This is a genomic window from Flavobacterium piscis (genome assembly GCF_031457575.1).
In the GTDB taxonomy this organism is placed as follows: Bacteria; Bacteroidota; Bacteroidia; order Flavobacteriales; family Flavobacteriaceae; genus Flavobacterium; species Flavobacterium piscis_A.
The window spans coordinates 403,699-451,401 of sequence record NZ_JAVDWQ010000003.1 but is presented as its reverse complement, the minus strand read 5'-3'; the positions used below and the strand labels follow the sequence as shown (position 1 = coordinate 451,401).

At 34.0% G+C, this 47,703-nt stretch carries 33 protein-coding genes and 2 tRNA genes (1 of these 35 only partly in view); 18 read left to right on the top strand and 17 right to left on the bottom strand.

Going from position 1 to position 47,703, the window contains the following annotated elements:
* Positions 1-93 precede the first annotated feature (93 nt).
* Both J2W48_RS07160 and J2W48_RS07155 read right to left on the bottom strand, forming a co-directional pair.
* Positions 94-1,236, bottom strand: a complete 1,143-nt coding sequence (locus tag J2W48_RS07160; RefSeq protein WP_310279819.1) for an acyl-CoA dehydrogenase family protein — start codon at positions 1,234-1,236, stop codon at positions 94-96.
* A 17-nt stretch (positions 1,237-1,253) separates the two neighbouring features.
* Entirely contained in the window at positions 1,254-2,141 is an 888-nt protein-coding gene (locus tag J2W48_RS07155) for a ComEA family DNA-binding protein (protein ID WP_310279817.1), read from the bottom strand.
* A gap of 218 nt (positions 2,142-2,359) precedes the next feature.
* Between J2W48_RS07155 and J2W48_RS07150 the strand changes: the two genes are divergently transcribed.
* Positions 2,360-3,811 carry an amino acid permease gene (locus J2W48_RS07150; protein WP_310279816.1) on the top strand — a complete coding sequence of 484 codons (1,452 nt, stop codon included), beginning with the start codon at positions 2,360-2,362 and terminating at the stop codon, positions 3,809-3,811.
* A gap of 72 nt (positions 3,812-3,883) precedes the next feature.
* Here J2W48_RS07150 and J2W48_RS07145 read toward each other — a convergent pair whose 3' ends face one another.
* The 7 genes from J2W48_RS07145 to J2W48_RS07115 form a co-directional block, all read right to left on the bottom strand.
* On the bottom strand, positions 3,884-4,111 hold the full coding sequence (locus tag J2W48_RS07145; RefSeq protein WP_210666886.1) for a PspC domain-containing protein: 228 nt from the start codon (positions 4,109-4,111) through the stop codon (positions 3,884-3,886).
* A 50-nt stretch (positions 4,112-4,161) separates the two neighbouring features.
* A complete protein-coding gene (locus J2W48_RS07140; protein ID WP_310279814.1) occupies positions 4,162-5,448 on the bottom strand; it encodes a DUF2851 family protein in 1,287 nt (428 codons plus the stop codon).
* Positions 5,449-5,547: 99 nt separating this feature from the next.
* Positions 5,548-6,030 (bottom strand): 3'-5' exonuclease, encoded by a 483-nt coding sequence (locus J2W48_RS07135; protein WP_310279812.1) that lies wholly within the window; start codon positions 6,028-6,030, stop codon positions 5,548-5,550.
* 86 nt (positions 6,031-6,116) lie between these two features.
* The gene (gene tamL, locus J2W48_RS07130) at positions 6,117-8,411 is read right to left on the bottom strand and encodes a translocation and assembly module lipoprotein TamL (protein ID WP_310279810.1); all 2,295 of its coding nucleotides are present in this window, start codon (positions 8,409-8,411) and stop codon (positions 6,117-6,119) included.
* Between the two features lie 4 nt (positions 8,412-8,415).
* Positions 8,416-13,515, bottom strand: a complete 5,100-nt coding sequence (locus J2W48_RS07125) for a translocation/assembly module TamB domain-containing protein (protein ID WP_310279809.1) — start codon at positions 13,513-13,515, stop codon at positions 8,416-8,418.
* 162 nt (positions 13,516-13,677) lie between these two features.
* The gene (locus J2W48_RS07120; RefSeq protein WP_310279806.1) at positions 13,678-14,628 is read right to left on the bottom strand and encodes a GSCFA domain-containing protein; all 951 of its coding nucleotides are present in this window, start codon (positions 14,626-14,628) and stop codon (positions 13,678-13,680) included.
* A gap of 176 nt (positions 14,629-14,804) precedes the next feature.
* On the bottom strand, positions 14,805-15,542 hold the full coding sequence (locus tag J2W48_RS07115) for a hypothetical protein (protein WP_310279804.1): 738 nt from the start codon (positions 15,540-15,542) through the stop codon (positions 14,805-14,807).
* 470 nt (positions 15,543-16,012) lie between these two features.
* Here J2W48_RS07115 and J2W48_RS07110 point away from each other — a divergent pair, with 470 nt between their 5' ends.
* Positions 16,013-17,758, top strand: a complete 1,746-nt coding sequence (locus tag J2W48_RS07110) for an ABC transporter ATP-binding protein (protein ID WP_310279802.1) — start codon at positions 16,013-16,015, stop codon at positions 17,756-17,758.
* 78 nt (positions 17,759-17,836) lie between these two features.
* Here the strand turns inward: J2W48_RS07110 and J2W48_RS07105 are convergent, their stop codons facing one another.
* Together J2W48_RS07105 and alaS are read right to left on the bottom strand one after the other, a co-directional pair.
* Positions 17,837-18,214: a GxxExxY protein gene (locus J2W48_RS07105; protein ID WP_310279800.1), complete on the bottom strand. Its 378-nt coding sequence runs from the start codon at positions 18,212-18,214 to the stop codon at positions 17,837-17,839.
* A 135-nt stretch (positions 18,215-18,349) separates the two neighbouring features.
* Positions 18,350-20,986, bottom strand: a complete 2,637-nt coding sequence (gene alaS, locus J2W48_RS07100; protein WP_310279798.1) for an alanine--tRNA ligase — start codon at positions 20,984-20,986, stop codon at positions 18,350-18,352.
* Between the two features lie 255 nt (positions 20,987-21,241).
* Between alaS and J2W48_RS07095 the strand changes: the two genes are divergently transcribed.
* The 8 genes from J2W48_RS07095 to J2W48_RS07060 all read left to right on the top strand — a co-directional run bounded on the left by J2W48_RS07095 (position 21,242) and on the right by J2W48_RS07060 (position 28,838).
* Complete coding sequence (locus J2W48_RS07095; protein ID WP_310279797.1) at positions 21,242-22,219, top strand: M23 family metallopeptidase; 978 nt, start codon at positions 21,242-21,244, stop codon at positions 22,217-22,219.
* 45 nt (positions 22,220-22,264) lie between these two features.
* Positions 22,265-22,597, top strand: a complete 333-nt coding sequence (locus J2W48_RS07090; RefSeq protein WP_310279795.1) for a MerR family transcriptional regulator — start codon at positions 22,265-22,267, stop codon at positions 22,595-22,597.
* Between the two features lie 38 nt (positions 22,598-22,635).
* A complete protein-coding gene (locus tag J2W48_RS07085) occupies positions 22,636-23,220 on the top strand; it encodes a LemA family protein (RefSeq protein ID WP_310279794.1) in 585 nt (194 codons plus the stop codon).
* A gap of 140 nt (positions 23,221-23,360) precedes the next feature.
* Complete coding sequence (locus tag J2W48_RS07080; protein ID WP_310279793.1) at positions 23,361-23,798, top strand: TPM domain-containing protein; 438 nt, start codon at positions 23,361-23,363, stop codon at positions 23,796-23,798.
* 3 nt (positions 23,799-23,801) lie between these two features.
* A complete protein-coding gene (locus J2W48_RS07075; RefSeq protein ID WP_310279792.1) occupies positions 23,802-24,632 on the top strand; it encodes a TPM domain-containing protein in 831 nt (276 codons plus the stop codon).
* A gap of 62 nt (positions 24,633-24,694) precedes the next feature.
* On the top strand, positions 24,695-25,108 hold the full coding sequence (locus tag J2W48_RS07070) for an RrF2 family transcriptional regulator (protein WP_310279790.1): 414 nt from the start codon (positions 24,695-24,697) through the stop codon (positions 25,106-25,108).
* A gap of 246 nt (positions 25,109-25,354) precedes the next feature.
* On the top strand, positions 25,355-27,901 hold the full coding sequence (locus tag J2W48_RS07065; RefSeq protein WP_310279789.1) for a TonB-dependent receptor: 2,547 nt from the start codon (positions 25,355-25,357) through the stop codon (positions 27,899-27,901).
* A gap of 193 nt (positions 27,902-28,094) precedes the next feature.
* Positions 28,095-28,838, top strand: a complete 744-nt coding sequence (locus J2W48_RS07060; RefSeq protein WP_310279787.1) for a DUF2490 domain-containing protein — start codon at positions 28,095-28,097, stop codon at positions 28,836-28,838.
* 81 nt (positions 28,839-28,919) lie between these two features.
* Here J2W48_RS07060 and J2W48_RS07055 read toward each other — a convergent pair whose 3' ends face one another.
* The 6 genes from J2W48_RS07055 to J2W48_RS07030 all read right to left on the bottom strand — a co-directional run bounded on the left by J2W48_RS07055 (position 28,920) and on the right by J2W48_RS07030 (position 38,762).
* Positions 28,920-31,667 (bottom strand): outer membrane beta-barrel protein, encoded by a 2,748-nt coding sequence (locus J2W48_RS07055; protein WP_310279785.1) that lies wholly within the window; start codon positions 31,665-31,667, stop codon positions 28,920-28,922.
* 156 nt (positions 31,668-31,823) lie between these two features.
* On the bottom strand, positions 31,824-33,134 hold the full coding sequence (der, locus tag J2W48_RS07050; protein WP_310279783.1) for a ribosome biogenesis GTPase Der: 1,311 nt from the start codon (positions 33,132-33,134) through the stop codon (positions 31,824-31,826).
* 219 nt (positions 33,135-33,353) lie between these two features.
* On the bottom strand, positions 33,354-33,947 hold the full coding sequence (locus J2W48_RS07045; RefSeq protein WP_310279781.1) for a CHAP domain-containing protein: 594 nt from the start codon (positions 33,945-33,947) through the stop codon (positions 33,354-33,356).
* A 131-nt stretch (positions 33,948-34,078) separates the two neighbouring features.
* Complete coding sequence (gene era, locus J2W48_RS07040; RefSeq protein WP_056194996.1) at positions 34,079-34,960, bottom strand: GTPase Era; 882 nt, start codon at positions 34,958-34,960, stop codon at positions 34,079-34,081.
* Positions 34,961-35,243: 283 nt separating this feature from the next.
* Positions 35,244-37,223 carry an OmpA family protein gene (locus tag J2W48_RS07035; protein WP_310279778.1) on the bottom strand — a complete coding sequence of 660 codons (1,980 nt, stop codon included), beginning with the start codon at positions 37,221-37,223 and terminating at the stop codon, positions 35,244-35,246.
* Positions 37,224-37,298: 75 nt separating this feature from the next.
* Positions 37,299-38,762, bottom strand: a complete 1,464-nt coding sequence (locus tag J2W48_RS07030; protein WP_310279776.1) for an ice-binding family protein — start codon at positions 38,760-38,762, stop codon at positions 37,299-37,301.
* A 357-nt stretch (positions 38,763-39,119) separates the two neighbouring features.
* On the opposite strand from J2W48_RS07030, the gene J2W48_RS07025 reads away from it, so the two are divergent.
* The 8 genes from J2W48_RS07025 to J2W48_RS06990 all read left to right on the top strand — a co-directional run.
* Positions 39,120-39,192 (top strand) — tRNA-Met (locus tag J2W48_RS07025).
* A 25-nt stretch (positions 39,193-39,217) separates the two neighbouring features.
* Positions 39,218-39,290, top strand: a tRNA-Met gene (locus tag J2W48_RS07020).
* Between the two features lie 1,107 nt (positions 39,291-40,397).
* The gene (locus tag J2W48_RS07015; RefSeq protein ID WP_310279775.1) at positions 40,398-41,456 is read left to right on the top strand and encodes a cellulase family glycosylhydrolase; all 1,059 of its coding nucleotides are present in this window, start codon (positions 40,398-40,400) and stop codon (positions 41,454-41,456) included.
* Between the two features lie 474 nt (positions 41,457-41,930).
* Positions 41,931-42,629, top strand: coding sequence for a DUF1826 domain-containing protein (locus tag J2W48_RS07010; RefSeq protein WP_310279773.1), 699 nt, complete (start codon positions 41,931-41,933; stop codon positions 42,627-42,629).
* Positions 42,630-43,071: 442 nt separating this feature from the next.
* A complete protein-coding gene (locus tag J2W48_RS07005) occupies positions 43,072-43,968 on the top strand; it encodes a dienelactone hydrolase family protein (RefSeq protein ID WP_310279771.1) in 897 nt (298 codons plus the stop codon).
* An 814-nt stretch (positions 43,969-44,782) separates the two neighbouring features.
* On the top strand, positions 44,783-45,385 hold the full coding sequence (locus J2W48_RS07000; protein ID WP_310279769.1) for a Pvc16 family protein: 603 nt from the start codon (positions 44,783-44,785) through the stop codon (positions 45,383-45,385).
* Positions 45,382-46,224 carry a hypothetical protein gene (locus J2W48_RS06995; protein WP_310279767.1) on the top strand — a complete coding sequence of 281 codons (843 nt, stop codon included), beginning with the start codon at positions 45,382-45,384 and terminating at the stop codon, positions 46,222-46,224. Before J2W48_RS07000 ends, J2W48_RS06995 begins: the two co-directional genes overlap by 4 nt.
* A gap of 21 nt (positions 46,225-46,245) precedes the next feature.
* Positions 46,246-47,703, top strand: partial view of a phage tail sheath C-terminal domain-containing protein gene (locus J2W48_RS06990; protein ID WP_310279765.1) — the 5' portion only. 642 nt of this gene lie beyond the right edge of the window; 1,458 of the gene's 2,100 nt are visible here — the first part of the coding sequence; the start codon lies at positions 46,246-46,248; the stop codon falls past the right edge of the window.

Below are 47,703 nucleotides of genomic sequence, written 5' to 3'. Positions count from 1 at the left end.
CTTTATTCTTTATTCTTTATTCTTTATTCTTTATTCTTTATTCTTTATTCTTTATTCTTTATTCTTTATTCTTTATTCTTTATTCTTTATTCTTTATTCTTTTAATATATTCCTGGCAATTACCAGTTTTTGAATTTCGGTAGTTCCCTCGCCAATAGTACATAATTTAGAATCCCTGTAAAATTTTTCTACAGGATAATCTTTGGTATATCCATAACCGCCGTGAATCTGAACTGCTTCATTCGCTACCTTAACACATACCTCTGAAGCATACATTTTTGCCATAGCCCCCAATGTAGTTACAGGTTTGTGCTGCTGTTTTAAGAAAGCTGCCTTATGCAATAACAATTCAGAAGCTTCAATTTCAGTAGCCATATCTGCTAATTTGAATGAAATTCCCTGAAAACTGCTAATAGGCTGACCAAACTGATGCCTTTCTTTTGAATATTTAAGTGCAGCTTCATAAGCTCCTTTTGCAATTCCGAGTGACAAGGCTCCAATAGAAATTCTTCCTCCATCCAATATTTTCATTGCCTGGATAAATCCCTGACCTACTTCACCCAATCTGTTTGCATCCGGAACACGACAATTATCAAAAACCAATTCCGCAGTTTCGCTTGCGCGCATTCCTAATTTATTTTCTTTTTTTCCTGACGTAAACCCAGGCATTCCTTTTTCAAAAACAAAAGCTGTCATTCCTTTAGAATCGCCTTTTTCGCCAGTACGAACAATTACCACTGCAATATCCCCGGAAATACCATGTGTAATAAAATTTTTAGCTCCGTTCACTATCCAAAAATCTCCATCTTTTACAGCCGTTGTATTCATTCCGCCGGCATCAGAGCCTGTATTATGCTCGGTTAAACCCCAGGCACCAATATGTTCAGCGGTAGCTAATTTGGGCAACCATTTTTTCTTTTGCTCTTCATTTCCAAAAGTTAAAATATGATTGGTACATAGTGAATTATGAGCTGCAACCGATAAACCTATTGAAGGATCTACCTTTGAAATTTCTTCAACTACTGTAATATATTCATGATAGCCCAAGCCAGATCCTCCATATTCTTCAGGCACTAAAACCCCCATAAAACCCATTTGTCCTAATTCTTTAAACAAAGCGATCGGAAAAATTTGAGTTTCATCCCACTCCATTATATAAGGTCTGATATTTTTTTCTGCAAAATCTTTTATAGATTGCGCAATCATAGACTGCGTTTCGTTATAATCAAAGTTCATTTTTATGCTGTTATTTTTTAGAACTCCAAATATAAGGCAATTATATTAGCTTTTTCAACAGGAAAGCCTTTAATTTTTGATAAATCCTCAATATTTTGAATATTTCCATTCATACTTCTATAAGTCACAATTTGTTTAGCTAATGCATACCTGAAATACGGAAACAGAGCCAATTCCTTCAATGAAGCATCATTTATTTGTATTTTTTTAATTTTGGGCGAGGATAAAACTTCAAAATTCTTTTTTAACTGAAGAATCACTTCCGGAGAAAGTCCCCAGACATCATTCATTTGCTCCATCGAAACAAAAGCTTCCATGGTTTCTTTTTGTTTAAGAATACGCAGAGACAATGCTTCACCTATACCATAAACCTTCATTAAATCTTCCTGACCTGCGTGATTAATATCTAAAACTGCCACTTTTTCTTTTTTAGAAAATGATTGCTGGATAGATTCTTTATTAAATGTTTTAAAACTTTTTTTATTCTTAACCCAATCCGAAAATTTAAAAAATGGAGAAATTGCATTTAACAATGAATCTGAAATTTTCGTTACATCCTGAAATTCTTTGGCTGAACTGACATATTTATTTTCTTTTCGAAACGCCTGCAATCTATCAATCTCCTGAATAGACATTCCGAGTTTATATCCTTTATAATCTGAGATAAAGTTAGGATTATAAAGGTAAACCTTAGGTTTTCGCTTGTTTTCAATTTCTTTTAAAGAATCAATTTGAGATTGCATTGACAACCATTGCTGTTTTTCCGGAAATATTTTTTCATCTGAAGTAAAATCTACAAAAAAGTATACCATTTGCAGTATGACAATAATAATGAACAGCAAAAATATTCCCGTACGTTGCTGGGAAGTAAATTTAAAATAGGGAATTATCCTTTTGGGAATCATTTTGATACTTTAATTATTTAAAACACAAAATTATAAGAAAAAAACTATAAATACTATTTTTAAAAATGTTTTAATTCCAAATTAGCTTATAATATGAGAATGAACATCCAATCTTTTAAAGTGCTAAACATTTTATAACTTAAAAACATATAAATGTTTTTATTTTTTATAAAAAACAATACATTTGAAGCTTAATAACAATAAAACCAAAATAATATATGTCAATTTGGAAAACTAAACCACTTTCGGTATTGCTAGAGGAAGCATCCGAATCTGAAAAAGGGTTAAAAAGAACCCTCTCTTCCAGGTCGCTTGTAGCGCTGGGTGTGGGAGCTATTATTGGAGCCGGACTCTTCTCTTTAACAGGAATTGCAGCAGCTGAACATGCTGGACCTGCAGTTACACTTTCTTTTATTTTAGCAGCGGTTGGTTGTGCTTTTGCAGGCCTTTGTTATGCGGAATTTGCATCCATGATTCCGGTTGCAGGTAGTGCCTATACGTATTCATATGCTACGATGGGAGAATTTATGGCATGGATTATTGGTTGGGATTTAGTACTAGAATATGCTCTCGGCGCTGCCACAGTAGGGGTTAGCTGGTCACGATATTTATTAGAATTGTTAAACAAATATGGTATACATCTTCCTCATGAATTTATATGTTCGCCCTGGGAAACATTAAAATTAAGTGACGGAACAATCATAGAAGGCGGGATAGTAAATTTACCTGCCATTATCATCGTATCTTTATTATCTCTATTACTGATAAGAGGAACAAAAGAATCAGCTTCAATAAATAATTTTTTAGTAGTAGTAAAAGTAGCGGTAGTAATTGTTTTTATTGCTTTAGGATGGAGCTTTATCGACACTTCAAACTACACACCATATATTCCTGAAAACACAGGTGTTTTTGGTGAATTTGGATGGTCAGGAATCGCTGCTGGTGCAGGAACTGTGTTTTTTGCCTTTATTGGTTTTGATGCCGTCTCTACAGCTGCTCAGGAAGCAAAAAATCCACAAAAAGGAATGCCAATTGGTATTTTAGGATCATTAGTGATTTGTACCTTATTATATGTGTTTTTTGCTCACGTAATGACAGGTCTTGTTAATTACAGAGAATTTGCCGGTGATGCAAAACCTGCTGCTACTGCGTTTGCAAAAACTGGATATGACTTTTTACAAACTGGTCTAATAGTAGCAATTTTAGCTGGTTATACTTCAGTGATGTTAGTAATGCTTATGGGACAGAGTCGTGTATTTTACACAATGAGTAAAGATGGTTTACTGCCTCCCTTTTTTAGCTCTATCCACGCTAAATTCCGTACTCCCTGGAAAACTAATCTTTTCTTTTTAGTATTTGTAAGCTTATTTGCGGGACTTGTTCCGGTAAGTGATTTAGGCCATATGGTAAGTATCGGAACATTGTTGGCATTCGTATTGGTTTGTATCGGTGTAATGGTGATGCGTAAAAAAATGCCGGATGCTCCAAGATCATTCAGAACTCCATTAGTTCCTTTTGTGCCAATAGCTGGTATTGTAATTTGTTTAGCATTAATGTATTCTTTACCCAACGAAAGTTGGTTGAGACTTGTTATCTGGATGGCTTTAGGTGTAGTTATTTACTTTGTTTACGGCAAGAAAAACAGTAAATTAAATAATCCGGAGAAATAATATTTTTAAATAAATCCAATAAAAAGGGATCATAAAATTACTTATGATCCCTTTTTATGTATTGAATTCATTTTACAAATCAAAAACCGAAGTTCTTTTGGCACGAATTAAATCTTTTAAACGTATCCAGAAAGCCAATGTAAGGTAAACGCCAAAACCTAATCCGACAGTTACAAAAGAAATATAAATAAAAAACAATCTCACGCTTGTTACCCGCATTCCGAGTTTATCTGCCAATCGTGAAGAAACATGGAAACCGTATTTTTCAAAAAAGAACTTAAGTCTTAAAATGGCTGACATAATCTATAATTTTGAAACAAAAATACACAATTATCTAATCATCCTGTTTCCTAATTTGAAATAGGTACATCACTTTTTAGCAATTCTGTTCCAACAGCACATCGCAAACATCCATTCTTATTACAATACTCATTTTTTAGCTGGATTAAAGCCTGGGTGTCAAATGCATTTTGTGATACAATCCCAAAAGACTTGAATTTTTCTATAATAGAATTTTTTTCAGGGGAGACTTCATCTAAAATGGAGATTAAATCTTCAGAAATTGATTCTCCTTTTGTTTTCGCATAAGCAAATTGCAAAGGAATAATCGTATTTACCACTAATAAATCTATGAATGATTTTGATAATGATTTCTTTTTATTAGGGCTTTCTTTATCAAATTGATAATGATTTTGCCAATATAAACCCGTTGAGACTTCCAAAACTTTATAAAGGCTCTCAATCGATTTTAATTGTATTATTTTAGAAAAGAGATTTTGATGTTCATGATACAGACCTGCTAATTGCGAAAGACGAATAGTTGGAAAATTATCCGGACGATGCTTAAAAAACTGAACCGGTTCTATGTAAATTTTTTCAATTTGATATTTATGCAAAAGATAATAGTATTTGAATTTTAAATCTTTAAAATAAACATCTTCCTTATCCAAATCCAATAAACCTGCCGTACCAAAAAATAATGCTTCCAAATTTTCCAGTTCAAAGCTTTCTTTTCTGATAATCGAAAACGGAATTGCTCTTGCCAATTGCAAAAATGAATTTCCATTAGTATTTAAACCAAAATTCTTTGCCAGAAGACAAAACAGAACAGCTTCCCAATCTTGATTCGTTTCCTTCAATAATTCATAAATAGATTTTGATTTTCGTTCTAATCGTTCAAAAAACAATCGTTCCTGCCAATTCTTAAAAAGAAAATTTTCTACCTGAGCAATTTCCTTTTCGCAAAAAATCCATGATTTTGATGAAGTTAAAGAATTATAGTTCGAAATTATTTCAGGCGAAACATACTCTTTCAGAACTAAAACAGGGATTTCTGTATTATTCTTTCTAAAGATATCTGCATCATGTTCCCAAACAACATGTAAAATCACATTTTCATAAGCAGGATCTTTTTCGTGATGATGTACATACCAGTCCGAAGACTTTAAATGAATTTCAACATTTCCTGCCCACTTTTGACTCCCGATTTTAATTTGGGCATTGAAAAAATCAGGGCCTGCAAGCTCCAGATAATTTCCTGTATTGATGATGGTAATTTCCTCCTCGTTAACCGTTTTTAAACTCAGAGTATCGAATTTTTTAAACCTCCAGAGGTAATGAAGAAATTCTTCTTTCATTTTTAGTCTTTTATATTGTTTTACAATATTCTAAAGTACTAAAAAATAGTATTAATATTACAAATAATAAAATTATTTCTTTTTTATTGATAATTGAAATTATTGCATTAAGTATAATTTTGCGCAGGCTCTCGCATCTGATAATGCTTCATGGTGATTGAGCTGAATTTTCATTTCTCTACAGCAATCACTTAATTTAGCAGGTTTTAGCCCTTTTGCTTTGTATATCTTGACTGTACACTCCCAACGATTGGCAATATTCAAATCTTCATAACGCAAACCAAACAGAGCCATTGATTTGATTAAAACATTCCTATCAAAACTTTCATTGTGTGCTACAACAACTCTGTTTTTTAATCGTTTTTCTATTTCAGGAAAAACCTGTAAAAAAGTTTTTGCATTTACAGTATCACGAGGATAGATTCCATGAACCTGAATAGTGTAAGGATTATATTCATTATTAGGTGGTTTGATCAAAGTTACAAACTCATCAACAATTACTCCGTTTTCAACAGTAATAATCCCTACAGAACAGGGATGATAAGCGGTTGCTGTTTCAAAATCTATAGCGGTAAACGTCATTGTTTGATTTTTAGAAAAGCAAATTTAATATTTTGACAGCCATAAATTTATCTTTTAAGAAATTATTCCTTTAAAAAAATATAATTTTAGAAAGGATATCCTATGGCAATATTAAGAATCAGATTATCTTTTCTCCAGGAACCGCTTCCAAAATTGATCTCATCAATAACCCATCTCTCGCCTTCCGGTAAATAAGGTTTTCTTAACGGTAAAGCCAAATCGGTTCTCAAAACTAAGAAAGACAAATCAAAACGTAATCCAGCCCCGGCTCCTACTGCAATTTGTTTCATGAAGTCTTTCGTTATTTCTGCCCCGGGTTTGTCGGGATCAGCATTTAAAAGCCAAATATTTCCGGCATCTACAAATACTGCACCTCTTACTATACTAAAAAGTTTTGCCCTATATTCAGTATTAAATTCTAATTTCAAATCAGCAGACTGATCTGGCAGATACGTACTTGTAGTAGGTTCCGCTTTATAACTTCCCGGTCCCAAAGATCTTGCTCTAAAGGCACGAATACTGTTCGTTCCTCCCACAACAAATTGTTTCGTTGTAGGCATAGTTATTGAATTCCCGTATGCATATCCCGCGCCCAGAATAATCCTGCTCGCCAGTTCACTTTCTTTCCCAAGTTTTAAATAATGCCTAAAGTCGGTTTTTATTTTTACATATTGACTGAACGGAACGTCTAAAATAGTTTTTTGATTATCATTTTTAACATCAGCTCCTGTTACCAGACCAGTAATATTTCCAGCTAAATCTAATTCCCCATTAAAATAGAATGTACTTTTTTGACGCTTTTGCATGGTATTCGTAAACGTATACTGATAAGTTGGACCAAAAATCAATTGTTTTTCAATTACTCTTCCCAAAGCAGGGTCCTGATCAATATCTTCCTGATATTCAGCTGTAACATTATTTGGACTCACATACGTAATGTCAATTACATTTAGTTGATGTTCTTTTCGGATATTTTCTTTCCATAAATACCCCAAAGACGTATTAAATGAATTCAGCGAATAAAGCTGTGTCCTGTTTTGATATTCGTATCGTAATGTCGCTTTTGTTCTTGGCACAAATCCGCTTGAACCTTCAATGTTAAAAGGCGTAATAAATCTTGGCCAGGTCAGACTCGTTTCTGCTCCCAGCTTGTAAATGTTATTTCCTTTGTTTTGTCCTGCCAACTGAAAATCGGCCCCGCCAAAAACAGATACCGTGAGCAATTCTGCACCACGAAATAAGTTTCTGTTATTCCAGTTGATATTAATTTCTGTACCTGTATAACTTGCCGAATTCGTTTTGCCCAATACCTCAACACGAATGAATTTTTTAGGTAATAATGTTAAGTAATAGTACGAATCGAGCGTGTTTTTTAAACTATCAGAAACCTTAAATTCATTTTTTACAAAATTAAAAGTTCCAAGATTCACAAAACGGTTTAAAGTAAGATTGTGGTCTTTTCGATTATAGAAATCTCCTTTTTTAAAGTATATTGCCCTGTCAAAAACCCTTGGTTTAAAGGTGTCAGCCGTATCTATAATAGTAAAATCTTTATACTTAACAATATCCTCTTTTTTATATATAACACTGTCTTTAGAAATTGAAAAATTAGGATATACTATAATCTTATCGATTTTGTAAGCAATTTTAGCTTTTTCAGGTGTTTCGTCTTTTATCTTTAATTTGATATTTACCTCATAATCCCCTTTTGTACTATCTACCTGCGCCAGAATATAGTCCGGATTAAAGTAATAATATCCTCTTTCTTTCAGTCGTGCATCAATTCTTTCCCGTTCTGCTTTTATAACATCCAGATCATACGGATTTCCAGCTTTTAACAATGATCTGCGTGTTGCCCTCGCAATTGTTTTTCCTAACGCAGATGAATCTTCGGGAAATTTTACATCTTTTATTTTATATTGTCTTTTGGGCTGAACGGTATATTCTGCTGTTACCCTTTTATTTTTGGCAGTTGAATCAGCACTGACACGGGTTTTAAAATAACCTCTGTTTTCTGTAAAATTTCTTAAAACTGACGAATTGTAATCTAAATCAACCTGACTAAAAAGGACTGGTGCTTCACCCACTTTATTTCGTAACCAATATCTAATTCCTTTTTCTTTTTTTGGTTTTCCGGCCACATTATAAATCCATAATTTAGGGCGTAAACCTAATATTTGCTTAGTTGGTTTTGGGCGTAATAAATCCTCTAATTCTTTCTCAAGAGCTTTCCTTTCTTTCTTTTTAATCACAGAGTCTTTGACCGTTACAGAAGCTCCTGTATACAACAATTCGCCTTCGGCCAAATATTTAGTATTGCTGCATCCAAAAACAAAAAACAGGGACAGCACAATACAATATTTTATATATCTGTTTTCCATATTGTTATGTTTTTTGTTCACTCCCTTCAATTTGATCTTTCTGATTTTTTTCTAATTTCTCTTTTTCCTTTTCTTCTTTCTCTTTCTGTTTTCTTTTTTTATTGCGTAGCTTTTCTTCCTTAATCATTTCTTTTTCTTCTGCACTACGATGAAAAAGTTCGCGGAATTTATTGTAACTCATCGTAATAATAAAAGCGACACCGGTCTCGATAACCTGTCCTTCTACCGCAACCTGATATTGATTTTTTCTATAAGCGCGAACCATATAACGACCGTCTTTGGTAAGTTGATAATCCAATGCGACATCGCCGGCAATATTGGTACTTTCTTCATTGGCGCGTTCCTGACCTTCCACTCCAAAGCTGCTTCCAACCGTAACTTTTAATCTATCATCTAACAGTTTTTTAGAAACCCCAACGTTTAAATCGGTTCTGTTTTCCCGAGTTCCCGAAGTATAATCATCTGTAGATTCCAAATCGAATTCCAATTCAACTCCTTTAACTAATTCTCCGGCAAGATCATTTAATTGTTGCGACAGTATTTTACTTACACTTTGTCTTGCCAATGATTCGGCACTGGTTCCTCCACTTTCACTCGCAAAAGGATTCTCTCCAATAAATCGATTCAATAATAAAAGTGCAAAAACCTGTTTATTTAATTCGGCCGGTTCTTGTCGCAATTGTTCCAGTTTTGCCTGCGAAGCCGATACAATATCTGATGAAACATTATAATTTCCGTCAGGAAGAACAATATCGAAAGATATTTCCGGTTTCAGTAATTCGCCTTTCATTTTCAAATGCGTCTGAAAAGGGATTTTTTGTTTATAGGTATTTCTAATTGCCGTAGTGCCTGCCAATTGATTTCCAAGCAAATCAATTGGTGCTGTTTCTACTTCATATATAGCTGTTATATTTAAAGTTGCCATAGTTGGCTCTCCATTCCAGATGATATAGCTTCCTTTCTGAATATCAAATTTTCTTCGGATCATATTGAAATTCATTTCATACGCCCCTTCCGAGAATTCATATTTACCCGTTAAAGTTGTTTTACCAGACGGGTCAATTCCACCAGTAAGTTGGGCTTCTCCTTTCAAATTCAAATAATCGCCGTTTCCTTTATCGATAACCAAAGTCAGTTCAGCTTCTTTATCGATCGTAATATCAACACTAACGTCCATTCTTTTTAATGGAGATTGATTCAGTTTGTTCTCCATCTCAACAGTTTGTTTTAGATATAAATTATCTTCATTAACAAACTCTACAATTCCTTCCCGATCCGCTATTGAAGGATCTGATTGTGGCAAAACAACAAAGAATTTAGTTTCTTCGTTGATTTTTACATTCCCTCCAATAACCGGACTTTCTAATGTTCCTTTAATATTCAATTTAGTATCCAAAAATAAATCTCCGTAAAACAAATCGTTGTCAGTCGCTTTAGAATTAATAGCTCTGAAATTATCCGAAGTAACAGTTAAACCAAAATTATAATTCTGAAAATCAAGGGACTGAATGGTACCGTCTACCGATAATTCGTTGTCGTTTTCATCAAAAAGTGTAAACTTATCAAATGAGATTATATCATTTCTAAAAGTGATTTTTTCCTGCTTTGTTTTAAAGTAAGAATTAAGTTGTGTGATTCTAAAACCGGTATCATTAAAATTTAATTCACCCGAAATTTCCGGGGCAGATGTTTTTCCGATAACAGTCAAATTACCTGACAAATAACCTTTTCCTTCCGTAATGTTACCCATCGTGAAGCCCTGAATACTCTGAATATTTAATTTATTGATATCAACATTAAAATCAAGGTTACCATCGTCGATTCTGTAATTTCCATTTAAATTAACATCATTTCCTTCTCCGCTTACGACAACATCTGCAGCCAATACATTATTGGCTTTATTATTAACTTTTACTGTAATATCTCCCACCGGCTCACCTCTAAAGGCAAAATCGTCTATTTTTAAATCCGAGGTAAAAGTTGGACTTGTCATTACATTTTCTACAACAGCGTTTCCATTAATTAAACCCTGCATCAGTAATTCGTCTTTCTTAACCATATTCATGATGGTCTCAATTTTGAAGTTTACAAAATCAACCTGCAGCGTGGCATTATTCTGAGTTTCCTGCGATTGAATTTTAAGTTCATTTCCGGCATTGTCCAAATAAAACTTATTGATGTAAAGCCTTTTATCCCCTAATTCAATAGCATTTTCAGGATTGATATTCCATTTATCATAATTTAATACGAAGTTCTCCGCATCGATTTTGAATATGTTTTTTGAATCTTCAGCTTTAAATTCACCTGCAATAAAATACTGTTGTTTGTCTTTTGCATCTAATACTTCAAACGCGTAAGTCAAAATGTTATTTTCGATTTCCCCGGATAAACTGGTAAACGGCATTTTTAAGGAGCCACTCTCAATTGTTGCTACAGAAATCTGATATTCTAAAGCGTTTTCTTTTGCTTCTATATTTATTTTTCCATCTGCAATTGTATTATTGGCATACACGATTCTCGGAATCGTTCCTTTTACTTCTAAAGAATCGGTGGCATTATTGTATTTTCCGACAATGTTAATGGGCTCCAAACCTGTCAATTTCGGAATCAGTTTAAACAGAATTGGATCGTTATCAACCGTCAATGTAAAAGCTAATCGTTGTTCATCTGATTCTCCGTTTACTTTCGGATTTTTTAAATCGATGTATTTTGACAATGATTTTTTGATAGCCGAAACTAAGGTTGTCAACTTATATTTTCCATCTACTTCTGCTTTTAAAAACTGAGAGGAAATTTTAATATTATTTTGCCTATCATCTGAAAAAGCAATTACACGTACCGAATCTAAAACAATTGGTTCTGCATCCTGTAAAATCTGTACGTTCGAAAGAAACACTTTTCCGTTTAGAAAGTCAGGATTACTGTTGGCAACATCTGCATCAATGTTTCCGCGTAATTTCATTGGACCCGCATGAAGATTCAGTTTTTCCAAATCGGCAATATCCATGTTTAGTTTTAACTTGATTGATGGATATTTTTGCTTTGTGTTTCCGCTGGCTGTCAGGTTAAAATTCAAATTCGGGTCTTTCATTCCTGATTTTACAGCAAAAGATCCATTTTCTATATTTCCCTTAAGAGCTAAATCCCTATAAGTATATCTGTTAAATACGGCTTTCTGAACAATTCCGTCTAATTCTGCCTGCGCCGTTTTCGGATCCAGACCTATCCCTTTTACTTTTGCGTTAAGTGTAATTTTTCCAACGGAATCATTTTTGATTAATCTTCCCAAATCGAAATCAAGCAAGTAAACATTTGCATCATATTTTTCTTTTTTCTTAACTCGCTGATCAAATAATGCATCTATTTTTGCATTTCCAAAACTGCTGTTTAGAGCTAAATTAGTTTTGAAATTCTGAACTGATCCCTTAAATTTTCCCACCAGATTAAACTGCGAAGGCAATTGAATATTATTCGGAATCGTTCCCGCCGGCACAAAAGAATATACATCTTTGGAAGTACTTGACAATTTTTTAATATCCAGATCATAATATGCTTTTTGGGCATCAGGCAGACCAGTAATTTTCCCCGAAAGCGAGACTCTTGTAGTTCCGATACCGCTCATTTCAAACAACGGAATATTCAGGTTTTTTATTTTTCCATTCAAACGGGTATTCAAAAATAAAATTGCATTTGGATTATCTTTAAACGGATTTGTTTTTTGTAAATCAGGAGCAAAAAGCAAAACGTCCTTAAAACCAACTTTTGAATCCTTTAAATTGGCATCAACAGCAAGATTGGCAATGTCTTTTGTTAATGCATCAAGAGAAGTATATTTTAATGTTATTTTATTCTGCAAAAGTGTTTGGGGTGTTCTCACATATAATTTTTCCAGAGACGCATTTTTAGGCCCGTAAAAGAAATTGGTTTTTAAGGATTGTATTTCTAATCCACGTTTTTCATTTGCTGCAAGCGTTTTTATATTACCTGAAATTGTATCGTTTCCATAATATAATTTTTCTGCCTGCAGATTGAATTTATTCAAATCCAAATGACTGTAATCAATTCCTTTTTGCGTTGGTGCTGACTGCATATCATCAAATTTGAATGCTATATTTTGAATATCAACATCATTTAGTTTTACTTTCCAGCCTGTTTGTTTGATTGAAGTAGAATCCAGACCTGGAGTCTTTATTTGTTTGTCTTTGGCGCCTAATCTTAAATTTCCTTTTAGATTTTTTAATTCGAAAGTATCAAAATCCAGAAGCTGTTTGTTTAAATCGATTTCATTAACAGATAAATTTAAATTCCCCAGCTTTATTCCTGAGTCTAATTTTGAATCTTTGTTATCGTAGGAAACATCAATTTTTGATAAGCTGATTTTACCTAATTTTAATTTGAAATCTTTCCTTTTCGAAATTGTATCTACGGTATTTACTGAAACTTCTGCCATTTTCTCAACAACATCCTGATTTAGAACTAATTTAAATCCGTTTAAATCGATATTCGGAATATCAAAATCCATTTTGTCCAAATCGAATTTATTGAATTTTGTCTCAAAATGTGCCAGTTTTACCAGGATATCGTTTTTAGCATACTCATCATTAAAATTAAAATTAACATTATCCAGATTTACTTTTACAACTGATATTTTGAACGGTTTGCTTTTTGGTTTTTTTGGTTCATTTGATTCGAAAGCTTTAATAATATAATCAAAATTGAATATGCCAGCTTTATTTCTGGAGATATTGGCATTGACTTTTTCTAGAGAAACTGAATTGATTTCAAGTTCACTATTAACCAATTTAAACAAATCAACATCAACTTCTAAACGCTTACCTTCCAGCAAAGTATCTTTTTTTTGGTCTTCAAAATAAAAACCTTCCAGCACTATCTCTTTCGGGAATTTAATTGCAATTCGGTCTAACGAAACTTTTGTCTTAATTTTTTTATGCAGATAAGAAATGGCTTTGTCCTTTGCATAATTTTGGATGGATGGAATCTGAATTAAAATAATTAGAAGCAGTAATAGCGCAATAATTGAACCCACGCACCAAAGCAGGATACGCAGTGTTTTTTTAAGATAACGAATGGATTTCTTATTCATATGTCAATAAACACGTTAAATTAAATTTGCGATATTGCATAGTTGCATTACTACAACTTACAAAATTCTATTTTTTTTACTTTAACAATTTACATAATTACGCACAATTATTCTAAAATTTTATGGGCGAAAAATTTTTTTCTTACCAATTTCAGAAGTAACCTAAAACTTAATCGAAGGGCATTTTTCTTCTAAAAGACTAATTTTTTGATGGAGTTTTGATAAGAATTTATGATGCTCCTCAGATTCCGGATTGAAACTTCGATGACGCAGGCTTTTTTGAATTTCGGAGACTTCCTGCATAATAAAAATACTATTTTCTGCAATATAATTTTCGCTGAATAATTTCCAGATATAATCGATCGCTACCTGATTTGGATGAAGCATATCTTCAGCATAAAAACGGTAATCACGAAGTTCATCCATCATGATTTCGTAGGATGGAAAATAATTGATGGTTGATTGTTGATGGTTAATTATTTTGTGTAGAGCGGTAAACAAATGTGATTTACTCAGTTGATTTTCTATAAAACCATCTTTTATATGCCGTACGGGTGAAATGGTAAAAATGAATTTTATATTTGGATTTAAATCCTGAATTAAATCAATTGTATTTTGAATGCCTTTCTGAATAACATCTGCAGATAGCAATTCTTTTAAAAATTGCTTTTGTGGCACTTTATGGCAATTGGCAACAATTTCATCACTTTCGCTATTTCTGTAAACCCATGAAGTTCCGTAAGTAATTATGATATGGCTGGCATCTTTCAATTGATGGTTAGTTACCTCTACAGCTTTATTTAAGGTTTCCAGTAATTCTTCCCTATCAGAATTGCTTAAATCAGAATGCACACCAAAGCAATGCCAGCGTTCGTTATGAAAAAAGACATCTTTCTCTGCAAACAATTCTTGCTGAACGGTTCTTTCAATTATTTTCTCAATAGATAAAGGATTAAAAATAATTCCAAAAGGATTTGTTGTATTTTGAAACTTAAAATAATCCAGCTTATCAGCCATATTTTCTGCAAAGCAAGAACCAAAAGATACTATTTTAGAATTATAATCAATTGGATAATTACTTTTTGAAAGTGGTATTTGGGTTCTGAATTGCATGGTTTGTAATTTAAACACGAATTTCACGAATTTTTACCAATAAAAAAACCAAATACAGAAGTATTTTATTTCAAGATGGAATAGCCAGATGGTGTTCAAAGCAGGGAAATATAATCCAAAAAAAAGCCAAATGCAAAAATGCATTTGGCTTTTAATGTAGGGCTATAATTTACTTATTAGTAGAAATATTCTGAAGTAAAGCTTTCCCCTTCTTCATCACTAGTACTTTTTTCAGGATAATCATTTGAATTATACGTATAACTGTGAGTAGACCAAATCTCTCCATCTGAAGTATCAGAAAGTTCATTATGAAAAACGTCAGTTCCTTCACCATCTACAAAAGCAATTTTATCAAGACCTAAAATATTTTTTGCTGCATTATTTTTACTATCGTAAGTATATTTATGATTTGGTGAATTTGTACTTGTTATTTCAAATACATCTCCGTTAACAAATGTAATTACTGATGTTCCTGAAGCAATAGTTTGAGTTTTATCATCTCCACTATATCCTTTTACAGAAACTGTACCGTTTGCATTATAAGTATAAACTTCTTTGTATCCCCATAACCCTTCTCCTTCAGATTCAACTCTTACAAAAGTTGCCAATTTCCCATCAGTTCCATATGAAAACGTATTTGTTTGCTCTATTGATCCATCAGGAAATTTAAATTCAATTTTAGTAATTAAATCTCCTGTGTAAGTGTAATGCATATTTATCACTTTAAAATCATCAATAACGCTTACAAGTTTATTACCGTTATATGTATAATTTACTGTTGTTTTCCCAGCTGACCCTGTTAAAACAATTTTTTTAAGTAAAACAGAATCAGAAGAATCATCATTAGAATCATCACTAGAACAAGAAGTTAATGCTAGAGTCATAGCACAAAAAAGAAGTAAAAATTTCTTCATTATATTTATATATTAAATTTATAATTATTGCAAACATACTATTCCTCAAAATCAAAAGCTAATAAAAATTAACATATTTTAACAATAAAAAAGCTAAATAATAATAAAGACATTATAGAAGCTTCGTTAAAAGTTTACAACTATTTAAATATCAAAGTTGTAGGTTAATTCATTCCTTTAAATAAATTAAATTTTTTAACCACAGTATAACTACGCAGGTCTTTTCTGAATAACCTAATGTTATTTATTCTTCATAGTGATAAATCGCTATAAAAAACACATGTACACTTTTCGAAATATAAATCACTAATTGAATAAATAACCAATACAAATGAATTACCCCGATGCAAAGCCTTGAAAAATTCAATTGATTAATATAACTCCATTTTTAAAATTTTTATTCCCTCTATCGATTTTACAAACCCAATCTATTCACTACTTTTGCATCTTCCATAAATTAAATCCCACATATGAAATTATTATATTCTTACATCGTCAAACATAAAATGTTGTTGTTTTTTGCTTTGATTATGGCTACTATAAATATCTGTTTCAGTTTATCAGACTCTATAATTACCGGTAAATTAATGCAGGATTGTGGCGTTGGTCTCTATAAATACAAAGGGAATGAAATGGCGTTCATCAAATCATTATCATTCTGGCTTGGCCTTTCGCTTGGAGCTGCGATGATTTCGAGAATTACCAAAAATTTTCAGGATTATTTTACCAATGTCGTTATTCAGCGAACCGGGGCTCAAATGTATACTGACGGAATTAAAAAATCACTCGATTTGCCATTTGCGGAATTCGAAGACCAGCGCAGTGGTGAAACTTTAAGCAAATTAACCAAGGTACGCTCTGATTCTGAAAAATTAATTACGCTTTCAATTTCCCTAATCTTTCAGACCATCATTGGGTTTATATTTGTAATTGTGTACATCGCCCGGATTGATTACCGAATTTCGATTATCTTTTTAATTACAGCTCCCATTATCGCTTTGGTAAGTTCTTATCTGGGCAAAAAAATAAAAATTGTTTCCCGAAAAATAGTTAATCAAACTAATGCACTTGCAGGATCTACAACGGAGAGTTTAAGAAACATTGAATTGGTAAAAAGTTTGGGACTTACTTATCAGGAAGAAAAACGTCTGAATCTCAATACCTTTAAAATTTTACAGTTTGAATTACAGAAAGTACGCTTTATCAGAAGTTTGAGTTTTATTCAGGGAACGACAGTTCATTTTTTAAGAACCTGCGTCGTTTTTACTTTATATTATTTCTTGTTTGGAGATAAGATTATTATAGGTGATTTGCTGACGATGGTCTTTTTTACTTTCTTCATTTTTGGGCCTTTACAGGAATTGGGGAATTTTATTATCACTTTAAATGAAACAAAGGTATCAATGGAAAATTTCAAAACCTTATTGAGTGCCCCGAAAGAATTCCGCCCAAAAAACCCTAAACATATTGGTGCTATCCAGTCGCTGCTTTTTTCGAACGTCAGCTTTCAACATAAAACAGCCAAATTTAAAGCGGTTGAAAACATAAATTTTGATATTAGACAAGGAGAAACGGTCGCTTTTGTTGGGCCATCAGGTTCTGGAAAAACAACCTTAGTAAAATTATTGGTTGGGTTGTATACTCCTGCAGAAGGCCATGTACTTTATAATAATATTGATTCAACTGAAATTGATTTACTGGATCTAAGAAAACAATTAGGATTTGTAACGCAAGATGCGCAATTATTTTCAGGAACTATTCGTGAAAATTTATTGTTTGTTAAGCCAAATGCAACCGACGAAGATTTGCTCGATGCACTAAAAAGGGCAAGTTGCGAAAAATTATTAATTCGTGCCGAAGACGGTCTAAATACCACAATTGGTGAAGGCGGAATTAAAGTTTCAGGTGGAGAAAAGCAGCGTTTATCAATCGCCCGTGCTATTTTAAGAAATCCAAACCTATTGATTTTTGATGAAGCAACCTCTGCTTTGGATTCTATTACAGAGGAAGAAATTAACGCGACGATTAGAAATATATCAGACAAAAACAGAATCACCGTTTTAATAGCCCATCGCTTATCTACCGTTATGCATGCTGATAAGATATTTGTATTAGAACAAGGAAAAATTATCGAGCAAGGTAAACATGAAGATTTAATTCTTGAAAAAGGATTGTATTACGCTATGTGGCGTCAACAGATTGGGGAGCGTAAATAAGTGTTTTTTTAATCGCGCAAAGGCGCAGAGTCGCAAAGTTTTTGACTTGATTCTTTTACTAAATATTTTTTATAAGATTTAAAGATTATTAACTATTCTTGTAATACCAAATTTAATCAGTGGCACATTAAAATTTATTAGCAAACCCAATTTCATTTTTGTAATTTTCAAATATGTCATAATTTGTTTGGCATGAACTTCTGTTATTTTTTCAATTGATTTAATTTCTAAAATCAACTTATTCTCAATTATTAAATCGGTTCGAAAACCAATATCAAGTTTAATTTCATCCCAAACAACGGGAAGTGTTTTTTGCCTTTCAACAAATAATCCTTTTTTAGTTAATTCGTAATATAAAATTGCTTCATAAACCGATTCTAATAAACCAGGACCAAGTTTTACATGCATTTTGTAACAGATATCTACTACGATAGCTGAAATTTCATTTTCAGTCATATTTAAAAAATTAAAGCATAAACCTACAAAAATAAAACATCATAACTAAAAAAAGTCGCAAAGCATTTTAAAAACTTTGCGACTCTGCGTCTTTGCGCGAAATATAAAAAAACCTTTTAAAGCATTCTTAAATAATTATTTGACAAAGTCAATTGCGCGAATTAAAGCTTCAGCAATTCCATTTACATTTTTACCTTTTCCGGAAGCGAAGAAAGGCTGCCCTCCCCCATTTCCTTCAATATATTTTCCTAATTCTTTGATTACTGTGTTCGCATTTAAGCTTTTCGACGCAACTAATTCTTTAGCTATATAACAGTGAATATTTGGCAAACCATCTTCAATCGAAGCTAAGAATACAAATGAATCCGCTTTTGAGGTCCCTAAAGCTGAAGCCAGCTCTTTAGTTGATGCCATGCTTAAATCTACTTGTTTTGCCAGAAAGTTTACTCCGTTTACTTCTTGAAAATCTTTCTCCAATTCCGTTTTCAGAGTGCCGACTTTTTCTTTTAATAATTGCTCAATTTGTTTTTTTAACTTCGCATTATCATCCTGTAAAGAAGCCACAGATTTTAAAATATCCTGCGGATTTTTTAATGTTTCTTTTATTTCAGATAAAGTATGCTCTTGATTTTTATAGAAATTTTTCACTGCATCACCAGTAATTGCTTCAATACGACGGATTCCGGCTGCCACTGCACCTTCAGAAATAATTTTGAAATGCCAGATTTCGGCCGTGTTTTTCACGTGAATTCCACCGCAAAGCTCTTTGCTTTCGCCAAATTCAATCATGCGGACATTATCGCCATATTTTTCTCCAAACAAAGCCATTGCACCTTTATCCAAAGCTTCTTTAATTGGAATATTTCTGTGTTCTGCCAATTGTAATTGTGCCTCGATTTGCGCATTTACACTTGCTTCAACCTGACGTAATTCTTCATCAGAAACTTTAGAAAAATGCGAAAAGTCAAAACGCAGATAATTTGGGTTCACCAACGAACCTTTTTGTTCTACGTGAGTTCCAAGCAGGTTTCTTAATGCCAAATGCATTAAATGCGTAGCTGAGTGATTTTTAGATGTTGAACTCCTTAAATCAGTATTGACTTTTGCTGTAAAACCAGCTTCAATATTCTCCGGTAACTGTTTTGCAAAATGCAAAATCAAGTTGTTTTCTTTTTTTGTATCGATGATTTCGATCGTTTCATTTGCCGAGACTAAAGTTCCTTTATCGCCAACTTGCCCACCGCCCTCTGGATAAAAAGGTGTATTGTCTAAAACAATTTGATAAAGAATTCCGTCTTTTTTAGAATCAACTTTACGGATTCTTGTAATCTTTACATCATTTTCTGTTTGGTCGTAACCCACAAATGTTTCTACATTTCCGGGAATCAAAACCGACCAGTCTTCTGTTGAAACTTCTGAAGCTGCACGTGAACGTTTTTTTTGTTCCTGCATTGATGCATCAAATTCCGCTTCGTTAAAAGACATTCCTTTTTCTTTTAGAATTAAAGCCGTTAAATCTTTTGGAAATCCGAAAGTATCGTACAATTCAAATGCTTTTGCTCCTGAGACAACCTCTCCTTTGGTTTGAGCAATTACATTATCCAATAATTGTAATCCCTGATCAAGCGTTCTTAAAAACGAAGCCTCTTCTTCACGAATTACATTCGTAACCAATTGTTGCTGCGATTTGATTTCCGGGAAAAATTCGCCCATTTGACTGGCTAATACTTCAACCAGTCTATTGATAAATGGCTCTTTCGTATTAAGAAATGTAAATCCGTAGCGAATAGCACGACGTAAAATTCTTCGAATTACATAACCTGCCCCTGTGTTTGATGGTAATTGCCCGTCGGCAATTGCAAACGCTACAGCACGCACATGATCAACAACCACCCGAATCGCAATATTGGTTTTATTTTGTTCTTCACTGATGTTTTTTACTTCATCAGAAGTATACTTTAAACCTGTAATCTGTTCTACTTTTTCGATAAGCGGTGTAAAAACATCGGTATCATAGTTCGAAGTTTTCCCCTGTAATGCCATACACAAACGCTCAAATCCCATTCCGGTATCAACGTGCTGTGCAGGAAGTTTTTCTAAAGATCCATCAGCCTTACGGTTGAATTCCATAAATACATTATTCCAGATTTCCACTACTTGCGGGTGGTCGTTGTTTACCAGACTTTTTCCTGAAGCCAAAGCTTTTTCAGATTCAGGACGTAAATCAACGTGAATTTCAGAACATGGCCCGCATGGTCCCTGATCGCCCATTTCCCAGAAATTATCTTTTTTGTTTCCAAGAATAATTCGGTCTTCATCGATTAATGTTTTCCAGATATCCCAGGCTTCCTGATCAAAAGGAACGTTATCTTCTTTGCTTCCTTCAAAAACAGAAACATACAGATTTTCTTTTGGAATTTTATATACTTCTGTCAATAAAGTCCATGCCCAGTTGATGGCTTCTTTTTTGAAATAATCCCCAAAAGACCAGTTACCAAGCATCTCAAACATGGTATGGTGATACGTATCAAAACCTACATCTTCAAGATCGTTATGTTTTCCTGAAACACGAAGACATTTTTGCGTATCGGCTATTCTTTTACTTTTTGGCGTTCCGTTTCCTAAAAAATATTCTTTAAACTGGGCCATTCCCGAATTATTGAACATTAGTGTTGGGTCATCTTTAAGAACAATTGGTGCCGATGGCACAATTAAATGTCCTTTACTCTGAAAAAAGTCTAAAAATTGTTTACGTACGTCTTGTGATTTCATATCTAATTAGAAAATGTGTCAATTGAAAATGTGATAATTTGCCAATTAGAGAATGTGCCAATTTTGATAATGTGATAATAAAAATTATAACCTTATAACAATAATTACCTAATTACCGCATTATCAAATCATCTAATTGACTCAATTATCTAATTGTTTTTTTATTATTGAAAAAAGCTTCGAACAACTGAAACATTTATTAAATTTGTTCGACTAACATTTTTTACAGTGTGCAAAAATAGGGTATTTTAAAATATGGCGAAAGTAAAATATTATTACGATTCAGAAAATCTGGCCTATAAAAAAATAAAGACTAAAAAGCGAACAAAATTGGGGTTTGCAATTCTGTTTTTAGTAGCTTCTGCGTTATTTGGATTTTTGGTTTTTGTAGTTTTAATCAATACACCGTACTTTGAAACCCCCAAAGATCGTCTACAGGCACGCGAAATTGAAAATCTGAAATTGCAATATGCTATTTTAAACAAAAAAATGGATCAGATTGATGATGTAACCGAAGCTCTTCAAAATAGAGATAATAACATATACAGGGTTTATTTTAACCGTTCGGAAATTCAGGATTCGATCCGTAAAGCTGGTTTCAGGGATATGAAAAGATATAAGGATCTGGAAGGTTATAACAATTCGAAATTAGTCCTGAATACTACTAAACGAATTGACAAATTATCAAAACAATTGGCCATTCAGTCTCAATCATTAGATGAGATTTTAAAATTAGCCAGTGCCAAGAAAAATTTATTATTAGCAGTTCCGGCTATACAACCCGTTCGTAATGAGAATTTAAAACAAATGGCATCCGGTTTCGGATACAGAATAGATCCTTTTACCAAAGTACGTAAAATGCATAACGGAATGGATTTTGCAGCCAATACAGGATCACCAATATATGCAACAGGTGACGGTATTATAGCAAGAGCTGACAATTCGGCTTCAGGATATGGCAATCATATTGTAATTCGACATGGTTTTGGATATGAAAGTTTATATGCCCATTTAAGCAAGTATAATTGCAGGGCGGGTCAACATGTTAAACGCGGTGATATTATTGGTTACGTAGGAAGCACCGGAAGATCAGAAGGGCCACATTGCCATTATGAGGTTCATAAAGATGGCAAAGTAGTTAATCCACTTAATTTCTATTACGGAAATATGTCAGCGGAAGAGTATGTGGCTATATCAAAATTAGCCAATCAGGAAAATCAATCTTTGGACTAATATAAAAATATTAAGCCATAAATAAATTATAGTAAAGTAAACAGTATGCATATTGAACTTTCAAAAGATAAAAGATATTACAGCATTGGCGAAGTTGCCAAAGCCTTTAATGTCAATGCCTCTTTAATCAGATTTTGGGACAGCGAATTTGATATTTTAAAACCCAAGAAGAATGCAAAAGGCAACAGAATGTTTACGCCTGATGACATAACGAATCTGCAATTAATTTATCATTTGGTCAAAGAGCGCGGTTTTACTCTTGAAGGTGCCAAGATTCATTTGAAAGAAGGACAAAAGAAAACATTAGATAAATTCGAAATAATACGTAAATTAGAGACCATAAAAACACAGTTGACAGACATCAAAAACGAATTGTAATTAAAATAAATTTTATAAATAAACTTAAATAAAAAGACATGAAAAAATGGTTAATCCCCGTAGGAATTATTGTTGCACTAATTGCTATTATAGCATTTTGGTCAATTGGAATTAAAAATACTGCTTTACAACACAGTCAGGCTGTTAATAAAGAATGGGGAAATGTTAATACTGCATACCAAAGAAGAAATGACCTTATAGGAAATCTAGTCAATACGGTAAAAGGAGCGGCTGATTTTGAAAAATCTACTTTAACAGCAGTAATTGAAGCCCGTGCAAAGGCAACATCCGTAACTATTGATCCAGCAAATGTTACTCCGGAGCAATTAGCACAATTTAACCAGGCCCAAAGCGGCGTATCTTCATCATTATCAAGATTATTGGTTACGGTAGAACAATATCCTACTTTAAAAGCAAATGAAAATTTCTTAAAGTTACAAGACGAATTGGCAAGTACTGAAAACCAAATATTAACGGCAAGAACCCGTTTTAACGAAGCAGTTCTAACTTATAATGGTTATGTTTTAAAGATTCCTAACAAATGGTTTCTGAGCGAATATAAAGAAAAACCATATTTTGAAGCTGTAGCCGGTGCCGACAAACCAGTTGAAGTAAAATTCTAAAATCAGATCATTAGACTTCTAAGATCTTAGAAGTTTGTAAATCGGTTTTAGAGAACGAAATAAGCTTTAATAAACTAATGATTAATTCTTGTTTGAATATATTTCAAACAAGAATTAATTTTCATTTAAAAATAATTTCAATGTCAAAAGTAGAAGATTTTTTAAGCAAAGAAGAAGAGCAGGAAATTGTGGAAGCTATTCGCATGGCCGAAAAAAATACTTCTGGCGAAATTAGGGTCCATATAGAAAAAACTACTGATAAAGTTCATTTTGACAGGGCTTTAGAAGTATTCCATGAATTAAAAATGGATGAAACGCAACTTCAAAACGGCGTTTTATTTTATTTTGCCGTTGCCGATAAAAATTTTGTCATTTGTGGAGATAAAGGCATCAATGATGTTGTTGCACCGGATTTTTGGGATTGTACCAAAGATAAAATGGCAGAACAATTTAAATCAGGAAATTTTAAACAAGGCATTGTTGACGGTATTTTAAATGCAGGTGAGCAATTGAAAAAACATTTTCCTTGGTCTGAAGGTGACACAAATGAATTATCAAACGAAATCTCAAAAGGATAAATAATGAACATTTCCAAAAACAAAACATCAAATTCAAAAGGAATTTTTCAATTTACCTTTTTACTGCTTACATTTTTTACTTGTACTATTATTTTTGCGCAATTTGACATTCCGAAGAAGCCTAGTCTTCAAACTTCGGTTTATGACTACGGCAATGTTTTAAGTGCAACTGAAAAAACACAGCTTGAAGAAAAACTAATTCGGTATTCAGATTCTACTTCTACACAAATTGTGGTAATCACGATTGAAAGCCTGAAAGGTGAAGATATTGGAATTCTTACTCCAAAATGGGCACACCAATGGGGAATCGGTCAGGCTAAAGAAGATAATGGGGTTTTAATTTTACTGGCTAAAACCGAAAGAAAAATATGGATTTCCCCTGGTTATGGTCTTGAAGATCGTTTAACTGCAGGCATTGGAGGCGAAATTACCCGAAATATTATTATTCCGGAGTTTAAAGCCGGAAGCTATTACCGCGGTTTGGATAAGGGTGCTGATGCACTTTTTGACGTTTTTACTGGAAAATATAAAGGTGAACGCAAGCAAACCAAAGGAAAAAACTTCCCGATACTGCCCTTTATTATTATTGCTGTTATTGTATTAATTTTAATTTCTCGTAATAAAAGAGGAGGTGGAGGAAATTCAGGCAACAATAGTGGTGGAGGTCCTAGTCTGCTCGATGTGATAATTTTGAGTAATCTGGGAAGAAGCGGCGGAAGTGGCTTTGGAGGTTTCGGCGGTGGATCATCAGGTGGTGGTTTTGGCGGCGGAGGTTTTGGTGGTGGTTTCGGCGGTGGTGGATTTTCTGGAGGGGGCTCCGGAGGAAGCTGGTAGCTCTAATGTTTCTGTCTTTTTTTGTTTCAAACTAATAATTTACAATTTATAATTCAATATAAATGTTATCACATAAAGCGAAATATGCCCTAAAGGCCTTACTTTATTTAGCAGAACAAGATGCAAACCACATCTCTAAAACCATAGAAATTGCTGATGGAGCCAACATCCCTAAAAAATTTTTAGAGCAAATTTTATTGGATCTAAAACGAGGGCGTTTTGTAAGCAGTAAGCAGGGTAAATTTGGCGGATATTATCTGATAAAATCAAAAAACGACATTACCTTAGCTGAAATTCACCGTCTGTTTGATGGCGCAATTGCACTTTTACCATGTGCTTCCTTAAATTTTTACGAGCCCTGCTCTGACTGCAAAACCGAGGATGAATGCAGTCTGCGTCACGGTCTCATAATTATTCGGGATGAAACTTTAAAAGCTATGCAAAACATTACTATCGCCTCATTAATAAAAAAGTAAAAAAAATATTCTTTATATTCTACTATGTTTATAGAACTTGTATATATTTGAAAAATAATTAACATATACTTATAAAATTTAATCTCATGAAAGTACAATTAAGTAAATCTGGTACATCAAAAAATCTTTTGCAAAAAAATAATAATACAAATTTCACTACAGTGAAAAAACCCTCATTTATGATGTGTATGTGTTAGTAAAAAAATTTAATTTAAATTCTACTAATTACATATACTTAATATAAAAATGAAAACATCTATAAAAAATATATTTACAACAATACTTGTTTTAACATTCTCTATTTCATTTGCACAAAACATTGAAGGTGTAGTAACAAATAATCAGAACATTCCTTTAGAAGCAGCGAATGTGATAATAAAAGGAACAACTTTTAACGTAACAACTGATGCAAGCGGAAAATTTAGCATAGACACTCAGGCGAAACTTCCTTTGACACTTTTATTTCAATATGCAGGATATAAGACTACCCAATTAGAATTCATTGATTTACCGACAGCTCCGGTACAGATAACGCTTAACGAAGAAAATGCTCTTATTGAAGTTGTTGTTTCCTCCCGACGCAGAATAGAAAAAGTTCAGGACGTACCAATCGCTGTATCTGTAATAACTGGTAAACAAGCTGAGCAAGCCGGTGCTTTCAACGTTAACCGTATAAAAGAACTTGTACCATCTGTTCAGTTGTATTCATCAAATCCAAGAAACACAGGAATTAACATCCGAAGCCTGGGTTCTCCTTTCGGGCTTACTAATGATGGTATCGATCCTGGTGTTGGTTTCTATGTAGACGGTGTATATTATGCCCGTCCGGCTGCAACAACGCTTGATTTTATTGATGTAGAACAAATTGAGGTGCTGCGTGGCCCACAAGGATCTCTATTTGGTAAAAACACCACTTCCGGTACCTTTAACATTACAACCCGCAAGCCAAGTTTTACTTCAGGTGCAGACTTTGAACTGAGTTATGGAAATTATGCGTTTCTACAAGCCAAAGCTTCTGTTACTGGTGCTTTGGGTAAAAAAATAGCAGGCCGTATCTCTTTTTCCGGTACACAACGTGATGGTTTAGTTGACAATGTTGCAACAGGAAGAGCTACAAACACACTTAACAATCAAGGTATCAGAGGGCAATTGCTTTACACGCCATCAGAAAACACTAATATTATATTTGCTGCAGATATAACAACTCAGCGTCCGGATGGATATGCTCAGGTTATTGCTGGTATTGCTCCAACAAAAAGAGCAGCTTACCGTCAATTTGACGCAATTATTGCTGATTTGAATTACCAGCTTCCAAGCCAGAATGCATTTGATCGTAAAATTGACCAGGATACACCATGGCGTTCAGGACAAGACATGGGAGGTGTTTCTCTAAATATTGATACAAAAATTGGAAATGGAACTCTTACTTCAACTACCGCATGGCGTTTTTGGAATTGGGCCCCATCAAATGACAGGGATTTTACAGGATTACAAGTACTTGCAAAATCGCAAAACCCTACAAGACAAACACAGATTACCCAAGAAGTTCGTTATGCTGGTCAGCTTGCATCTAATTTGAGCGGTGTAGCAGGAGTATTTTTTATTGATCAGACATCACAAACAAATGGAACTGAAGAATCAGGGAATGCACAATGGAGATTTTCACAAAGTACAACAAGTAATCTATGGAAAACCCCAGGTCTTTTTGAAGGATATGGTATAAAAACTGATGCCCGCATAAGAGCATCCAGTGCAGCAGTATTTGGTCAATTGGATTGGGCGGTAACAGAACGTTTGCATATATTACCGGGTTTAAGATATAATTTTGACAAGAAAGATGCAGATTACAGCCGTACAACATACGGAGGTCTTCAAACTACTGATCCGGAATTGCTTGCCCTGAAAAAACTGGTTTATACTGATCAGGCTTTTACATCAAATACTGATAATACTGATTTCTCAGGAAATATAACAGTGTCTTTTAAAGCTTCAGACAAAATCAATGCTTATGCCACTTATGCAAAAAGTTACAAACCAGTTGGTGTGAATGTAGCCGGACTTCCAAGTAATTCAGCCGGTGAACCATTACTTGATCTGGCAGTAATTAAACCGGAAAAAGTAAATCACTATGAAATTGGAGTAAAAACTTCTCCTTTTAAAAACGCAATATTCAATCTGACATTCTTTAATACAGATATCAAAGATTTTCAAACCAATGTTCAGGCTGCCGAATTGGGTGTAAACCGCGGCTATCTTGCCAATGCAGATAAAGTACGAGTAAGAGGTGCGGAACTGGATGCCAGTTTTGTAGTTAGCAGTCACCTGACCATAAATGGAGCTGCCACTTATACAGACGGTAAATATGTTAAATTTACTAATGCACCACTTCCTTTGGAAGAAACCGGATCTTCTGTAGCCTATAAAGATGTCTCGGGAACTGATTTGCCTGGTGCCTCAAAATGGGCAGGATCTTTAGGAGGAGAGCTTTCTGATAAAGCCCAATTCTTCGGAAATGCCGGTAAAGTTTTTATTGGTCTTGACTCTTATGCCCGTTCTGAATTCTCATCAAGCCCTTCAGCTTCAAAATATTTAGTGGTTGACGGTTATGCAATATTTAACGGCCGTTTAGGTTTCCGTACATCGCAAGGTTTATCTATTCAAATCTGGGGACGTAATCTTTTAAACAAAGATTATTATGAACAATTATTGCCTGCCGGTGGAAATTCAGGTCAATATGCAGCTGTATTAGGTGATCAGAGAACTTACGGAATTACATTGAAATATTCGTTATAAGCGAACAAAAATAATTGGTTAGGCAGAAGTAAGCTAAACGAGATACACTTTTAAGAATGTATCTCGTTTTCTGCATACTTCCCTTTCAATTTAATCACAAAATAGAATCCAATCGCAATTTAAAATCAAGATTACTTTTCTATAAATCTCTTCTCATTTGCATATATTCGCAGCTTGAATTTATATAAACCTGATGAAGATTCTCAGATTAGTTATTTTTTTAGCGTTTGCAAGTCAGACTGGATTTTCTCAGACCAAAAAAAGCACTGACCAGCAAACCTTAACCTGGATACGATATTATAATATTTTGCCTTTAACAGAAAAGTGGGCACTTCATTCGGAAATTGACAATCGTAGTTTTCTAAATCCTGTTCACCAAAATTTATTCGTTCTAAGGGCCCAGGCTCGATATCGAGCCAACAAAACTATAGATTTAGGCGGTGGTTTTGTGTATTTTAATGTCAATACGCAAAACCCGCATGCAGATCCTGACTTTTCAACTCCTGAATATCGTGGGCAACAAGACATTACCTTTATAAATGATATCACCAAAATAACATTTCATAATCGTTTTCAGGTTGAAGAACGGTTTATTCAAAAGGCAGGTAAAACCGAATTATTAGATGAATTTTCTTTTTCTCTTCGTTTCCGATACAGGTTACAATCTACTTTTACACTATGGGAGAAAGAAAAGAAAAGCTTAAAAGGAACTATTTCTGACGAAATCATGTTTAATTTTGGAAAAGATAATAAGAAAAATACTTTTGACCAAAATCGTATTTATGCTGCCTTGCGGTATCATTATAATCCTAATATCGCTTTAGAGTTAGGATATCTGAAAAGCTTTCAGCGCCGGGCAAGCGGAGTTGATTTCTACGATCGGGATATTGTTCGATTGACATTTTATCATAAGATTAACAGACATACTGAAAAATAAAAAAGCACCAATACATACATAGGTATTGGTGCTTTTTTATTTACAAATTTTATTTTAAAGCTTTAAATCTTCTGAACAAATTTACCTCTGTCTTTTCCTTGATTCTTTTTCAAGAGAGGCAAAATTTCCAATTTTATAGGATAGGGAAAACATAACATATCTTTTTAAAACAGTATTTTCTTCATCACGGATTGAAGTAGCCGAAATGGTTCTTGTAGCACTCAGATTTTGATTCAGCACATCATAAACCTTTACTTTCGCATAGACTTTTTTATCAAAAAAACCATAGGATAAACTAGTATTCCATAAGTAAAAATCTTTTTTGAAATTGCTTGAAATATTAGAATTATAGGTATATCCGAAATCATTTCCAAAAATCAGATTCTGAGGCCAATAACTTGTAGTCTGCAAATTGATTCTGTGAATTACATTTGAAGTGGCATCTCTTGAAGAATTTTCATATTTAGTTTCATTATAGGATAAATCATAGGATGGAGAAATGATCAGAAGATCTCCATACTCATAGGTGACATTTACTTTTGGGGAAACAGCAGTAGCTTTTGCATTGTATAAAACATCATTTGTAAATCCTTTATCAAAAGAATAACGGCCATTTATGCCAAAACCGTATCTTAAAACGTGTGCATCTTTTTTAATGGATTGATTCCAATTGGCTCCAACAGAAGCGATATAAGTTCCAGAAATATTTACATAAGTGGTTGTTCGTTTACCGCTGTCATCAAAAATGGAGGTAGAAACCACATCATTATTATAATAATCTCCCTTAATATATAAACTGTAGCCGGAACGTGTACGGAAATCGTAATTTTTAAAATTCAGATTTGCACTATTCTTTTCGATTGGATTTAAATCGGGATTTCCAATCAATGTATTTAATGGATTATTCAGATTTACAACCGGCATTAACTGGGTTGGACCAGGCAGTGCATTACTGTAATCGTACTTGAACGCCAGGTTTTTTGAACGGCTAAATTTATAGCGAACCTGTAGATTTCCGAAAGGCAACGCATATCTTTTATTCAGATCTGTTGCGTTATCCAGGTATAACGAATGGTTGTCATAATCAACAATAGCTGTTTTCGTATTTAGGTTTAAAGTATATTTATTTTTTTGCATGGTTATACCCACTTTAGGACTTACCGAGTTTTGTTGTGAAGTTGTATAATTGGACAGCGATTCATTCAAATCTGAATACGATTGCGTATCATCATCAAAATCGAATGTTTTTTCATCCCTGATTGTATTTGCCCAGTGAAAATCAGCACCAAATCTAATTCGCAACGAATCTGTTACCGGTTCAGTATATTCAATATCAGCAGAATAAGATTCATTAATACTGCTGTTTCGGGTATTTTGATTTCTGACATCGTCTGGTTTATCGTCTTGAAAAAACATGGTTTCAGAAATATTTAATCCATTTGAATCGCTGTTTGTATTATTGTTTGTGAAAACAAAACTCAGGTTACGGGATTTCTTCTCAAAAGCTTTATTAAAATTAATACTGTTACCAAAGTTGATATTTGCTCCTTCCGAATATGATTTTGAACTACTTTCATTTAAAGCCAGCCCATTTTCATCTTCTGAAAAAGTAGAAGACTCCGAATTATTGTTGGATCGTGATTGATTGAGTTTTGGCGTAAACACAATTCTGGTAGTCGGGTTGATTTTGTACTCTAATTCAAGATTCACATTATTGCCCGTATTTTCATTTCTTGTATTTGATTCTGAGCTTGTCAGGATATTTCCCATAGGAAGGAAACTGATCTGATCTGATTTACTGGCGTTTTTGTTAATTGTATTCGAAAAATTATAACTTCCCATAGCTTCCAAATTCTCAGACCAGTCATCCGAATAATTAAGTCCAATGAGATTAGATTGAGTAATTCCTTTACCGCCTGATGAGTTAGAATTACCTCCTTTGCTATTTCTTCCTCCACCCATGTTATCAAAGACCTCATCCATAGAAAACCCCGTAGAGTTAATATTATTGGAAGAAGCCAAAACACTTATTTTTTGTTTGTTATTAAAAAAATTCATTATCAGACTACTTTCATAGCGATCATCAGTACCATATCCGCCAAGGACTTTCCCGAAGTAACCTTTATTTTTCTTTTCATCAATAGTTAAATTGATTGTCGAATAATCTGAAGTTGATTCTTGTTTGGCTAATTCTTCTTTCTTGGTTTTAAAGTCAGATACCTGGACTTTTTTTATAATTTCTGCCGGCAGGTTTTTAAGCGCTATTGTACCATCTTTATCAAAGAAAGTTTTTCCGTTAACTAAAAACTGCGTCACTTCCCTCCCATTTACCGTAATTTTACCCGTATTATCCACATCAACTCCCGGTAATTGTTTCAATAAAGTTTCAACATTGGAGTCTGGACGAACTTTATATGAAGCAGCGTTAAACTCTAAAGTGTCCTTTTTCATTGTAATTGGAGCCGCTTCACTTTTGATTATTACATTATCTAAGGCATTTACACTTTCAAGCAAATACAATTTACCAAAATCCTTGCTTTCAAGAAGTCCTTTCTCCTCTTCAAAATACGGCTGGTACCCCATATAATTAACTTTCAAAAAAACGGGCCTGTCGTGTTTTTTGGTGTTGATACTAAAAAAACCGTTTTTATCTGTTGTAGCATATTCAATTATAGTAGAGTCTTTTACTGTCGTAAAATAAACAGTAGCCATTTCAAGTGGTAATTGTGTATTAATATCAATTATGGTTCCTTTAAGAGTAATGTCATTTTGAGCATTGGCCGAATAACAAAAAAGAAATAGTAGTACAAGTGAGAAAAATTTGGTCATAAAATTAGTTAGTTAGAACTGTAAGACTGCTGAAAAAGAAAAAGGTTTAATTGTGATTTTTACATTTATTCAAATATGATACCATTTAGCGGAACTAAATCCACAATCAATTAAAAAAGACATAAAAAAATCCCCATATTTGGGGATTTTTATGATTTATTTCTCTCTGATATAAATATCGATCGGCACTCCGGAAAAGTCCCAATTTTCTCTAATTTTATTTTCTAAATAACGTTTGTAAGGTTCCTTAACGTATTGTGGCATGTTGGCAAAAAACACAAACTGAGGTGTTAAGGTTGGCAACTGCATACAATATTTAATTTTTACGTATTTCCCTTTTGTTGCTGGTGGTGGATAGGCTTCGATTACTTTCAACATAAATTCATTGAATTTAGAAGTTGCTATTCTTTGCTTTCTGTTTTCAAAAACCTGTACCGTAGCTTCTAATGCTTTCAACAAACGCTGTTTAGTTAAAGCCGAAACGAACAAAATTGGCACATCTGTAAAAGGCATTAATTCTTCTCTGATTTTAGCTTCGTAATCACGTGTAGACATAGTGTCTTTTTCAACCAAATCCCATTTGTTTACAAGAATTACAACCCCTTTTCGGTTTTTTTCAGCCAGCCAGAAAATACTCTGATCCTGTCCTTCAAATCCACGGGTTGCATCGATAATCAAGATACAAATATCAGCATGCTCAATTGCACGAACTGAACGCATTACCGAGTAAAATTCTAAATCTTCCTTTACTTTAGCTTTACGACGGATTCCCGCAGTATCAACCAGATTAAATTCAAAACCAAAACGGTCAAATTTAGTATCAATAGCATCACGTGTTGTTCCTGCAATATCAGTAACCATGAAACGTTCTTTACCAATCAATGCATTTATAAAACTGGATTTACCGGCATTTGGGCGACCCACTACAGCAAAACGAGGCAAAACAACCTCTTCCTGAACAGGTTCAGGTTTTACCGGAAAAGATTCAATTAAAGCATCTAATAAATCTCCGGTTCCGCTTCCGGAAATACTGGCAAACGTATAATAATCACCTAAACCAAGATTATAAAACTCAAGCGCGTCTTTTTCACGCATAGCATTATCAACCTTATTTACAGCCAATAAAACGGGCTTGGTCACTTTACGCAATAATCGCGCAACAACGTCATCCATTGGTGTAATACCTTCTTCTACATCAACCACAAAAATAATAACATCAGCCTCATCGATAGCAAGCTCTACTTGTTTGCGAATTTCACCTTCAAATACGTCATCAGAACCACGGATGTATCCGCCGGTATCAATTACCGAAAATTCTTTTCCATTCCATTCACTTTTTCCGTAATTCCTGTCTCTGGTAACTCCGGAAACTGAGTCCACAATGGCCTCTCTTCTTTGTATCAGCCTATTAAAAAGGGTTGATTTCCCTACATTAGGTCTTCCTACTATCGCAACAATGTTATTCATTTTTTTGAATTTTAGATTTTAGACTTTAGATTTTAGATTTCTAGTTCCCTAAAAACCTAATCACTTGGAATCCAAAATGCTTTATTTTAATTTTTTGCAAAGGTAGTCTTTTTTAGTTTGCAGTTATCAGTTTTAAGTATTCAGTAAAAACTGCTAAAACTGTGACTCTAAACTGAAAACCGACTACTTTTTTCAGGAGCTATTTCAATAAAAATTTAATTATTCTTTTCTCAGCCAGCCCAACAATCTGTTATTATCTATTTTATAATTTCCCTTTTGAGTTTCCAATGTAAAATTTTCTCTTGAACTGCTGAATGGTCCTGGATTTTGCTGAATAATCTCAATTTGATTTTGAGAAACTTTAGAAATTATAGCCACATGTCCAAATCTGTTTAAAACTGATCCCGAAAAAATGACTAAATCCCCAACTTCAGGTTTTGTTTTGCCGGGATTTGTAAATTGAATTAAATTTCGTTTTACATTCAATTCACCATCCTTAACTTCAGGATCAAAAAAATCCTTTGCATGACCATAGGCATCAGGCATTTTATGATTTAAACATTCGTAATAATATCTTTTTACGAATTCAACACACTGATATTTAAGTCCAAGGTTGTAATTATCTTTGGTGACGTTTCTTTCAGAAACATGATCAACACCTCCGTTGTAATATACTTTTACCCCATTTAAACTATCCAGTGGTTGGCCTACTTTATAATTTTGATTAAAGTTTATTTTTTTTACAACTTTTAATCCTCCATAACCCAAGGCTAAAACTGAAATTACTATAAAAACAATCTTTTTAATTTTCATTAATTTCTATTTAATAACCAAGGTTCTTTTAGTTCGTATGCGTGAGGGATGGAAACGTCATCCTTTTGTGGCGGGGTTCGCCACAAAAGATATAGTGTACAGCCCGGCCCTTGGGACACGCCCAAACTTCATTACTGATTATACCCGAAACGTTTCAACATATTAGCGTTGCTTCTCCAGTTTTTATTTACTTTAACCACCAGTTCAATATGAATTTGTTTCCCGAAGAATTTCTCTAAATCGGCACGGGCGTCTGTACCTACTTTTTTAAGAGCAGCTCCTTTATGACCGATAATGATTCCTTTTTGCGTTTCACGTTCCACCATGATAATCGAACGAATTCTAATGATTTTTTCGTCTTCAAAAAACTCTTCTGTTACGATTTCAACCGCATACGGAATCTCTTTACTGTAGTTCAGCAAGATTTTCTCACGAATGGTTTCGTTAACGAAAAAACGTTCCGGTTTGTCTGTTAACTGATCTTTTGGATAATATGCCGGAGATTCCGGCAATAATTCGATGATTCTCCCGAAAACTTCCGGTACATTAAAATTCTGCAAAGCAGATATTGGGAAAATTTCAGCATTTGGCACTTTTGCTGTCCAAAAAGCTACCTGTTCTTCTAATTGTTCCTGATTCGAATTGTCGATTTTATTCAGCAATAGCAAAACCGGAATTTTAGCGTGAATGATTTTATTAAAAAAAGCTTCGTCTTTTAAATCCTGCTCCCCTATTTCGACCATGTAAACCAGAATATCTGCATCTTCAAAAGCCGATTTTACAAAGTTCATCATCGATTCCTGCATTTCGTAAGCCGGTTTGATGATTCCAGGAGTATCTGATAATATAAGTTGAAAATCTTCACCATTTACGATTCCAAGAATACGGTGGCGGGTTGTTTGTGCTTTTGATGTAATAATCGATAATCTTTCTCCAACAAAGGCGTTCATCAATGTTGATTTTCCAACGTTTGGATTCCCGATGATGTTTACAAAACCTGCTTTATGTGACATAATATGTGTACTTTAAATCAAGTGAAGTATCGATTTTTTACTCGATCATTTAAATCCGCTTTAATGTTCGAATTCAAAAATCCTCAATAGGGAACTGAGGTCAACTCCTTTATTTCTTGATGTTTCGGGCACAAAGGTACAATGGAATCCACTACTTTCCATAAGAATTAACGACTTTTTTACAACATCCGAAAACCTATAAACTGATTCAGAGGTTTTTATGCATAAAAAAGGACAGGGTTTATGACCTGTCCTTTAAACTATTATAATAATTTCTTATTTACTATTCTTGAAATATATCAATAATTACGGTACGGTTATAAGCACGTTCCTCAGGATGTTTATTATCAAATGGGGAGCGGCCTGAATCTTCACCATACCCTGTTACTTCAAATTTCACATCAGTCCTGTTCGATTTAGTCAAGGCAGCTTCCATAATACTTTTTACTTCATTTGCACGTGCCTGAGACAATTTTGAATTATGGACATCATCTCCAATAATATCAGTATGACCGTGGATATTAACCGTTCCGTTCATTGGAATTTTAGGCACTACGACATTTGTCAGGTATTTTTCATACATAGTAATTGCTGTAGATTCATTGAATTCAAAAATAATACTGTATCTGATTCCATCTTCTATCTTAACCGGGGCCCAACGTACAATATGTGCCGAAGTTTCTTTAGTTACAGACTTACCACTTTTAGTTTGTCCAGTCATTATTATTTTATAATCTCCTTCAGTTTTGTCTCCTAAAATAGATTTACGGGACAGGCTCGCACTTTCCTGAGTATAAGGACCAAAAGATTGCACTTTTCCATTTTCATCTATAGTTTGTACAGACCATGCAGAGAAAGCTTCATTGGCTCCTTTTGCGTCGAAAACCACATCACTTGCTGCTGGCGCTTCCTGCATAGATGCTGTATTTGCTGTTTTAGCATCAGGACCACTTTGAAACTCTGCCAATAATACCGGAGAACTGCTCTCAATTGAAACTCTTCTGTCGCCTTCACGAAGCAATTCCAATTCAAGTGTTCCTCCTGGTTGTTCTGAAGGGATATTTGGCTTTAACTGCCCTTTTGTAGAAATTCTTGAAGAATTAATTCCAAAAGTATTCACTAAATATGATTTGATCGATTCTGCCATTTCCTTAGCTTCCGGTGGTCCTTGTTCAGACGATCCAACTAATGTAATTGTCGTTGAAGAATTTTTTATCATACGGTCTCCCAAAATATTGAGAACATTATAATACACATTCATTTGTCGTTCTGAACGGCCTGATTGGTTGATTGGTGTTACCATTTCCAATTGATCTTCCCTAAAGTCTTTTACTTCATCCTTTTTAAGGAGTTGGTAACGGCTTGGTATTTCAGATGAACCAGCATTAAAATATACATAATTTCGTAATGGAAAAACTTCTCGTACACGTCGCTGGGGCGCACCATTAGCAGGCGCATTAACTGAAAACTGAACTTCAGGTTCTGCAATTGCTGCTGCATTATCCATCGGGCTTCCCTGACCAAATTTAAGTGCCACACCGGCTCTTATAGTTGTTATATTCAGTGTTTCTATAGAACGCGGATCCTGTCCAAAATAAGGATGGAATGAAGCAAAAGGAGAAAGTACAAATTGTGTTTTGCTGTTTTGCGATGAAAGAGGAAAATCATACCCCAGTCCGATTTGCATCGAAATGATTGTTTTTTTGACATCACTTAAGTCACCTTTTACTTCTGGACTTGCAGCCTGATCAGGAAAAGCAGGATTGATTCCCAGTTGATAAGTGAATGATTTATCCATATTAAAAGCAAGACGTGGACCTCCAAATAAATAAAAATTAGATTTGAATGGAGCAAAACGCAAACTTGGTTCTACTGTAATATAACTAATATTCGTTTTTAAATCGGCTGGACAGTCGCAATCAGTAAAAACCTGATCAAACTTGGCTCTGCGGTTGTCATATCCGGCTTGCAGCATAAAACCGAATCGTGAATCAGGAAGGTGATATTCTAAAAGAGGCGCAACAAATAATCCAACACCTTTACCTTCATGAAAAGTAGCGGGAGGCGTAAAATCAGAATTCAATTTATAGGTCGAACCATCATAGAAATTAAAATTGGCTCCAGCAGCCACACCAAACCACCACGAAGGTTTTGTGTATAGTACTTCCTGTGCCTGGACTGGCGCCTGAATACTTAACCAAACCAAAGCAACTATTAGAATGCTTTTAAGTGTCAGGTTATTAAAATTAGTTTTTGCTTTCATTTTTTTATTTTTTATTTTGTTGAAAATGAATCCCGTCCTAAACCGGGATTCTATTTTTTATTTTAAATCAGTTGCTTAGTCAGGCACATTAATAACCGCATTTACCATCGTAACTGAAGATACAAGTGAGATTGCTCTGCCATTTAATGTGGTTACACTGGCATTTGTGCTATTAGCAGGAGAAGACAAAGTCACTCCGGAATTAGCGATAATATTTCCAGTCATAACTCCACCACCTGCATAGTTAATTACTGCTGCACTACCCACATACCAGTATACATTTTTAGCCAAAGCCCCGTTTATTAATTTAACACTGCTGGGTGATGAATCTCCTACCGTTAAAGCAGAAGCTGTCTGGAAAACAAATATAGCATTAGGGTCGCCCTTAGCATCTAATGTAAGATCGCCGTTTGTTATGTCGAAAGTACCACTATCCGATTTATAAATACCGGGGGCTAAAGTCAATCCACCTAGTTCACCTGCTCCCGGGTCAATACCACCTGGCATTGAAGCTGGAGAAATACTTAGGTATGCATCTTGTGCTGCATTCAATCCGGCTAAAGCAGTTGCTGCTTTGGTAGCGTTTCCTGGTGCAGGAGCATCAGCGAATATTTCAGCCATAACACGTCCTTCATTAAGAAACGTTACCGTATAAGCATCACCTGTCAATACTTCTCTGAAACCTGTCATTAAAGTTGAAGCAGCTGTCGTTCCTATATTTCCATTAACTACTGTAAATAATCCCTGATTGGTTATTCCAGCGTTTCCTCCAAAAACACCAAAGAACAAATTGCTTGTACTTGTTGGTGGAGGGTTACCAATTACTGGAGCCGAAGCCACTGTAGTAAAGTTCCAAACATAATTTGCAGCTAAAGGTGTTCCTGCTAAATTTCTGGCGCCTGTAGTTATAGTACCCGTATATGTTCTATTGCTTTCTAATTGAGCATAAGGTCTAAAAGAAACTGTCGATCCAGTGTATAAAATTTCACCTAATATTGTATCTGCACCCAGTTTGATAGTAAATGTTGTTTCATTTAAGGTTAGTGGATTCATTGGCATATTAAAAGTAGCCGTAATAATTTTATTAAGTGGAACTCCTGTCTGATTATTGTCAGGATCAGTTGATTGTACAATTGGTGCGGTACCTGTGGTAAACGTCCAAATAAAATCTGTTTGCAAAGCATTTCCATTTGTGTCTTTTGCCAGAGTCTTTACTCTACCGTTATAAATAGTATTAGCGGTAAGTGCGTTGGTGGAAGTAAATGTTGCTGTTGTACCTGAATAAGTAACCGTACCTGGAACTGTGCCGTCTCCTGTTGTCGTAATGATAATGGAAGATTCGTCGATAGTTTCCAAATCCATCTCTTCGTTAAATGTGACTGTAATTATTTGGTTTAATGGTACACCAATAGCGCCATTGTCAGGGTTAGTTGATAATACAACAGGACACTCACCAACGATTTCCTCGAAATCATCAGTTGCACATCCCGAAATTAAAACAACAAATAATATTGCGATAGATAGTAGCGTTTTTTTCATTTTTTGAGCTTTATAAATGTTAAATATTTCTTAAAGCAAAGGTTAGCCCGTTATAACTGTAAAGCATTACACTATTAAACCTAAGAGTTGTAGTATTCACACATTAAAAAAACTGAAATACAACATCTTAATAAAATTGCAATCCGTTAATAATTTTTCATGAATAAAGGCGGCCAATTAAAGATTATTTTTAACAATAAGATTTGCTGTTATTTTCCCAAAAACAATTTCTATGTAACAATTCACATATTTTTAATCCCCAAACAACAACCATATCAACTCAATACAGAAAATAAAACATTTTTTAAGTTTTCGTTGCATTTCTAAAAAATCGGCGTATCTTTGCACCCGAAACATCGCGGGATAGAGCAGTAGGCAGCTCGTCGGGCTCATAACCCGAAGGTCACAGGTTCGAGTCCTGTTCCCGCTACTAATTATTGAAAATTTCCGTATATCGCGGGATAGAGCAGTAGGCAGCTCGTCGGGCTCATAACCCGAAGGTCACTGGTTCGAGTCCAGTTCCCGCTACTAAGACAAAGCTTCAGAGAAATCTGGAGCTTTTTTTGTTGATTTAGATTGCAGATACAAAGTCAGAGACATTCGCCTTTACTTGGATCCCTTTACTTTGAATTAGATAAAAAACTTTAAATTTATTCAAAGGAAAGCAGAGGTAAACTTTAGACATTCGTAGTTAAGAACCAAGCTGCGCATTAGTCCTCTCCTTCTCCTTGAATCCCGTTGAATTGCTTCAAATAGAATGATATTGCGGTCTAGTAAAGGATCTAAAGAAGTTCAACCGTTTTATTTTAGTGAAATATTTTTAAAAGTAAATTGTAACATATTAGTTGCTGTAATCGTAGCTTAATACGAATAAAAATACAATAAATATTTTAAGAAATGCACATCATTATTTGTTGAAGATAATCACACTACAATGTTAATATAAATAGGCTACTAAATACATAAAAGGTACACATACCGTTGTACCGGGAGGATACTGTAAAATAAAGCAAATAGCAGTATAACTTTTTAGTGTCAGTTAGGAGAAAAAGAGTCGAGCCTGCTTATATAAATGTGATTTGTATTTATTTTGCTTATTAAGTAAAAATAATTGTATTTTTTTAAGTATTACATTTTTTAATCCTAAAAAAAATATCAAATTACCATTATGACCTCCTTTTTTTTCCAATTTCCCCCTGCATAAACATGTAAAATAGGCATTTCTTTGTATTACTATCAACAAGAAAATGGCTTCGTTTTACAATAATTGTTTTTCCTGGTCAGATTATTAAAACAAAAAAGCACTGAGCTTATTAATTTATGATATGTAACTATAGACAAGTTGTGTTATTATCTTAATGCTAATAAGTTTTTAACTGGTTACAAGCAGAATTCTGCATATTTTTTATTAACTAAAAACCAAACAAACTATGAACAAACCTTACGATTAATGGCAATAATGCATTTTGATGTAATTCGGGTCATCTAATAATTTAAAAAAGATTTTCAAATTAAAGAGTCACGTTATTTTAATGCGTTGCATACTATTCAAACTATAGAAATAGAATGCAGGTATTCCATAATAATTGGAATAGATTCAGAATATTAATTTAATAATTTAAACAATTTATGTCAATGAAAAAAAGATATTTACTTATGTTATGCATTATTGTATGTGCATGTTCAAAAGATGATGTTGCTGAAGTTAATAATGCAAGTCTAACAGAAAATGAATCCGTAATTGAAAATGCGGTGAAAAATAATAACCTAACTGCAAAAGTAGGAGCGGCATCGATTGCCGGACTGAATTGGGCAGACGGGAGAGACAATTTTGTGGATGGCTGGGTTATCCTATCAGGTTTAACAGCAGGGGATAATTATAATACAGTTGTAGCAAAAACAGATGCGATATTAAATGGCTTTACAAGTAAAATAAGTGGAGTTAATACTATACGCATTCCAATTAATCCACCCTCTGTTTCTGAGAGCTGGTGGGGTAGTTATCAAGGAGTAATAGATAAGGCGACCAGTAAAGGCTGGAAAGTAATTATTGCGTGTTGGGAGTCTTCGTCATCAAAAAATGGTAAGATTGACAATACAACTGCTTTTTGGAAAATGTGGACCACCGTTGTAAATAAATATCAAGGTAATGGGAATGTATATTTTGAACCATTCAATGAGCCTCATGGATATACTTTATCTCAGTTAACGACTATTTATGCTCAGTTTCTTTCCACTTATCCAAATATTCCCAAAGGACGAATAATCCTGGGTGGAACAGGATATTCGGAAAATGTTACCGGAGTCGGAGCAGATACTCGTTTTAATGGGTGTTTATTAGGATTACATAATTATGCTTTTTGGGCAACAAGATCAGTTACACAATGGAGAGCAGATTGGCGCAGTAGGGTAGGAAGATATGCTAGCCGAACAGTAATTACTGAATTTGGTGCCGGAATGAACTCCGGTAAAGATTATCAAAACGGAAATCAGTCTGATAATGAAATTGCTTATATAGTAGCAACCAGTGATGTATGCAGAACAGATAAAATTGCAAGTGTTTATTGGCCTGGTTTGAGAGACGGAGATTCTTATAGTCTGTTTAAGAGAGGTGGGAGCGGAACGAATATTACAATCAATACAGTTAATAATTCTGGTGTATTCCGTATAAGATATGGCTGGGGTGAGAATTAAAACCACTATATGGAGAAGTATATTATACAAGTCAATGCCACAAATTTTTGGGTAGTAATTCAGATTAGGTGTTTTTGTATTATAGTATGTAACTATCTGAAAAAGAGTATAAGTTTATAATTTTTAGAATGTAAAAAGAGACGGCCAACAAGGTCGTCTCTTTTGTTTTTTATTATTTTAAAAACATTTAAGGCTTTTAATTCTGCACCGTCGAGATCCCTATATAAAAAAACTCCAGGATCTTCTCACTTTGGAGTTTTTTTTTACAAAGAGCAGCAGACTCCAGAACCCTTATTTTTAAGTCCTTTATAAAACTTCATAAAATATGGTTGACCTATAAGTACACTAAGAAAATTGATATTTGTGATATGAAAAAGTTATAACTCCAAAGTTTAAAGCGATAAAATGCCGCAACTGAATACAATTACATAATTTTGTACTGCATGAAGCAATTAGTTTCTTAATATTATACTAATGAGCAATACATTTTCTGACAGTAGCCAAATTGGAGTGGTATCTACTTTTTCTGAGCTTGTGCATACCGATTTCAAGGGAGAAATAAATGCGCTATGCTGGTACAGAAATTTGGATGGCGATTTTAACGAGATTGTAGCCCAGTTATGTATAAAAGAAAATATAACGGAAATTTATCCTGAAAATCTAATCGCACTCCAACTATCCAAAAAGGGGAATATAGCAAGGGAAATAATTTTAAATGATTTACAATTATTAGCTGATTTTGGAGCTTCGCCCTCTCTTAATTTACTGAAGTGTTATGAGCGTGATGATGAATTTGATTTTATATCCACTGATGTGTATTCGTTTCATGTCGATCGTTCACCCATTGCAACAGATACTTTTTTATGTACATATCATGGAGCGGCAAGTGATATTATTTCTAATTCGAAAGCAGAGCAAAAAATTCTAATTCCAGAAATCCGAACAAAGCTAAAAGAGCTGCATAATGGAACAGCGGAAGAATTCGAAAATTTCTTGAAAGAAAATTATTTTGATTTGCATTATCAGGCACATGCGGATGCAGAACCTATTAATTTAGGGTTAATGCATCTTTGGCGGCTGGCGGTGGATCATCCAAAACAACAAGTGCTGCCTTGTATTCATAGGGCACCAATAGAAAATGAAGGTGAATATCGGTTGTTGTTGATTTGTTAAGGGAATTGTTGAAACAATACAATAAGAAATATCGTTACTCTGGCTGTATTCTGTAAAGACGAAAAACGCCATTGTTTTTAATGGAGTTTTGAGTTTTAATAGAATTTGTAGCAGACTTTAAATTAAGCTTTATTCTCTATTTCTTTTCTGATTATGGGAGCTACACCCTTTCTGTCACTAGTTCAATGGGTTTACATAGTGTCGTTTATATTACCTAATATACTATCTTACTGCTGATTTTTTAGTTGAAATATGTAGATTACGTAGTCCAATTACAATAATATCCTACCTTGCGCTGTAAAATTATTTTTATGATACTTCTTTATTGCAAAGATTATGCTAACTTGATTTAGATTGCGGGTACGAAGGCAGAGACATTCTCACAGCTTTCTACAATAAAGTAATCGTTTTATTTCCTAATTTAGTTTTAAAATTTAAAGCGATGAAAAAACTAACTAAAGAAGATATCAGTCAGGAAGTATTTGACTTATATGATGATTACGCTCATAATAAAATTGACAGAAGACAATTTGTCGAAAAACTATCAATATTTGCAGTAGGAGCAGTTACGCTGCCTTCACTTTTAAGTTTTATGGCACCAAATTATGCAGACAGCGTTTTAATTCCAGCCACAGATCCAAGGCTAAAAACTGGATATATCCATTATGAATCTCCTAAAGGCGGAGGAAGTATAAAAGGACTTTTGTCACAACCTTCTGAAACCAAAAAGAAATTACCCGGAATAATCGTCGTACATGAAAACCGGGGCCTTAATCCATATATTGAAGATGTAGGACGCAGAGCTGCTATAGAAGGTTTTATCACACTTGCTCCGGATGCGCTATCACCATTAGGCGGTTATCCAGGCAACGATGACGCAGGGCGTGAGTTACAAAAAAAACGTACTCGCGAAGAAATGCTGGAAGATTTTATCGCCGCTTATGAATATCTGAAATCACATCAAGATTGTAACGGTTCCGTGGGTGTTGTCGGGTTTTGTTTTGGTGGGTGGATTTCGAATATGATGGCGGTAAAAATACCCACTTTAAAAGCAGCCGTCCCTTATTATGGAGGGCAGCCTGCAAAAGAAGAAGCAGAACAAATAACGACTCCGCTCCTATTGCATTATGCAGGATTGGATACCCGGGTTAACGAAGGCTGGTCTGCTTTTCAGGAAGTACTTAACAAAAATAAAGTCGAAAATACGGCCTACTTTTATCCGGAAGTAAATCATGGTTTTCATAACAATACAACACCAAGATATGACGAGGCAGCGGCCACTTTATCCTGGACCAGAACCATTGATTTTTTTAAGGAAAAATTAAAAAAGAATAACTAATCACTCCTATAGACTGAAAGCCTGCAAGGTTCTGACACTATCTATAAGCCACAAATTCTACGAATTAATCACGATTTTTTTAATTAGTGCTAATTCGTGGAATTTGTGGCTAATATTTTTTTAGAAGCTAAAGTAAAATGCACTAGTACATAATGGAAATCGGGCAGCGTCAGGCTAAATGAACCCGATAACATTTATCTCTGCTTTGAACAACTCGAATAAATGTCACTACAAAAATCACATTCTTAGGAAATATTAAATCCATAATTTACCGTTTCAACTTAAATCTAAAAATCGAACACTTTAGATTTTTCTTCATTAAAATTTTAACGGTTTTATAAATTCTGACGTTCACTTTTGTATAAAGAATAAAATAAAAAATCTATTTTTTATTCAACTTATTGATATTCAATATATTAAATAAATACAAAAGTAAGAAAAAAGGGTGTTTTTCCCCTTTTTTGGCACCCATTAATTTTTCAACTTAGACTAATCTATAAGCCTCGTTTTTATTACAAGTTTAAAGTAAAGTCAGGAGACTCTTCTTTTATTTTTCAATCTGCGCCCTGAAGCTGATCCCTTTTAGCAAATTTCATATAGTATTATCATAAAAGAGATAGCATAAAAAAGCAGAAAACACTTATTTAATTTACAAAATAAGGAAGCAAAGTAAAACAGAATACGGATTATACCTAAAAGCAAACTCCGAACTGAGCATATAAGTACTGCTTTAAAAGGGCAAAAATTTGAATTGCACTTTTATGCATAAGCCAATCAAATTAACAATAATGTAAGATTTAAAACTTTATTACAGATGATTTTTGAAATTATTCAAATAATTACAGAACAAGTAAACAACTATCTCGAAGAAATCGGGTTAGAGAAAACAGTTGTGACTGAAAATATTGCTTTTTTAGAGTCTCAAAACGAAACTGTATCCGGAAACCTGGAAGACAGAGTCGCACTTACCCTAATCAATTTAGACGAGGAAGCTACTTTAAAAAACTTTCCCAATCATTCTATTGAAAACACTAAAACAATTTATAAAAACAGCATCATCAATTTAAATCTGTATTTACTTTTTAGTGCCAACAGAACAATATATATCAACTCACTTAATGATATTTCAAAAATCATTGCATTTTTCCAGGGGAAAAAGCTATTTACACAAGCCAATACTATTTACAACAGAAATAATGTTGCAATGACCAATATTGACAATTTCAGATTCTCAGTTGAGCTCTACACTCCCACTTTTGAAGAGTTGAACTATATCTGGGGAACATTAGGCGGCAAACAACTTCCATCGGCTTTATACAAAGTGAGCATGATACAAATTGAACGCAATATTACACAAGGCGAAGGACAACTTATCAGCAAAGTCAAAGGTATAGCAAAAACTAAGGAGCAATCATGAGTTTTAATCTTACATATGGATTGTTATTTGAAGTAACGTTTTTTCACAATTATTTTCTGAATAACGGCGAAGAAACCTTTGAAAGTATGTCAGCTGCTGCTAAAGAAAAAATGCTGCAAAAATTCAGCATTGATGCATTTACAACTATAACGCCAACTTTGAAAACCAATACAGTATTAAAAAACTACAAAATGGTATTCAAAAAAACCAAAACGGGTTTTAGGGTATATATTAAAGTTAAGGAAACAGATGCAATTGATCCATTTATAAGAATTCCTGTTGATTTGAACTTAAACTTTCTAATCACCATCAACGACTATCAATTTGAGAATTATACCAATTTAGACTTTGCTTTCAATCAAGTATTCTTATTTAGCAACGTTAGGCCGTTAACCGAACCGGTTACATTTGAATATCTTCCAAAAATAAACGACAACAAATTAATTTCAAGTGCGTATTTAGTATCCGAAGAAACCACTACAGATTTAATTTCGACACTCCAATCATCAGAAAAACAAGGTGTCTTTGGACTTATTTCGCTGACCCTGCAGGGCGATAATAATTCAGGAAATATTGTGACCAATTTGGGCAAAATGATAGGCCCTAATTTTAAAATTCATTTTGACAATCGAAAAACGCTTTGGAAATATATCAACCGGAAAACAGCAACCGAAATTGAAACCAATGCCACAAAACCATTAACACACTCTGGTTTTGTTGAAATTGATCCGCTTACCGATTTTACTCCGCCAGAACCGGCCAACAGTCAATACCCAAATCCATCTGTAAAATCAATAACAAAAATCAATAGTGATTACTATTCGGAAATATTTATTTAATAATTAAAAAACAAATCAATTATGGCAACAACTTACAAAACGCCTGGAGTATATGTTGAGGAAATCGTAAAGTTTCCTCCTTCTGTTGCCCAGGTAGAAACAGCGATTCCTGCTTTTATTGGCTATACCGAAAAAGCCACGAACAAGATTAATGGAGATTTGAAATTGAAACCAACAAGAATAACATCTCTTTTAGAATACGAACGCTTTTTTGGCTTTGCTAAACCAGAGACAACAATTAGTGTTACCATTAATGATGTTTCAACTGATAATGGAGACACAAGATCTATTGTTGTGGATCAACCAACTTCAAAACAGCCTTTTTTGATGTATTATTCAATGCAGTTGTTCTTTGCAAATGGTGGTGGTCCTTGCTACATTATTTCGGTCGGGCGTTATGGAAATGATTTAGATGAAGCAGACACTCCCATTACAGCAATCAATAACAGCGATGCATTGAACGACGGATTAGCAGAATTAGAAAAGGTAGACGAACCAACACTAATTCTATTTCCCGATGCAACAAAAGTAAGTGGAATAACTATAACTGATTTCTACGGATTATACAATAGTGCATTAATGCAATGCCAAAATCTTCAGGACAGATTTACCTTAATTGATACTTTAAATTATGATGAATCAAGCCCAACAGATTCTAATATAGATGATTTGAGAGATAAAATTAGTTCTGAAAAAGACACTATTAAATACGGAGCTGTTTATTATCCTCACTTAGAAACCATACTGGACTATGCTTTTGACAGCAGTAAAATTATATTAAAACATTACTCCTATACGGCAAAAGCGTATGATCAAATCGCTGCAGGACTGGTGGTTATCGAAAATCCAACTACAGGGATTGATGCGATCGTAGCTAAATTAATTGACGTCACCACTGTTCCCGGAAATATTTCCGGTCAAATGAGTGATCTACTTTTACAGATGTACAGTAATGATGCAACCGGTTTTGATTTAGGCGGAACCTTTGTTAGTAACCCTGCCAAAAAAACAGCTTTCCTGAATAAACTGAATGTTCTGCTTACTTCATTAGAAAGTTTATCTCTTTTGAGAAATTCGCTCAACGACGAAGCAAATGCTGCAATCAGCACAATATCTGATGAGGATATGGTTATTGCGAATAACATCACAAGTACTTTAACTGCATTTAATTTAAACTTTACTGACGCAAACAAAATTGACTCTGTATATAAAAACTTAAAAACATTAAAGAAGAAAATACAGGACGAGAACGCAACGGCTAAACTGCTTAAAATTATATCAACTGATACTGTAAGTTTTGATAAAGAATTAAAAAAACTTGTAGACTATACTCCTTTGAATACTCAAACCGCAATTACAATAGTTACAAATAATTTTTCCGGTATTAAAGCAGCCCTGCTTGCACTTGTAAATGCTATTAAATCTGTTAGTGGAAAAGATGTAAATAATGGAGCATTAAACGGAAGAAAATTAAGCACT

Coding starts and splice junctions, on each gene's coding strand:
- J2W48_RS07000 (WP_310279769.1), top strand. CDS start 44,783: ATGATTTTTGAAATTATTCAAATAATTACAGAACAAGTAAACAACTAT.
- alaS (WP_310279798.1), bottom strand. CDS start 20,986: ATGAAATCACAAGACGTACGTAAACAATTTTTAGACTTTTTTCAGAGT.
- J2W48_RS07015 (WP_310279775.1), top strand. CDS start 40,398: ATGAAAAAAAGATATTTACTTATGTTATGCATTATTGTATGTGCATGT.
- J2W48_RS07110 (WP_310279802.1), top strand. CDS start 16,013: ATGAAATTATTATATTCTTACATCGTCAAACATAAAATGTTGTTGTTT.
- J2W48_RS07135 (WP_310279812.1), bottom strand. CDS start 6,030: ATGACGTTTACCGCTATAGATTTTGAAACAGCAACCGCTTATCATCCC.
- J2W48_RS07010 (WP_310279773.1), top strand. CDS start 41,931: ATGAGCAATACATTTTCTGACAGTAGCCAAATTGGAGTGGTATCTACT.
- J2W48_RS07045 (WP_310279781.1), bottom strand. CDS start 33,947: ATGAAAATTAAAAAGATTGTTTTTATAGTAATTTCAGTTTTAGCCTTG.
- der (WP_310279783.1), bottom strand. CDS start 33,134: ATGAATAACATTGTTGCGATAGTAGGAAGACCTAATGTAGGGAAATCA.
- J2W48_RS07145 (WP_210666886.1), bottom strand. CDS start 4,111: ATGTCAGCCATTTTAAGACTTAAGTTCTTTTTTGAAAAATACGGTTTC.
- J2W48_RS07125 (WP_310279809.1), bottom strand. CDS start 13,515: ATGAATAAGAAATCCATTCGTTATCTTAAAAAAACACTGCGTATCCTG.
- J2W48_RS07070 (WP_310279790.1), top strand. CDS start 24,695: ATGTTATCACATAAAGCGAAATATGCCCTAAAGGCCTTACTTTATTTA.
- J2W48_RS07055 (WP_310279785.1), bottom strand. CDS start 31,667: ATGACCAAATTTTTCTCACTTGTACTACTATTTCTTTTTTGTTATTCG.
- J2W48_RS07105 (WP_310279800.1), bottom strand. CDS start 18,214: ATGACTGAAAATGAAATTTCAGCTATCGTAGTAGATATCTGTTACAAA.
- J2W48_RS06995 (WP_310279767.1), top strand. CDS start 45,382: ATGAGTTTTAATCTTACATATGGATTGTTATTTGAAGTAACGTTTTTT.
- J2W48_RS07085 (WP_310279794.1), top strand. CDS start 22,636: ATGAAAAAATGGTTAATCCCCGTAGGAATTATTGTTGCACTAATTGCT.
- J2W48_RS07115 (WP_310279804.1), bottom strand. CDS start 15,542: ATGAAGAAATTTTTACTTCTTTTTTGTGCTATGACTCTAGCATTAACT.
- era (WP_056194996.1), bottom strand. CDS start 34,960: ATGTCACATAAAGCAGGTTTTGTAAACATCATCGGGAATCCAAACGTT.
- J2W48_RS07080 (WP_310279793.1), top strand. CDS start 23,361: ATGTCAAAAGTAGAAGATTTTTTAAGCAAAGAAGAAGAGCAGGAAATT.
- J2W48_RS07075 (WP_310279792.1), top strand. CDS start 23,802: ATGAACATTTCCAAAAACAAAACATCAAATTCAAAAGGAATTTTTCAA.
- J2W48_RS07005 (WP_310279771.1), top strand. CDS start 43,072: ATGAAAAAACTAACTAAAGAAGATATCAGTCAGGAAGTATTTGACTTA.
- J2W48_RS07120 (WP_310279806.1), bottom strand. CDS start 14,628: ATGCAATTCAGAACCCAAATACCACTTTCAAAAAGTAATTATCCAATT.
- J2W48_RS07140 (WP_310279814.1), bottom strand. CDS start 5,448: ATGAAAGAAGAATTTCTTCATTACCTCTGGAGGTTTAAAAAATTCGAT.
- J2W48_RS07035 (WP_310279778.1), bottom strand. CDS start 37,223: ATGAAAGCAAAAACTAATTTTAATAACCTGACACTTAAAAGCATTCTA.
- J2W48_RS07160 (WP_310279819.1), bottom strand. CDS start 1,236: ATGAACTTTGATTATAACGAAACGCAGTCTATGATTGCGCAATCTATA.
- J2W48_RS07030 (WP_310279776.1), bottom strand. CDS start 38,762: ATGAAAAAAACGCTACTATCTATCGCAATATTATTTGTTGTTTTAATT.
- J2W48_RS07095 (WP_310279797.1), top strand. CDS start 21,242: ATGGCGAAAGTAAAATATTATTACGATTCAGAAAATCTGGCCTATAAA.
- J2W48_RS07090 (WP_310279795.1), top strand. CDS start 22,265: ATGCATATTGAACTTTCAAAAGATAAAAGATATTACAGCATTGGCGAA.
- tamL (WP_310279810.1), bottom strand. CDS start 8,411: ATGGAAAACAGATATATAAAATATTGTATTGTGCTGTCCCTGTTTTTT.
- J2W48_RS07155 (WP_310279817.1), bottom strand. CDS start 2,141: ATGATTCCCAAAAGGATAATTCCCTATTTTAAATTTACTTCCCAGCAA.
- J2W48_RS07065 (WP_310279789.1), top strand. CDS start 25,355: ATGAAAACATCTATAAAAAATATATTTACAACAATACTTGTTTTAACA.
- J2W48_RS07150 (WP_310279816.1), top strand. CDS start 2,360: ATGTCAATTTGGAAAACTAAACCACTTTCGGTATTGCTAGAGGAAGCA.
- J2W48_RS07060 (WP_310279787.1), top strand. CDS start 28,095: ATGAAGATTCTCAGATTAGTTATTTTTTTAGCGTTTGCAAGTCAGACT.